General features: G+C 69.8%; 49 protein-coding genes, 5 tRNA genes and 1 pseudogene (1 of these 55 running past the window's edge). 40 read left to right on the plus strand and 15 right to left on the minus strand.

The genetic code is table 11. The features are described 5' to 3' along the window. Window positions 1-2,383, minus strand: a 2,383-nt coding sequence (locus AB0I98_RS36455; protein WP_362949390.1) for a nitrate- and nitrite sensing domain-containing protein, incomplete at its 3' end; no start/stop codon positions are given. Between the two features lie 549 nt (window positions 2,384-2,932). Here AB0I98_RS36455 and AB0I98_RS36460 point away from each other — a divergent pair. From AB0I98_RS36460 to AB0I98_RS36500, 9 genes are all read left to right on the plus strand, one after another. Further along, the gene (locus AB0I98_RS36460) at window positions 2,933-3,121 is read left to right on the plus strand and encodes a hypothetical protein (RefSeq protein WP_362949391.1); all 189 of its coding nucleotides are present in this window, start codon (window positions 2,933-2,935) and stop codon (window positions 3,119-3,121) included. 125 nt (window positions 3,122-3,246) lie between these two features. After that, on the plus strand, window positions 3,247-4,023 hold the full coding sequence (locus AB0I98_RS36465) for a fumarylacetoacetate hydrolase family protein (RefSeq protein WP_362949392.1): 777 nt from the start codon (window positions 3,247-3,249) through the stop codon (window positions 4,021-4,023). Further along, window positions 4,016-5,509 carry a glutamate--tRNA ligase gene (gene gltX / locus AB0I98_RS36470; RefSeq protein WP_362949394.1) on the plus strand — a complete coding sequence of 498 codons (1,494 nt, stop codon included), beginning with the start codon at window positions 4,016-4,018 and terminating at the stop codon, window positions 5,507-5,509. Before AB0I98_RS36465 ends, gltX begins: the two co-directional genes overlap by 8 nt. A gap of 221 nt (window positions 5,510-5,730) precedes the next feature. Further along, window positions 5,731-6,462 (plus strand): HAD family hydrolase, encoded by a 732-nt coding sequence (locus AB0I98_RS36475; RefSeq protein WP_362949395.1) that lies wholly within the window; start codon window positions 5,731-5,733, stop codon window positions 6,460-6,462. 91 nt (window positions 6,463-6,553) lie between these two features. Continuing rightward, window positions 6,554-6,625, plus strand: a tRNA-Gln gene (locus AB0I98_RS36480). A 22-nt stretch (window positions 6,626-6,647) separates the two neighbouring features. Further along, window positions 6,648-6,720, plus strand: a tRNA-Glu gene (locus AB0I98_RS36485). Between the two features lie 29 nt (window positions 6,721-6,749). Then, a tRNA-Glu gene (locus tag AB0I98_RS36490) sits at window positions 6,750-6,822 on the plus strand. 20 nt (window positions 6,823-6,842) lie between these two features. Next, window positions 6,843-6,914: transfer RNA gene (locus tag AB0I98_RS36495), tRNA-Gln, on the plus strand. Between the two features lie 43 nt (window positions 6,915-6,957). After that, window positions 6,958-7,030: transfer RNA gene (locus AB0I98_RS36500), tRNA-Glu, on the plus strand. A 50-nt stretch (window positions 7,031-7,080) separates the two neighbouring features. On the opposite strand, the gene AB0I98_RS36505 is transcribed toward AB0I98_RS36500, so the two are convergent. Then, window positions 7,081-7,725, minus strand: a complete 645-nt coding sequence (locus AB0I98_RS36505; protein WP_362949397.1) for a MerR family transcriptional regulator — start codon at window positions 7,723-7,725, stop codon at window positions 7,081-7,083. Between the two features lie 90 nt (window positions 7,726-7,815). Between AB0I98_RS36505 and AB0I98_RS36510 the strand changes: the two are divergent. Next, window positions 7,816-8,005, plus strand: a pseudogene (locus AB0I98_RS36510) (DUF4188 domain-containing protein); the annotation flags it as partial. A gap of 117 nt (window positions 8,006-8,122) precedes the next feature. On the opposite strand, the gene ndgR reads toward AB0I98_RS36510, so the two are convergent. Next, window positions 8,123-8,839 carry an IclR family transcriptional regulator NdgR gene (ndgR, locus tag AB0I98_RS36515; RefSeq protein ID WP_007384919.1) on the minus strand — a complete coding sequence of 239 codons (717 nt, stop codon included), beginning with the start codon at window positions 8,837-8,839 and terminating at the stop codon, window positions 8,123-8,125. Window positions 8,840-9,061: 222 nt separating this feature from the next. Between ndgR and leuC the strand changes: the two genes are divergently transcribed. The 4 genes from leuC to AB0I98_RS36535 all read left to right on the plus strand — a co-directional run bounded on the left by leuC (window position 9,062) and on the right by AB0I98_RS36535 (window position 12,396). Beyond that, window positions 9,062-10,495 (plus strand): 3-isopropylmalate dehydratase large subunit, encoded by a 1,434-nt coding sequence (gene leuC / locus AB0I98_RS36520; protein ID WP_362949398.1) that lies wholly within the window; start codon window positions 9,062-9,064, stop codon window positions 10,493-10,495. 11 nt (window positions 10,496-10,506) lie between these two features. Further along, the gene (leuD, locus tag AB0I98_RS36525) at window positions 10,507-11,100 is read left to right on the plus strand and encodes a 3-isopropylmalate dehydratase small subunit (RefSeq protein ID WP_362949462.1); all 594 of its coding nucleotides are present in this window, start codon (window positions 10,507-10,509) and stop codon (window positions 11,098-11,100) included. Between the two features lie 288 nt (window positions 11,101-11,388). After that, window positions 11,389-11,619 (plus strand): hypothetical protein, encoded by a 231-nt coding sequence (locus AB0I98_RS36530; RefSeq protein ID WP_362949399.1) that lies wholly within the window; start codon window positions 11,389-11,391, stop codon window positions 11,617-11,619. Window positions 11,620-11,757: 138 nt separating this feature from the next. Next, complete coding sequence (locus AB0I98_RS36535) at window positions 11,758-12,396, plus strand: HU family DNA-binding protein (RefSeq protein WP_362949400.1); 639 nt, start codon at window positions 11,758-11,760, stop codon at window positions 12,394-12,396. A gap of 77 nt (window positions 12,397-12,473) precedes the next feature. On the opposite strand, the gene AB0I98_RS36540 is transcribed toward AB0I98_RS36535, so the two are convergent. After that, entirely contained in the window at window positions 12,474-12,677 is a 204-nt protein-coding gene (locus AB0I98_RS36540) for a hypothetical protein (RefSeq protein ID WP_362949401.1), read from the minus strand. 116 nt (window positions 12,678-12,793) lie between these two features. After that, complete coding sequence (gene cofC / locus AB0I98_RS36545) at window positions 12,794-13,432, minus strand: 2-phospho-L-lactate guanylyltransferase (protein ID WP_362949464.1); 639 nt, start codon at window positions 13,430-13,432, stop codon at window positions 12,794-12,796. Between the two features lie 141 nt (window positions 13,433-13,573). Between cofC and AB0I98_RS36550 the strand changes: the two genes are divergently transcribed. From AB0I98_RS36550 to AB0I98_RS36560, 3 genes are all read left to right on the plus strand, one after another. Then, window positions 13,574-14,350, plus strand: a complete 777-nt coding sequence (locus tag AB0I98_RS36550) for a lysophospholipid acyltransferase family protein (RefSeq protein WP_362949403.1) — start codon at window positions 13,574-13,576, stop codon at window positions 14,348-14,350. Continuing rightward, window positions 14,347-15,357 (plus strand): NAD(P)H-dependent glycerol-3-phosphate dehydrogenase, encoded by a 1,011-nt coding sequence (locus AB0I98_RS36555; protein WP_362949405.1) that lies wholly within the window; start codon window positions 14,347-14,349, stop codon window positions 15,355-15,357. The genes AB0I98_RS36550 and AB0I98_RS36555 overlap by 4 nt, the downstream gene beginning before the upstream one ends. A gap of 70 nt (window positions 15,358-15,427) precedes the next feature. After that, window positions 15,428-16,582: a D-alanine--D-alanine ligase family protein gene (locus AB0I98_RS36560; protein WP_362949406.1), complete on the plus strand. Its 1,155-nt coding sequence runs from the start codon at window positions 15,428-15,430 to the stop codon at window positions 16,580-16,582. A gap of 18 nt (window positions 16,583-16,600) precedes the next feature. Here AB0I98_RS36560 and AB0I98_RS36565 read toward each other — a convergent pair whose 3' ends face one another. Next, complete coding sequence (locus tag AB0I98_RS36565; protein ID WP_362949408.1) at window positions 16,601-17,083, minus strand: DUF3515 domain-containing protein; 483 nt, start codon at window positions 17,081-17,083, stop codon at window positions 16,601-16,603. Between the two features lie 20 nt (window positions 17,084-17,103). Next, entirely contained in the window at window positions 17,104-17,337 is a 234-nt protein-coding gene (locus AB0I98_RS36570; protein WP_003997603.1) for an Lrp/AsnC ligand binding domain-containing protein, read from the minus strand. Between the two features lie 206 nt (window positions 17,338-17,543). On the opposite strand from AB0I98_RS36570, the gene AB0I98_RS36575 reads away from it, so the two are divergent. Both AB0I98_RS36575 and thiD read left to right on the plus strand, forming a co-directional pair. Then, entirely contained in the window at window positions 17,544-18,509 is a 966-nt protein-coding gene (locus AB0I98_RS36575; protein ID WP_362949410.1) for a thiamine-phosphate kinase, read from the plus strand. Continuing rightward, window positions 18,506-19,303, plus strand: a complete 798-nt coding sequence (gene thiD, locus AB0I98_RS36580; protein ID WP_362949412.1) for a bifunctional hydroxymethylpyrimidine kinase/phosphomethylpyrimidine kinase — start codon at window positions 18,506-18,508, stop codon at window positions 19,301-19,303. The genes AB0I98_RS36575 and thiD overlap by 4 nt, the downstream gene beginning before the upstream one ends. Before the next feature lie 116 nt (window positions 19,304-19,419). Here thiD and rpmB read toward each other — a convergent pair whose 3' ends face one another. After that, a complete protein-coding gene (gene rpmB, locus AB0I98_RS36585) occupies window positions 19,420-19,605 on the minus strand; it encodes a 50S ribosomal protein L28 (protein ID WP_003993230.1) in 186 nt (61 codons plus the stop codon). Window positions 19,606-19,859: 254 nt separating this feature from the next. Here rpmB and AB0I98_RS36590 point away from each other — a divergent pair, with 254 nt between their 5' ends. Then, window positions 19,860-21,602: a DAK2 domain-containing protein gene (locus AB0I98_RS36590; RefSeq protein WP_362949413.1), complete on the plus strand. Its 1,743-nt coding sequence runs from the start codon at window positions 19,860-19,862 to the stop codon at window positions 21,600-21,602. Window positions 21,603-21,622: 20 nt separating this feature from the next. On the opposite strand, the gene AB0I98_RS36595 is transcribed toward AB0I98_RS36590, so the two are convergent. Further along, window positions 21,623-24,820, minus strand: a complete 3,198-nt coding sequence (locus AB0I98_RS36595; protein WP_362949415.1) for a tetratricopeptide repeat protein — start codon at window positions 24,818-24,820, stop codon at window positions 21,623-21,625. Next, complete coding sequence (locus AB0I98_RS36600; protein WP_362949466.1) at window positions 24,817-26,646, minus strand: HSP90 family protein; 1,830 nt, start codon at window positions 26,644-26,646, stop codon at window positions 24,817-24,819. Before AB0I98_RS36600 ends, AB0I98_RS36595 begins: the two co-directional genes overlap by 4 nt. A 168-nt stretch (window positions 26,647-26,814) precedes the next feature. Here AB0I98_RS36600 and recG point away from each other — a divergent pair, with 168 nt between their 5' ends. From recG to mutM, 8 genes are all read left to right on the plus strand, one after another. Beyond that, a complete protein-coding gene (gene recG / locus AB0I98_RS36605; RefSeq protein ID WP_362949416.1) occupies window positions 26,815-29,013 on the plus strand; it encodes an ATP-dependent DNA helicase RecG in 2,199 nt (732 codons plus the stop codon). 80 nt (window positions 29,014-29,093) lie between these two features. Beyond that, complete coding sequence (gene rsmD / locus AB0I98_RS36610; protein WP_362949417.1) at window positions 29,094-29,681, plus strand: 16S rRNA (guanine(966)-N(2))-methyltransferase RsmD; 588 nt, start codon at window positions 29,094-29,096, stop codon at window positions 29,679-29,681. A 26-nt stretch (window positions 29,682-29,707) separates the two neighbouring features. Then, window positions 29,708-30,187, plus strand: coding sequence for a pantetheine-phosphate adenylyltransferase (gene coaD, locus AB0I98_RS36615; RefSeq protein WP_362949467.1), 480 nt, complete (start codon window positions 29,708-29,710; stop codon window positions 30,185-30,187). Window positions 30,188-30,344: 157 nt separating this feature from the next. After that, on the plus strand, window positions 30,345-31,436 hold the full coding sequence (locus tag AB0I98_RS36620; protein WP_362949419.1) for an ATP synthase F0 subunit B: 1,092 nt from the start codon (window positions 30,345-30,347) through the stop codon (window positions 31,434-31,436). Window positions 31,437-31,580: 144 nt separating this feature from the next. Further along, window positions 31,581-32,228, plus strand: coding sequence for a YceD family protein (locus AB0I98_RS36625; protein ID WP_328371875.1), 648 nt, complete (start codon window positions 31,581-31,583; stop codon window positions 32,226-32,228). Window positions 32,229-32,230: 2 nt separating this feature from the next. Then, window positions 32,231-32,404, plus strand: a complete 174-nt coding sequence (gene rpmF, locus AB0I98_RS36630) for a 50S ribosomal protein L32 (RefSeq protein ID WP_073491177.1) — start codon at window positions 32,231-32,233, stop codon at window positions 32,402-32,404. A 19-nt stretch (window positions 32,405-32,423) separates the two neighbouring features. Beyond that, a complete protein-coding gene (rnc, locus tag AB0I98_RS36635; protein WP_362949469.1) occupies window positions 32,424-33,278 on the plus strand; it encodes a ribonuclease III in 855 nt (284 codons plus the stop codon). Between the two features lie 81 nt (window positions 33,279-33,359). Continuing rightward, window positions 33,360-34,220 carry a bifunctional DNA-formamidopyrimidine glycosylase/DNA-(apurinic or apyrimidinic site) lyase gene (gene mutM, locus AB0I98_RS36640; protein ID WP_362949420.1) on the plus strand — a complete coding sequence of 287 codons (861 nt, stop codon included), beginning with the start codon at window positions 33,360-33,362 and terminating at the stop codon, window positions 34,218-34,220. On the opposite strand, the gene AB0I98_RS36645 is transcribed toward mutM, so the two are convergent. Both AB0I98_RS36645 and AB0I98_RS36650 read right to left on the minus strand, forming a co-directional pair. Then, a complete protein-coding gene (locus AB0I98_RS36645) occupies window positions 34,193-34,594 on the minus strand; it encodes a helix-turn-helix domain-containing protein (RefSeq protein WP_362949422.1) in 402 nt (133 codons plus the stop codon). The two genes, mutM and AB0I98_RS36645, sit on opposite strands and share 28 nt — an antisense overlap. A 49-nt stretch (window positions 34,595-34,643) precedes the next feature. Next, window positions 34,644-35,768 (minus strand): CAP domain-containing protein, encoded by a 1,125-nt coding sequence (locus AB0I98_RS36650; RefSeq protein ID WP_362949470.1) that lies wholly within the window; start codon window positions 35,766-35,768, stop codon window positions 34,644-34,646. 160 nt (window positions 35,769-35,928) lie between these two features. On the opposite strand from AB0I98_RS36650, the gene AB0I98_RS36655 reads away from it, so the two are divergent. From AB0I98_RS36655 to AB0I98_RS36670, 4 genes are all read left to right on the plus strand, one after another. Further along, window positions 35,929-36,210 carry an acylphosphatase gene (locus tag AB0I98_RS36655; protein ID WP_362949423.1) on the plus strand — a complete coding sequence of 94 codons (282 nt, stop codon included), beginning with the start codon at window positions 35,929-35,931 and terminating at the stop codon, window positions 36,208-36,210. Window positions 36,211-36,590: 380 nt separating this feature from the next. Next, complete coding sequence (locus tag AB0I98_RS36660; protein ID WP_210577425.1) at window positions 36,591-36,824, plus strand: hypothetical protein; 234 nt, start codon at window positions 36,591-36,593, stop codon at window positions 36,822-36,824. Between the two features lie 219 nt (window positions 36,825-37,043). Further along, window positions 37,044-40,628, plus strand: coding sequence for a chromosome segregation protein SMC (smc, locus tag AB0I98_RS36665; protein WP_362949425.1), 3,585 nt, complete (start codon window positions 37,044-37,046; stop codon window positions 40,626-40,628). Window positions 40,629-40,854: 226 nt separating this feature from the next. Continuing rightward, window positions 40,855-42,273, plus strand: a complete 1,419-nt coding sequence (locus AB0I98_RS36670) for a sugar porter family MFS transporter (RefSeq protein WP_362949427.1) — start codon at window positions 40,855-40,857, stop codon at window positions 42,271-42,273. Window positions 42,274-42,300: 27 nt separating this feature from the next. Here the strand turns inward: AB0I98_RS36670 and AB0I98_RS36675 are convergent, their stop codons facing one another. Further along, window positions 42,301-43,281 carry an LLM class flavin-dependent oxidoreductase gene (locus AB0I98_RS36675; protein WP_362949429.1) on the minus strand — a complete coding sequence of 327 codons (981 nt, stop codon included), beginning with the start codon at window positions 43,279-43,281 and terminating at the stop codon, window positions 42,301-42,303. A gap of 310 nt (window positions 43,282-43,591) precedes the next feature. Between AB0I98_RS36675 and ftsY the strand changes: the two genes are divergently transcribed. Beyond that, on the plus strand, window positions 43,592-44,803 hold the full coding sequence (gene ftsY / locus AB0I98_RS36680; protein WP_362949430.1) for a signal recognition particle-docking protein FtsY: 1,212 nt from the start codon (window positions 43,592-43,594) through the stop codon (window positions 44,801-44,803). Between the two features lie 65 nt (window positions 44,804-44,868). On the opposite strand, the gene AB0I98_RS36685 is transcribed toward ftsY, so the two are convergent. Beyond that, complete coding sequence (locus AB0I98_RS36685; protein ID WP_362949432.1) at window positions 44,869-45,534, minus strand: bifunctional DNA primase/polymerase; 666 nt, start codon at window positions 45,532-45,534, stop codon at window positions 44,869-44,871. A gap of 435 nt (window positions 45,535-45,969) precedes the next feature. Between AB0I98_RS36685 and AB0I98_RS36690 the strand changes: the two genes are divergently transcribed. The 6 genes from AB0I98_RS36690 (at window position 45,970) to ftsH (ending at window position 55,710) form a co-directional block, all read left to right on the plus strand. Further along, entirely contained in the window at window positions 45,970-47,442 is a 1,473-nt protein-coding gene (locus AB0I98_RS36690; RefSeq protein WP_362949433.1) for a hypothetical protein, read from the plus strand. Between the two features lie 393 nt (window positions 47,443-47,835). After that, on the plus strand, window positions 47,836-49,179 hold the full coding sequence (locus AB0I98_RS36695; protein ID WP_362949434.1) for an ammonium transporter: 1,344 nt from the start codon (window positions 47,836-47,838) through the stop codon (window positions 49,177-49,179). Next, a complete protein-coding gene (locus tag AB0I98_RS36700) occupies window positions 49,176-49,514 on the plus strand; it encodes a P-II family nitrogen regulator (protein WP_003997576.1) in 339 nt (112 codons plus the stop codon). Before AB0I98_RS36695 ends, AB0I98_RS36700 begins: the two co-directional genes overlap by 4 nt. Before the next feature lie 24 nt (window positions 49,515-49,538). Further along, window positions 49,539-51,986, plus strand: coding sequence for a [protein-PII] uridylyltransferase (locus AB0I98_RS36705; protein ID WP_362949436.1), 2,448 nt, complete (start codon window positions 49,539-49,541; stop codon window positions 51,984-51,986). Window positions 51,987-52,109: 123 nt separating this feature from the next. Then, window positions 52,110-53,660 (plus strand): signal recognition particle protein, encoded by a 1,551-nt coding sequence (gene ffh / locus AB0I98_RS36710; RefSeq protein WP_362949438.1) that lies wholly within the window; start codon window positions 52,110-52,112, stop codon window positions 53,658-53,660. Window positions 53,661-53,772: 112 nt separating this feature from the next. Continuing rightward, on the plus strand, window positions 53,773-55,710 hold the full coding sequence (gene ftsH, locus AB0I98_RS36715; protein ID WP_362949439.1) for an ATP-dependent zinc metalloprotease FtsH: 1,938 nt from the start codon (window positions 53,773-53,775) through the stop codon (window positions 55,708-55,710). Here the strand turns inward: ftsH and AB0I98_RS36720 are convergent. Beyond that, window positions 55,707-56,564 (minus strand): SAM-dependent methyltransferase, encoded by an 858-nt coding sequence (locus AB0I98_RS36720; protein ID WP_362949441.1) that lies wholly within the window; start codon window positions 56,562-56,564, stop codon window positions 55,707-55,709. The genes ftsH and AB0I98_RS36720 overlap by 4 nt on opposite strands. Window positions 56,565-56,765: 201 nt before the next feature. Here AB0I98_RS36720 and proS point away from each other — a divergent pair, with 201 nt between their 5' ends. After that, window positions 56,766-57,671: the 5' portion of a proline--tRNA ligase gene (proS, locus tag AB0I98_RS36725; RefSeq protein ID WP_362949443.1), read on the plus strand. It continues 510 nt past the right edge of the window; the window shows 906 of its 1,416 coding nt (coding positions 1-906); the start codon lies at window positions 56,766-56,768; its stop codon lies off the right edge, out of view.

Here is a 57,671-nt window from a genome sequence, read left to right on the forward strand (position 1 = left end):
CCGGCAGCGCGGGCCGCGGCCCCGGAGCGGCTCCGTGCCGCCCACCGGGAGCACCCGCACCGGCGCCAAGAGCACCGCCACCCTGGCCCGTGCCTCCGCGACGAGCGGCCGCGACACCGGCGGCTGCCTGCGCCGCGGCCGGACCGCCGGAGGCACCGGCACCCTGGCCGGGCTTGGGCTGCGGCTTCTTGCCGCCCTGGGCGACATCGACGGGGAGCATGACCAGCGCGGTCGTACCACCGGAGTCGGACGGGCGCAGCTGGATGCGGATGCCGTGCCGCTGGGACAGCCGGCCGACCACGAACAGACCCATGCGGCGGGAGACCGAGACGTCCACGGTGGGCGGCGAGGCGAGCCGCTCGTTGATCGCGGCGAGGTCCTCGGGGGAGAGGCCGATACCGGTGTCGTGGATCTCGATCAGTACGCGGCCGTCGGGCAGCGCGTGACCGGTGACCTTGACCTTGGTCTGCGGCGAGGAGAACGAGGTGGCGTTCTCCAGCAGCTCGGCGAGCAGGTGCACGAGGTCGTTGACCACGCGTCCGGCCACTTCGGTGGTCGGCACGGCGGCCAGCTCGATGCGCTCGTACTGCTCCACCTCGGAGGCGGCGGCGCGGAGCACGTCGACCAGCGGGACCGGGCGGGTCCAGCGGCGGCCGGGCTCTTCACCGGCGAGAACGAGGAGGTTCTCACCGTTACGGCGCATGCGGGTCGCGAGGTGGTCGAGCTTGAACAGCGAGGACAGCTGGTCCGGGTCGGCCTCGCGGGACTCCAGCTCGGAGATCAGTGACAGCTGGCGCTGGATCAGACCCTGGGAGCGGCGCGAGAGGTTGGTGAACATCGCGTTGACGTTGCCCCGCAGCAGGGCCTGCTCGGCGGCGAGGCGGACCGCCTCGCGGTGCACGTCGTCGAAGGCCGCGGCCACCTTGCCGATCTCGTCCCGGGAGTGCACACCGACCGACTCGACGGAGGTGTCGACGTCCTGCGGGTCGGACTCGGACAGCTGCTTGACCAGCTCGGGCAGGCGGTCCTGGGCGACCTTGGTCGCGGTCTCCTGCAGCCTGCGCAGCGAGCGGATCATGGAGCGGGCCACGACGAACGCGCCGACCAGCGAGACACCGAGCACGAGCAGGATCAGCGCACCGGAGATGATCGCTTCGCGCTCCGACTCGTTGCGCAGCTCGCGTGCCTTCTGCTCCATCTGCCCGAGCAGCGTGGTCTCGATCAGTTCCATCTGGTCGATCTTGGACGTGCTGGCGTCGACCCAGTCCAGGTAGGAACGCTTCTCCAGGTCGGCCAGACCGTTCGCCTGGCTGAGCGCACGGTCGGCGTAGGTGTCGGCGGACTCGATCGTCGGGTTGCCGTCTTCGATCGGCTCGAGCAGCGCGGCGGCGCTGTCCGCGCCGTAGATGCTCCGGAAGCTCAGCAGCTCGGACTTCTCGCTCTCCAGCGACGACTCGGCGTACAGCCGGTCGTTCTCCGAGAGGTTGCTGTTCGAGGTCTTGGGGTCCTGCGGCAGCGCCGCGGCGATGACCGCGCGCTGGACCGAGGCGTACTCCTTGGCGGAGGAGAACGAGGCCAGCGCACGGGTGCGCTGGATCATCTCGGGGTTGCTGGTGGCCTCCGCCATGTCCTGCGAGAGGTCGAGCAGGTGGGTGATCAGACGGTGGTAGGCCTCGACCGTCTGGGTGGAGTTGCGCTCGGCCTCGAAGGCGTTGTCGCGGATCTTCGCCAGGTTGCTCAGGTCGCCGACCAGACCGACGAGGCTGTCGCGGACGCCCTGGAGGTCACCGTCCTTGCTGGAGGCGTCGATCTCTTCCGAGGCGTCGAGGAAGTTCGTCAGGGAGCGGTCGGTCTTGACCCGCAGGCCCTTGACCCCGACGTCGGTGGTCGCGTTGGCGCCGTGCGCCAGCGGGCCCGCCGACTTGTCGCGCTCCTCCTGGAGCGCGGCAGCCAGTTCGGTGGCCTGCTTGGTCATGTCCGTCAGCAGCTTCATGTTGTCGAGCTGCTGGATGTCGTTCATGTTGTCACTGATGCGCAGTGCGCCCAGCGAGGTGGCCGCGACCACCGGGAGCGCGAGCAGCGACACCAGACGCGTGGAGATGCGCCAGTTGCGCAGGGCTATTCGCGATCCGGGGCCGGAGGCGCCCTTCGGCGGCTTCACGGTCGGCGCCGCGGAGTCCGGAGAGCCTGGGGAGCCCGTGGCTCCGGTGGATGCCGTGGCGCCGGAAGTTGCGGACGCGCCACCGCGCCCGCCGTCGCCGGACGCGGTCAGGCCCGGGTTCTGGGCGTGCTGGGGCGAGGAACTGCCGGCATTGGGGCCAGTCCCGCCGTGCGGCTCCGGCTCCGCCGAAGCACTGCCATCCCTCTTGAAACGTCCCTGCACTAGCGTCGCAACCTCTGGACCAGGCGCCCCTCCGCGTGAACGGAAGGACGGTGTCGGCGTCGTAGGGGGCGCCCTGAATTTGCGCCCCCCGATGGTCGTGAGTGACCGGCGCTGGCTCCCCCTTCTCGCCGCCACTCGGCGCTCGTCGCGCCCCCTGTGCGCCGGCTCGATCCTGCGGCGGTCCGTGGAATTCCAGCACAGTGCAGGATCTCCAACAAGGCCCATGGGTCAGGCTGTGACCTCCGTGACACCACGTGAGGGCTGCGTCACCGGACGTAGAAAGTGATCCGCCTCAAAACGGACTTACCGTAATGAGTCACCGGTCAGCGGGGGAGTCCCAGTCGCCATGATCAGGAGCGGAATGCGGGCTTCAGGCCGCCAATGTCCGTTTCGTAGGGGTCGATTGCGGGCCTGAATTGACCGGTTTGCCCGTGGATCCGTGAGCAAACTCACACGGCGATCATTGAGTCTGGATGCCTTCGGAAGGGAATTGCATGTTTAGCCTGACGCTTTACAACAGCAGCCCAACTGTGAAGGCACCTGACACCCGTGAAGACGACGATGATGTTCCGCACGATAGCCAACCCGCGGCGCACGACGCTGGCGCACCTCGAGGACGCCGACGACCTGCACACCCCGGACCACCCGGAGCACTCCGTCGAACTCCCGCCCCACACGGCCAACCCCCGCCGCACCGTCCTCATGGACATCCCGGCCCAGGCCACCGCCGAGCGCTGACCGCCCCGTACGACGCCCAGGGCGCCCCGCGACCACACGCGAGGCGCCCGCCCCTCGGGCCTGCCCCGCCGCGCTAGCCTGGAGCGTCAGACTTCAGTCGGTTCAGTCAAGGGGCCAAGCATCCCGTGCGCATCGCCAGATTCTCCATCGACGGGAACGTCGCCTTCGGCGTGGTCGAGGGTGACAAGCCGGACGAGCTCGTCCTGGACATCATCAAGGGCATCCCGTTCGCGGACTTCGAGCTCTCCGGTACGAAGGTCCCGCTGAGCAAGGTCAGGCTCCTGCCGCCGGTGCTCCCCAACAAGGTCGTGGCCTTCGGCCGCAACTACGCCGAGCACGCGCGCGAGCTGGGCAACGAGGTGCCCGACGCCCCCTTCGCCTTCTTCAAGCCGTCCACCTCGGTGATCGGCCCCGGCGACGAGATCCAGTACCCGTCCTTCTCCGAGGAACTCCACCACGAGGCCGAACTGGCCGTCGTCATCGGCCGCATGTGCCGCGAGGTCCCCCGCGAGCGCGTCAAGGACGTCATCCTCGGCTACACCTGCGCCAACGACATCACCGCCCGCGACGTGCAGAAACGCGAGAAGCAGTGGGCCCGGGCCAAGGGCTTCGACACCGCCTGCCCGCTCGGCCCCTGGGTGGAGACCGACCTCGACCCCAGCGACCTCACCATCCAGCTCACGGTCAACGGCCAGCAGCGCCAGCTGGGCCGCACCACCGAGATGATCCACTCGATCGAGGAGCTGATCGTCAACATCTCCGAGGCCATGACGCTGCTTCCCGGCGACGTGATCCTCACGGGCACCCCCGCAGGGGTCGGCCCCCTCAGCGTCGGCGACGAGGTCGCCGTCACCATCGAAGGCATCGGCACTCTCACCAACAAGGTTGTCAAGCGTGGCTAGCGCACCCGGCTCCCCCGTACGCGTCCGTTTCTGCCCCTCGCCCACCGGTAACCCGCACGTGGGCCTGGTCCGCACCGCCCTGTTCAACTGGGCGTTCGCCCGCCACCACGGCGGCAGCGGTGCTCAATTCGTATTCCGTATCGAGGACACCGACGCGGCCCGCGACTCCGAGGAGTCCTACACCCAGCTGCTCGACTCGATGCGCTGGCTCGGCTTCGACTGGGACGAGGGCCCCGAGGTCGGCGGCCCGCACGCGCCGTACCGCCAGTCGCAGCGCATGGACCTCTACAAGGACGTCGCGCAGAAGCTCATCGACGCCGGGCACGCCTACTACTGCTACTGCTCCCAGGAGGAGCTGGACACCCGCCGCGAGGCCGCCCGCGCCGCCGGCAAGCCGTCCGGCTACGACGGCCACTGCCGCGAGCTGACCGCACAGCAGGTCGCCGAGTACCAGGCCCAGGCCCGCACGCCCATCGTCCGCTTCCGGATGCCCGACGAGACGATCACCTTCACGGACCTGGTCCGCGGCGAGCTGACGTTCACCCCGGAGAACGTCCCGGACTACGGGATCGTACGAGCCAATGGCGCGCCCCTGTACACGCTCGTGAACCCGGTCGACGACGCCCTGATGGAGATCACCCACGTCCTGCGCGGCGAGGACCTGCTCTCCTCCACCCCGCGGCAGATCGCCCTGTACAAGGCGCTGATCGAGCTGGGCATCGCGAAGTCCGTGCCCGCCTTCGGCCACTTGCCGTATGTGATGGGCGAGGGCAACAAGAAGCTCTCCAAGCGTGACCCGCAGTCCTCGCTCAACCTCTACCGCGAGCGCGGCTTCCTCCCCGAGGGCCTGCTCAACTACCTCTCCCTGCTTGGCTGGTCGCTCTCCGCCGACCAGGACATCTTCACGATGGACGAGATGGTCGCGGCCTTCGACATCGCGGACGTGAACCCCAACCCGGCCCGCTTCGACCTGAAGAAGTGCGAGGCGATCAACGGCGACCACATCCGCCTGCTGGATGTGAAGGACTTCACGGAGCGCTGCGCGCCATGGCTGCAGGCCCCCTTCGCACCGTGGGCCCCGGAGGCCTTCGACGAGGCGAAGTGGCTGGCGATCGCGCCCCACGCGCAGACCCGTCTGAAGGTGCTGTCGGAGATCACCGACAACGTCGACTTCCTGTTCCTGGCGGAGCCGGTCGCGGACGAGGCCTCGTGGACCAAGGGGATGAAGGAGGGCAGCGACGCCCTGCTGCGTACGGCCCGCGAGAAGCTGGAGTCGGCCGACTGGACCTCGGCGGAGTCGTTGAAGGAGGCCGTCCTGGCCGCCGGCGAGACCCACGGCCTCAAGCTCGGCAAGGCCCAGGCCCCGGTCCGCGTCGCCGTCACCGGCCGCACGGTCGGCCTCCCGCTCTTCGAATCCCTGGAGATCCTGGGCAAGGAGAAGACCCTCGCCCGCATCGACACGGCCCTGGCGAAGCTGGCGGCATAGAGATCCGACCAGAGGTGCGGGGCGGAGGCTGCGGCCCCCGCCCCGCAGCCGTTCCGAGCCGGTCGGCGGCTGGGGGCAGATCTGGCGCGGCGACGGCGACAGGCTCACGAACTGGCTCGGGCAACAAGTACGGCATCCCAGTCACCAGCTTCCGCTGGTGGGGCGCGCACACCTGACGCGTTCCCCGTACGTGCCGTCCGGCACCGGGTTACCGTCGGATCATGAGCATTCGGGCCGTGGTGTGGGACGTCGACGACACTCTTTTCGACTACTCGGGGGCCGACCGCATCGGAATGCGCCTGCACCTGACGGCCGAGGGCTTGATGGAGGCGTACGACTCCGTCGAGCAGGCCATCACACGCTGGCGGGAGATCACCGACCTCCAGTGGGCGCGTTTCTCCGCGGGGGAGGTCGACTTCCAGGGACAGCGCCGGGACCGGGTACGGGTGTTCCTGGGTGAGGAACTCGACGACGCCGAGGCCGACGCGTGGTTCGACCGGTACATCGCGCACTACGAGACCGCCTGGGCCCTCTTCCCGGACGTCCTGCCGGTCCTGGACGCCCTGGCCACCAGCCACCGGCACGCCGTGCTGTCCAACTCCAGCATCCACGTCCAGGACCGCAAGCTCCGTGTTCTCGGTGTGCACGACCGCTTCGAGACCATCCTGTGCGCCGCGGAACTCGGCGTCTCCAAGCCGGAGGCCGGCGCCTTCCACGCGGCCTGCGAAGCCCTGGACCTCGCGCCGCAACATGTGGCGTACGTGGGTGACCACCCGGAGATCGACGGGCAGGGCGCCGCGGACGCCGGACTGCTGTCGGTCTGGATCGACCGGGCCGCCGCGCACACCAGTGATGACAGGCCCGCCGGCCCGCACCGGATCGCCTCGCTCGCCGAACTCCCCGCGCTGCTCGGCGCGGATACCCGTTTTGGAGCCCCGTCCACCTTCAGGTAATGTTCTTCCTGCGCCGCCGGAGAGCGGGCCGAGAGGCCGGAAACCGGAGGCGCAAGCTAGAACGAGATCCCCTGAGGGGCTTGCGTTCCAGTGGCCTATGGTGTAATTGGCAGCACGACTGATTCTGGTTCAGTTAGTCTTGGTTCGAGTCCAGGTAGGCCAGCTCGCAGAGCTCATCTGCAAAAGCCCCCGTTGTGTAGCGGCCTAGCACGCTGCCCTCTCAAGGCAGTAGCGCCGGTTCGAATCCGGTCGGGGGTACGGCGATCTCCGCCGAGATGATCGCTAGGGCCCCCGTTGTGTAGCGGCCTAGCACGCCGCCCTCTCAAGGCGGTAGCGCCGGTTCGAATCCGGTCGGGGGTACAAACTGGTCTAAACCACATTGGTCTATGGTGTAATTGGCAGCACGACTGATTCTGGTTCAGTTAGTCTAGGTTCGAGTCCTGGTAGACCAGCTCGGATCTGCGGCGGTGTAAATCAAACGCTTGCAAGATCCTCGCCCCCGTTGTGTAGCGGCCTAGCACGCCGCCCTCTCAAGGCGGTAGCGCCGGTTCGAATCCGGTCGGGGGTACACACAGTGAAGGCCCTCCACTTCGGTGGGGGGCCTTCGTCGTCCCCGGCTCACTCGAAGCCGTAGCGCCGTGCCGTCTCCTCCTCCTGGGCGACCCGGCGCAGGGCGTGCAGCACCGGCTCGAGCAGGACCGTTCCCAGGAGCGCGATCTCGACCTTCTCCTCGTCCGTCGGGTGGGTCTCCACGAAGTTCAGGTCGAGCATGGCCACCTCATGCATCAACCGGGCGTAGGGCAGGGTCAGTTCGATGTCCCAGGAGTAGCCGAGACGCCGGAAGGCCGCCAGCCCCACCACCAGAGAGCGGTAGGCGGGAGAAATGGTGCTCAGCGCCTGGGCGTTCGACCAGCCGAGGCGCTCCAGCAACTGCTCCACCTCGCCGCGAGCCGACTGCACGAACTCGTCGTCCTCGTCCGGCTCGGGAACCTGCGGCAGCGCCCACAGTGCCGCGCCCATGCGGATGGTCCGGCCGAGGGAGTCGTCGTCGATGTGCCCCAGCACCTCCCGGGCCGTCGCCACCGGGAGCCGGCCGATCTGGATCAGCGCCCGGACCACGCGCAGCCGGCGGAGGTGATCCTCGTCGTACTCGGCGGTCCTCGCGTTGATCTGGCGACCCGGCGCCAACAGCCCTTCGCGCAGGTAGTACTTGATGGTCGCGATGGGCACACCGCTGCGCTTGCTCAACTCCGCCAGCCGCACCTCTTGCGCCTCTCCTTGGAAACTGCCACTATCCAACCATTGGCCAGAAGGATAGCGTTGGTATCCAACCAGGGGGCTACGGGGGTCGCCATTTTCGCAAAGCCGGTTCCGGGTCGTACGACCGCGGCCGTCGAAGGCGACGCGGTGGTCCTCCTGAAGGGGTCGGGGGCTGCTGCTGGGGGCACATCCTGCTGAGTCGAAGGAGAAGCTCTACGCCTACGCGAACTCGCCCGACATGTTGCATCACAAGGTGTGGTCGATCATCAACCGCAAGGAGCGGGCGCGGAAGCCACGGGCGCAGGAGTCGTACGTGGAGCAGGAGACTGTCTGACCGGGGGGATCGGGGAGGGCCTGCCGCGGCGTTGAGGCGGGCTCTCCCCGAGGACGTCCCTGAATCTCAGCCGGTGCGGCGCAGGGCCTCGGAGAGGCGGGCCGCGGCGTCGATGACCGCCTGGGCGTGCATACGGCCCGGGTGGCGGGTGAGGCGCTCGATGGGGCCGGAGACCGAGACGGCGGCGACCACGCGGTTCGACGGGCCGCGTACGGGGGCGGAGACCGAGGCGACGCCCGGCTCGCGCTCACCGATGGACTGAGCCCAGCCCCGGCGTCGTACGCCCGAGAGCGCGGTGGCGGTGAAGCGGGCGCCCTGCAAGCCGCGGTGCAGGCGCTCCGGCTCCTCCCAGGCCATGAGGATCTGGGCCGAGGAGCCCGCCTTCATCGTGAGCGTCGAGCCGACCGGGACCGTGTCCCGAAGGCCGGACAGACGCTCCGCCGCGGCGACGCAGATACGCATGTCGCCCTGGCGGCGGTAGAGCTGCGCGCTCTCGCCCGTGATGTCCCGGAGGTGGGTGAGCACCGGGCCCGCGGTGGCGAGGAGACGGTCCTCGCCCGCGGCCGCGGCCAGTTCTGCCAGGCGCGGGCCGAGAATGAAACGGCCCTGCATGTCGCGCGCCACCATACGGTGGTGTTCCAGAGCCACGGCCAGGCGGTGCGCCGTGGGTCGTGCCAGCCCGGTCGCCGCGACCAGACCCGCGAGGGTGGCCGGACCGGACTCCAGGGCGCTCAGGACAAGGGCTGCCTTGTCCAGAACGCCGACGCCGCTACTGTTGTCCATGAAACGATACTCGCGTCTCACTCTGTGAAACGCAAGTTCAATTTTCCGTGGAACACGCCACTCTGGAAGACACGAAGGCACAGCGGCCCGCGGACCAACGGGCCCGGCGGTGGGCGTCCGCGAACAGGGGCGTCAGGGCGAGCTGCCTCATATGGGGCGCCGCTGCCTCCTCAAGATCTCTAGTTGGGTCGGTGCAACTCTTGGCCGGCCGGAGGGAAAGCGATGGGTAGGACACTCGCGGAGAAGGTCTGGGACGACCATGTCGTCCGGCGCGCCGAGGGCGAGCCCGACCTCCTCTTCATCGATCTGCACCTGCTGCACGAAGTGACCAGCCCGCAGGCCTTCGACGGTCTGCGCAAGAGCGGTCGCCAGGTGCGCCGGCTCGACCTGACCATCGCCACCGAGGATCACAACACCCCGACCCTCGACATCGACAAGCCCATCGCCGACCCGGTCTCCCGGATCCAGCTGGAGACGCTGCGCAAGAACTGCGCCGACTTCGGTGTACGTCTGCACCCGCTGGGCGACGTCGAGCAGGGCGTCGTCCATGTCGTCGGACCGCAGCTGGGCCTCACCCAGCCCGGCACGACCGTCGTGTGCGGCGACTCCCACACCTCCACGCACGGCGCCTTCGGCGCGCTGGCGTTCGGCATCGGCACCTCCCAGGTCGAGCACGTACTGGCCACCCAGACGCTGCCGCTGGCCCGCCCCAAGACCATGGCCATCACCGTCGAGGGCGAACTGCCCGACGGCGTCACGGCCAAGGACCTGATCCTGGCGATCATCGCCAGGATCGGTACGGGCGGCGGCCAGGGCTACATCCTGGAGTACCGCGGCCCCGCCATCGAGAAGCTCTCGATGGAGGCCCGGATGACCATCTGCAACATGTCGATCGAGGCCGGCGCCCGCGCGGGCATGATCGCCCCCGACGAGACCACCTTCGCGTACCTCAAGGGCCGCCCGCACGCGCCCGAGGGCGCCGACTGGGACGCGGCGGTGGAGTACTGGAAGACGCTGCGCACCGACGAGGACGCCGTCTTCGACGCCGAGGTCCTCATCAACGCCGCCGAGCTGTCCCCGTTCGTCACCTGGGGCACCAACCCCGGCCAGGGCGCCCCGCTTTCGGCGCACGTCCCCGACCCTGCTTCGTACGAAGACGCTTCGGAGCGCCATGCCGCCGAAAAGGCCCTGGAATACATGGGGTTGGAGGCCGGGCAGCCGCTGCGGTCCATCAAGGTGGACACCGTCTTCGTAGGCTCGTGCACCAACGGCCGTATCGAGGACCTGCGCGCCGCCGCCGAGATCATGAAAGACCGCAAAGTCGCCGACGGCGTACGGATGCTGGTCGTGCCCGGCTCCGCGCGGGTCGGTCTGCAGGCCGTCTCCGAGGGCCTGGACCTCGTCTTCAAGGAGGCCGGCGCCGAATGGCGGCACGCGGGCTGCTCGATGTGTCTGGGCATGAACCCCGACCAGCTGGCGCCCGGTGAGCGCTCCGCGTCCACCTCCAACCGCAACTTCGAGGGCAGGCAGGGCAAGGGCGGTCGTACGCACCTGGTGTCGCCGCAGGTCGCCGCCGCGACCGCCGTACTCGGCCACCTGGCGTCCCCCGCCGACCTGAACGACCAGTCTGCCGTCCGTACGCCCGCTGGAGTCTGAGAACCATGGCCATGGAAGCATTCACCACCCACACCGGCCGGGCCGTCCCGCTGCGTCGCAGCAACGTCGACACCGACCAGATCATCCCTGCTCACTGGCTCAAGAAGGTCACGCGGGACGGTTTCGAGGACGGGCTGTTCGAGGCCTGGCGCAAGGACGAGAACTTCATCCTCAACCGGCCCGAGCGGCAGGGCGCGACCGTCCTGGTCGCCGGCCCCGACTTCGGCACCGGCTCCTCGCGCGAGCACGCCGTCTGGGCGCTGCAGAACTACGGCTTCAAGACGGTGATCTCGTCCCGCTTCGCCGACATCTTCCGCGGCAACTCGCTCAAGAACGGCCTGCTCACGGTGGTTCTGGAGCAGAAGATCGTGGACGCGCTGTGGGAACTCACCGAGAAGGACGCGACTGCTGAGGTCACTGTTGACCTTGAGGCACGTGAGGTGCGCGCCGAGGGCATCACCGCCTCCTTCGAGCTGGACGAGAACTCCCGCTGGCGGCTGCTGAACGGGCTGGACGACATCTCCATCACCCTCCAGAACGAGGCCGACATCGCGGCGTACGAAGCCAAGCGGCCGTCGTACAAGCCGTGGACGCTGAAGGTCTGAGCCGAGCGCGCCGGAAGATCGGAGCCGAAGGCCCGGCGCAAGTCGAGTTTCGGCCACCACAACACCCCCGCTGTACCCCCGATCAGCTCGATCGGGGGTACAGCCTTGTCTGCACCCGAACGGCCCTGCGTGGTTCGGCAGGTGCCTTCAACTTCCCACGTTAGAGCGGTTGTTGCCGGGGTACGCGAGCCTTGTAGCCGCGGCTTTCGCGCGTGCCCGGAAGGCCGTTTGAGGCGGCAGTTGCACCCTGGGCAGGCGACAACTCGCCCCAGATGGCACAATCTGTGCATGGAACACGACGGCCAACTCGAGCTCTATGCGGCAGTCGCGGGCCAACTGAAGGAAGCGCACGCAAGGGTGCGCGCACTGCAAGTCCCGGAGGGCGTACGGATGGCGCTGACCCGGAAGCTGCTGGTCATTACGGCCGCGGCCAAGCACGATCTCGCCGATGCGACAAGGCGTCTGGAGCGGTTCACTGCCGACCTCGACGAGGGTCGATTCCCCGAAGAGGAAGGCTGAACAGCCCTTAAGGCCGTCGAGTCCGCTGCGGCACAAGGGTGATAAGCCCGTTTCGTGTTTGATTTGCGGTATATATCTGCCTAACGTGCGAAAAAGCTTGAACACTTTCGTTCTGGCGATGTCTCCGAAGGGGAAGACGTGAACAAGGCGCAGCTCGTAGAAGCGATTGCCGACAAGATGGGCGGCCGCCAGCAGGCCGCCGATGCTGTCGACCACGTACTGGACGCGATCGTCCGCGCGGTCGTCTCGGGTGAGCGGGTGTCGGTCACCGGCTTCGGTTCGTTCGAGAAGGTCGACCGTCCCGCCCGTTACGCCCGCAACCCTCAGACCGGCGAGCGGGTTCGGGTCAAGAAGACCTCCGTGCCGCGCTTCCGCGCGGGCCAGGGCTTCAAGGACCTGGTGAGCGGCTCGAAGAAGCTCCCGCGCGGTGGCGAGGTCGCCGTCAAGAAGGCGCCCAAGGGCAGCCTGACCGGCGGTGCCGCGGCCACGGTCAAGAAGGCCGCGGCCAAGAAGACCACCAAGGCGGCGGCCGCGAAGAAGACCACGGCGAGGAAGGCGGCGGCGAAGAAGACCACGCCGGCCGCCAAGAAGACCACGGCGAAGAAGACGACCGCGAAGAAGACCACCGCGGCCGCCAAGAAGACCGCGGCGAAGAAGACCACCGCCAAGAAGGCGACGGCCAAGAAGGCCCCGGCGAAGAAGGCGACGGCCAAGAAGGCCCCCGCCAAGAAGTCGTCCGCGCGCAAGACCACCGCCAAGAAGGCCACCGCTCGCTAGTAAGCGGGGCACAGGGGTACTCACGTGCCGGGCCGGACTCCCTCATGGAGTCCGGCCCGCGGCGTTTTCCGCCGCGGTCACAGGGTTTGCAGCGTCACCAGCGTGATGCGCGGGCTGTCCTTCGGGCCCTCGACCTCGATGCGTACGCGCTGGCCGGGGCGGAGCAGTCGCAGGCCGCCGGCGTCGAAGGCGGCGGCGTCGAAGGGGATGGGGGTGCCGTCGTCGAGCAGCACGCTGCCGGTGCGGGTGGCTGCGTCGTAGGTGTATGCGGTGGCCTGCATGCGCACAGAGTATGGGCTCGCTGGGGTTGTTCGTTGGCTGCGGCGCCGTTGGGGCTGGTCGCGCCCACGCGGCGGAGCCGCATATCGATACAGCCCCGCGCCCCTTTGGGGCGCGGTTACAGCCCTGTGATCAGAAGGCGTGCCGTCGCCTTCGCCGTTCTTGGGCCGGCTCCCAGTGCCAGTGCCGTGCGCAGGTCCTCGCCGGTGTCTACGTCCTGGCGTACGGAATCCACCGCGTTCAGGGTCAGTTCCACCGCGCCGGAGGAGTGGTGGCGGGCTCGGGAATCTGTGCCGAATTCTGGGTGCAATTCATAGCCCGGTGTGGCGGCCAGCAGAGTTGTGCCGATTGCGGCCGCATCCGGGAGAAAAGAGCGGGGGAATTCCGCGGCCGCGTCCAGGACTCGGGCCAATTCCGCTGGGCGCAGGGCGGGAAGATCGGCGTTGAGAGCGGCCAGGGGAGTTCGGGGGAGCGATGCCCGTACGACCGTCGCGGCGTGGGTCAGAGCCGCGTTCAGGCCGCCCGCGGGTTCGTCCGGGACGATACGGGCGCCCAGTGCGGCCAGCTCACGGCCGGCCAGGGAGTCGCCCGTGACGACCGCCACATCGCGGACCGCCGGGCAGGCCAGCGCGGCCGCCACGGTGTCCTGGGCGAAGGCGAGGGCGAGGCCCGGGCGCAGCCCGTCGGCGGCGGTGTCCGAGAGCCTGCTCTTGGCGTGCGCCAAAGGCTTCAGGGGTATCACCAAGGTCCACTGCACCAGCGTTCGTCCCTCTCTTGTCGCGGCCATTGTCACCTGCCATCTGGTGGGCCGGTGCTCGGGGCGTACGGTGTTCTCGACAGACCGGCGGCCTGGGGCGACACTTGTGCGGCCCCCCAGGCCCTAGAGGAAGGTGTCCGCGTGCCCCGCCGCAGAATCGGCTTCTGGTACCGCTTCGCAGCGGTCCTCTGCAAACCACCGCTGGTGGTTCTGATCAAGCGGGACTGGCGTGGAATGGAGCACATTCCGGCCGAGGGCGGATTTATCACCGCGGTGAACCACAATTCGCACATCGACCCCTTCGGCTACGGGCACTTTCAGTACAACACCGGCCGTGTTCCGCGATTCCTCGCGAAGAGCAGCCTTTTCAGGAAGGGGTTCGTCGGCGCCGCGATGCGCGGCACCGGCCAGATCCCTGTCTACCGGGAAACCACGGACGCGCTCAGTGCCTTCCGGGCCGCGATCGCCGCCGTGGAGCGTGGCGAGTGCGTGGTGTTCTACCCGGAGGGAACGATCACTCGCGACCCGGACCAGTGGCCCATGACCGCCAAGACCGGTGCCGCGCGCGTCGCCCTGCAGACCAAGTGCCCGGTGATTCCCGTCGCCCAGTGGGGCGCCAACGAACTGCTGCCGCCGTACGCCAAGAAGCTCAACGTCCTTCCGCGCAAGACCCACCACGTGCTCGCGGGCCCGCCCGTCGACCTGACGCGCTTCTACGACGAGGAGATGACCCCGGAGCTTCTGAAGGAGGCGACCGAGGTCATCATGGCCGCCATCACTCGCCAGCTGGAGGACATCCGCGGTGAGAAGGCGCCCGAGACCCCGTACGACCCGCGCCAGGAGCGGATCGAGCAGCGGCGCAGGAGCAGGGTCCAGACGGAGGGCAAGGCCGTACAGGAAGAGGGGCAGGGCACGTGAGCAAGCCGGTCAAGGCGGCTGTCTTCAGCGCCGGTTCGTGGGGTACCGCCTTCGGCATGGTGCTCGCCGACGCGGGCTGCGAGGTCACCCTCTGGGCGCGTCGGCCGGAGGTCGCCGACGCCATCAACTCCAGCCGGATGAACCCCGAGTACTTCCCCGGCATCGAGCTCCCGGAGAACCTGCGGGCCACCACCGACCCCGCCGAGGCCGCGGCCGGCGCCGGCTTCACGGTCCTGTCTGTCCCCTCGCAGACCCTGCGCGGCAATCTCGCCGAGTGGGTGCCGCTGCTCGCGCCCGGCACGATCCTCGTCTCCCTCATGAAGGGTGTCGAACTCGGCACCGCCATGCGGATGAGCGAGGTCATCGAGGACGTCGCCAAGGTGGGCCAGGACCGTATCGCCGTCGTCACCGGACCCAACCTCGCCCGTGAGATCGCCGCCCGGATGCCGGCCGCCTCCGTGGTCGCCTGCACCGACGAGGCCGTCGCCCAGGGGCTCCAGGCCGCCTGCCACACGCCGTACTTCCGCCCGTACACGAACACCGACGTGGTGGGCTGCGAGTTGGGCGGCGCCGTGAAGAACGTCATCGGCCTCGCCGTCGGCATCGCGGACGGCATGGGGCTCGGCGACAACGCGAAGGGGTCCTTGATCACGCGCGGTCTCGCCGAGACCACCCGGCTGGGCCTCGCGATGGGCGCCGACCCGCTGACGTTCTCCGGACTCGCGGGCCTGGGCGACCTGGTGGCGACCTGCTCCTCGCCGCTGTCCCGCAACCACACCTTCGGCACCAACCTCGGCAAGGGCATGACCCTTCAGGAGACCATCGCGGTCACCAAGCAGACCGCCGAGGGCGTCAAGTCCTGTGAGTCCGTGCTGGATCTGGCCCGCAGGCACGGTGTCGACATGCCGATCACGGAGACGGTCGTCGGCATCGTGCACGAGGGCAAGCCTCCGGTGGTCGCCCTCAAGGAGCTGATGTCGCGCAGCGCGAAGCCCGAACGACGCTGAGCGACGCCCGGGCAACACCGGGATGGGGACGCTGTGTCCGGGCGCTACCAACGGGTACCCTCAACGCGATATGAGCACCGAGAACCTCCCCCAGAGCCCCCAGCAGCCGCCTCGCAAGCCGCGCGTGGCCGTCGTGTTCGGCGGACGCAGCTCCGAACACGGGATCTCCGTGGTCACGGCCGGCGCCGTCCTCAAGGCCATCGACCGGACCAGGTACGACGTCCTGCCGATCGGCATCACCCAGGACGGCCGCTGGGCGCTCACCGCCGACGAACCGGAGCGCATGGCGATCACCGAGCGCCGTACGCCCAACGTCGCGGAGCTCGCCGAGTCGAGCGAGGGCGGTGTGGTGCTCCCCGTCGACCCGGGAAACCGCGAAGTCGTCTACAGCGAGCCCGGATCGGTGCCCAAGGCGCTCGGTGAGGTCGACGTCGTCTTCCCTGTCCTGCACGGCCCGTACGGCGAGGACGGCACCCTCCAGGGCCTCCTGGAGCTGTCCGGTGTGCCGTACGTGGGCTCGGGTGTGCTCGCCTCGGCCGTCGGCCAGGACAAGGAGTACATGAAGCGGGTGTTCACGTCGTTCGGGCTCGCGGTCGGCCCGTACGTGGTGATCCGGCCCCGTGAGTGGCAGCAGGACGAGTCAGGCGCCCGCAAGAAGATCGTCGACTTCGCCGGCGAGCACGGCTGGCCGCTCTTCGTGAAGCCCGCGCGCGCGGGTTCGTCGATCGGCATCACCAAGGTCGACGACCTGGCCGGCCTCGACGACGCGATCGCCGAGGCCCAGCGCCACGACCCCAAGATCCTCGTCGAGGCCGCGCTGCGCGGCCGTGAGATCGAGTGCGGGGTGCTGGACTTCGAGGACGGCCCGCGGGCCTCGGTGCCCTCCGAGATCCCCTCGCCCGAGTCGCACGCCTACTACGACTTCGAGGCCAAGTACATCGACTCCACGCCGGGCATCGTGCCCGCGCCGCTCACGCCGGAAGAGACGGCCGAGGTCCAGAAGCTCGCCGTCGACGCCTTCGAGGCAGCCTCCTGCGAAGGCCTGGTCCGCGCCGACTTCTTCCTCACGGACCAGGGCTTCGTCATCAACGAGATCAACACCATGCCCGGCATGACCCCGATCTCGATGTATCCCCAGATGTGGCAGGCGAGCGGAGTCAGCTACCCCGAGCTGGTGGACAGCCTGATCCAGGCAGCACTGCGCAGGTCAACGGGCTTGCGGTGACTGAGGTCCCCCCTGCGCTCAGTCGGCGATCCCCTCCGGCACCGCCTCCTTGACGGCAGGCGCCAGATCGACCAGCGGCGCCACGCCGTCACCCGTGCGGTCCTTGGGGATGGTCACCTCCACGTATGCCTTGCGCAACGTCGTGATGAACCGGAAGTCCCCGCTGTCCTGCTCCTGCAGCAACCACCCGACGCCGTTCACATCGACCCCGTCGGAGTTGGAGTCGTTCATCTCCTCAGGCCGCTCGACACCGCACCGCAGTATGATCGCCGGGTCCCCCCACCCCGCGGTCAACGCGGAGGCAGGTTCGGGATCCCGGCGATCCTGACCGTCGACCTTGGACGGCAACACCGTGTCCAGGTTTCGGCACAGCTTCGTGACCTTGGTGCCCGGACCGGGAACCGCGGCCCGGGCACTGTCGTCTGCTGAGGAGCAGCCCGCGACGGTGATCAACACAGCGACGGTGGGCAGACCGATGAGCCGGTGGGGAAAGAAGGTCACCGGCCAAGGGTAGAGGGGGGCTACAGATGAACGACCGGGCAGGTCAGGGTTCGCGTAATGCCGTCCACTTGCTGGACCTTGGCGACCACCATGCGGCCGAGGTCGTCGACGGTGTCCGCTTGCGCACGCACGATCACGTCATAAGGTCCTGTCACATCCTCGGCCTGGATCACCCCAGGAATCTTGCTGATCGTTTCGGCGACGGTCGACGCTTTGCCGACCTCCGTCTGGATCAGGATGTACGCCTGTACCACGGAACCTCCAGGGCGGCCACGAGGATCATGTGGGGAAAAGGAACGCCACGGTATCGCGTCGCCGCTCGCCGCGGGGAGACCTGCGGGGACCGGGGCTTGCGCGCCGGGGTGCAGGCACGACAGAAGTTGACGGTCAACTCGACCGTATCGAGGACACTGGTGACGCGCGACTGGGCACGGACAGGCACAGAAGGGGCGAAAGGACAATGAAGGGCACTGTTGGTGAGCTGGGGGAGTTCGGGCTCATCAGGGAGCTCACCTCCCGTCTCACCACCACCCCGGCGGTCCGGGTCGGCCCCGGCGACGACGCCGCGGTGGTCGCCGCACCCGACCGCAGGGTCGTGGCGAGCACCGACATCCTCGTCGAGGGGCGGCACTTCCGCCGCGACTGGTCCACGGCCTACGACGTGGGCCGCAAGGCCGCCGCACAGAACCTCGCGGACATCGCGGCCATGGGCGCCGTACCGACCGCGCTGCTGCTCGGCCTGGTCGTCCCGGCCGAACTCCCGGTGGCCTGGCCGACCGAGATGATGGACGGACTGCGCGACGAGTGCCAGGTCGCGGGGGCGTCGGTGGTCGGCGGGGATGTCGTACGAGGCGACATGATCGTGGTGTCGATCACCGCGCTCGGCGATCTGCGCAACCAGGAGCCCGTGACGCGGGGCGGTGCGCAGCCCGGGGACATCGTCGCGGTGACGGGCTGGCTGGGCTGGTCTGCGGCCGGGTACGCCGTGCTGTCGCGCGGATTCCGTTCACCGCGGGCCTTCGTGGAGGCGCACCGGCGCCCGGAGCCGCCGTATCACGCGGGGCCGGCCGCCGCCGGGCTCGGCGCGACGGCGATGTGCGACGTGAGCGACGGGCTGATCGCCGACCTCGGGCACATCGCGGAAGCCAGCAAGGTCCGTATCGACATCCGCTCCGGCGCGATCGACATCCCCTCCCAGATGAACGACATCGGGCAGGCCGTCGGCGTCGACCCCATGCAGTGGGTGCTCACCGGGGGAGAGGACCACGCGATCGTGGCGACCTTCCCGCCCGACGTGAAGCTGCCCGCCCGCTGGAAGATCATCGGCGAGGTGCTCAACCCCTCGGCGCTGCCCCAGGTGACGGTCGACGGCGCGCCGTGGACCAGCAAGGGCGGCTGGGACCACTTCGGGGACATCGAGTCGTGAGCGCGCCGCCGAGAGTGCTCACGGTCGCGGGCTCCGACTCGGGCGGAGGGGCCGGAATCCAGGCCGACGTGAAGACGATGCTGGCACTCGGCGTGCACGGCATGAGCGTCGTCACCGCGGTGACCGCGCAGAACTCCCTGGGCGTGCAGGGGGCTTGGCCGCTGCCCGTGGAGGCGGTGCGGGCCCAGTACCGGAGCGTCGTCGACGACATCGGCGTACAGGCCGTGAAGACGGGGATGCTCGCGTCCGCCGAACTCGTCGAGGCCGTGGCCGAGTTGATCGCCGGTACGGACGCTCCGGCCGTGATCGACCCCGTGGGTGTCTCCAAGCACGGGGACTCGCTGCTGGCTTCGTCCGCGCTGGACTCCGTACGGACCAAGCTGCTGCCGGTCGCCACCGTGGCGACGCCGAACCTCGACGAGGTGGCCCAACTCACGGGCGTGCGCGTCGAGTCGGAGGAGCAGATGCGGGGGGCTGCGGCGGCCGTTCTCGCCTATGGGCCGCGCTGGGTGCTGATCAAGGGTGGACATCTGCCCGGGGACGCCGTGGATCTGCTCACCGACGGGGCGGAGGAGCACTGGCTGCGGGCGCCCCGGCACGACAACCGGCACACGCACGGCACGGGCTGCACGCTCGCCTCCGCGATCGCTTCAGGGCTGGCGAAGGGGCTGCCGGTGCCGGAGGCGGTGGCGGCGGCGAAGGAGTACGTCACCGGGGCGATCGAGGCGGGGTTCGCGCTCGGCGAGGGGATCGGGCCGGTGGATCATGGGTGGCGGTTCAGGGCGGACATCTAGGTCCCGAAGGTCCCGCGGGGCACTGCGGGTACAGCGGGTACAGCAAAAAGCCGGTCCACCAGAGGTGGACCGGCTTCTGCAGCGAACCAGCAGTGGCCGCGCGCTACCGCGTAGCGTCAGCGCGAGACCTTGCCGGCCTTGATGCACGAGGTGCAGGCGTTCACGCGCTTCGGCGTCCCGCCGACCACGGTACGGACGCGCTGGATGTTCGGGTTCCAGCGACGGGACGTACGGCGGTGCGAGTGCGAGATGTTGTTGCCGAAGCCCGGCCCCTTGCCGCAGACGTCGCAGTTGGCAGCCACGGGTCACTCCAAAGACTTCAGATGCACTTACGGTTGAACCCGGCAGGCCGGGATCAGGATCGCAGGATAGAGATCTGAGTGGCGTTGCCAGGGAAATGGCCCGATCTGCATCGGGCAACCGGAGCAGCATACAACGACTGCGCCAGTACAACGAAACTACCATGGCTGCTCAGCGCCCCGCTCCGGCCCACTTCCGGTGGACAACGGCCCGGGGTCTACGCTGCGTGCCACGTCCAGCACTCAAGGAGGCGCAGGTGGCGCAGGTGCCGCAGACATTCTTCGATGCTCTCGCGGTGCGCACCTGGTGCGGTCTCGCGCTAGAGGCGCTGGGGCGGTCGCGTGAAGAGATCGACGCGATCAATGTCTATCCAGTGGCCGACGGCGACACCGGCACGAACCTGTATCTGACGGTGGAGTCGGCGCTCGCCGCGGTCGAGGCGGTCTTCACCGGCCACGAAGTCGGGGGCGGTGCGGGGGCGCCGCCGCTGGCCGACACCGTGCAGGCCATGGCGCACGGCGCGCTGCTCGGGGCGCGCGGGAACTCCGGGACGATTCTGGCGCAGCTGCTGCGGGGGATGGCGCAGGTGCTGGCTGCCGCTGGAGACGGTGGTGCCTCTTCTCTTGGTGAAACCCCTGGTGAGACCTCTCACAGTGACGCCCGGGGGCTGCGGCTCGCGCTCCGGCACGCGGCCGACTCCGCCCGGCAGGCCGTGGCCCACCCCGTGGAGGGCACGGTTCTCACGGTCGCCTCGGCCGCCGCGGACGCCGCCACCGGAGCCGAGGGGGACTGTGGGACGGTCGCGCGGGCGGCCTACGAAGGCGCGCGAGCGGCCCTGGCCGCGACGCCGGGCCAGCTGGCGGTCCTGGAGCGCGCGGGCGTCGTAGATGCGGGCGGGCGGGGGTTGGTGGCGGTGCTGGGGGCGCTGGTGGAGACGTTCACGGGGGAGCGGCCGGCGGCGGTGGCCGTGGCGTCGCCCGTGCCCGTGGCGTCGCCGGTGAACGGGGAGCATGCGCGCGTGCCCGCCGAAAGCCTCGCCGACTGCCTGGACGGGGCAGCCGACCTGGAGGAAGGCGGGCCAGCCTTCGAGGTGATCTACCTGCTGGAGGCCGAGGACGCGGCCGTGACCCGGTTGCGGGAGCGGCTCGACGCGCTCGGGGACTCGCTCGTCGTGGTCGGCGGCGACGGGCTGTGGAACGTCCATGTGCACGTGGACGACGCGGGCGCCGCCGTGGAGGCGGGCGTCGAGGCCGGGCGGCCGTACCGGATCAGGATCACGCACTTCGCCGTCGGCGACGTGCACACCACCGGCGGCGGTCGCCCGCCCCGCGAGCGCGTCCAGCGTGCCGTGGTGGCCGTGGTGCCCGGCGAGGGGCTGGCCGGGCTGTACACGGAAGCGGGCGCGACCACGGTGCTCGCGCGCCCCGGGGAGCCGCCCGCGAGCGGGGAGCTCGTCGACGCCGTACGACGGGCCCACGCGCTCGAGGTCGTCCTGCTGCCCAACGACGCCGACCTGCGCCACACCGCCGCCGCGGCAGCCGAGCAGGCCCGCACGGAGGGCATCCGGGTGGCGCTGATCCCGACGCGCTCCGCGGTGCAGGGGATCGCGGCGCTGGCCGTGCACGAGCCGGACCGCCGGTTCGACGAGGACGTCGTCCAGATGACCTCCGCGGCCGGCGCGACCCGCTACGCCGAGGTGACCGTCGCCGAACGCCAGTCCTGGACCACGGCCGGGATCTGCCAGGCCGGTGACGTCCTCGGCCTCATCGACGGCGACGTGGCCGTGATCGGCTCGGACGTCACCGCCACCGCCGAGACCGTCATCGACCGCATGCTCCAGGCGGGCGGCGAGATGGTCACCCTCGTCCTCGGCGACGAGGCACCCGACTCCATCGCCGAGCGCGTCGAAGCACGCGTGCGTGAGGTGTACCTCGCCGTCGACACGGTGGTGTACCGGGGTGGGCGGCAGGGTTCGCTGCTGCTCATTGGCGTCGAGTAGGCCGGGTTCGTCCAGAGCCCCTATTCCTCCGTCTGTTCCTGCATCAGCTGGAGCATCTGCTCTGCCTCCGCCCGGCGGGCTTGTACCGTCTCGTCGCCGTCGTCGGCACCGTCGTACGCGACCAGCACGGCACGCGCGCGTGCGGCGGCCTGTGCGGGGCGGCTCAGGTCTGCCTCGAGCCAGCCGGCGGCGAGTTCGGCGCCGGTGCGGGCGTGCAGGGCGTCGTCACCGGCGGCGGTGAACACCGTGACCGCGTCGAGCATCTGGGACAGGGCTTCTTCGAGGGTGGCCCTGATCGAGTCGTCCTCGGCGTCCTCGGTGGCGGACCGGGCGAGCAGGTCGCCGAACTGCCGGTGGGTGTGGCCGAGTTCGGCGGTGAGGCGCTGCCGTGACTCCTCGTCGGCGGTCGCGTCCCGTGCCGTCGCGCAGTCGCGGACCGCGCCCGCCATCAGCTCCCGTGCCCCGTCCGGCCCGTCCTGCGTGCGCAGTGCGAGCCAGGCGCGGGCGCGCAGGGAACGCACCAGGCCGTGCACGTTGCCGAGTTCGCGCCACAGGTTGCCCGCGCGCGCGTAGGCCCGGTCGGCCTCGTCGTGCAGGCCCGCGTGTCCCAGGGACTCGGCGGCGAGATGGGCGAGCGTGGCGTGGTCGTGCTGCTCGGGCCAGTGCCGGGCGATCTCGGCCGCCTGCAAGCGCCGTTCGGCTGCCGCGCGGTGCTCGCCGAGTTCGCTCAGGCAGTCGCCGAGCCACCACTGGGTCTGTACGACCGCCCCGTCGCCGTGCGTTTCGGCGGTCAGGTCGGGCAGCGCGGACTCCAGCACCTCCGCGGCCTCCGCCCACCGTCCCTGGCGCAGCAGGAACCCGCCGAGCTGGTGCCGGGCCCAAGCGCCGAGCGTCGGGCCCTCGCCCGCCTCGTCGGCCCAGTGCGCCGCGTCCAGGGCGTGTTCGGCGGCCTCCGCGGAGTGGCCCCGGCCGCCCAGCACCTCGGCGAGCTGTAGGTGCAGCTGGGCGCGGCCGACCGGCTCCAGGTGCGGTCCGCCGTGCTCCAGCGCCGCCCGCAGCGCCCGCTCGGCCTCCGCCGTGTCTCCGAGGTGATGTGCGAGCCCCGCCAGCCGGGCCTCGTACTCCACCGCGAACCACGGCAGCCCCGCCCCGACGAACGCCGCCGCGGCCCGAGCGAACAGCTCCGCAGCCCCCGCCACGTCCCCGGCATGCGCGGCCAGCTCCGCGAGCATCGCCTGCGCTTCCGCGGCCCGCGAGGCAAGCCGCACATCGTCCCCGGCACGCCCTTCAACCAGCGCCAGCACCTCCCGCGCGGCGGCTTCGGCGTCGACGAAGACCCGCTCGGCCGGCGAGCCGCCGAGCCCATCCGACGAGGAGTCCTCGACGGACGCGTCCCGCGCCGAGTGGCGGGCCGGGACCTCACCGTCCGGGAAGCCGTCGTCCACGGTCGCGTCCGGCATGGTGCCGGGGGCCGGTGCTTCGCTGCCCGGGGAGGCGTCGTCCCCCGTCGCATCCGGCACGAAGCCTGCGTCCTGTGCGGAGTCGTAGCCCATTGGTTCGCCGTCCGGGAAGGCGTCGCTCGCATTCGGCGGCGTTTCGTCGTCCGGGGCTGCGGCTCCCGCCGAATGGTCCGCCTCGTGCACGCGCCGCATCAGGATCCGGGCCTTGCCCATCAGTACCGACGCTGTCTGCGGGAGGCCGGTGCCGCCATCGGCGTAGAGCGCCAGGACCTCGTCGTAGGGGCCTGCTACGGCGGTGAGGGCGCCGGTCGTGTCGCCCGTGAGTGCGCGCATGTATGCCGCACGCGTGCGTGCCGCGAGGGCCTCACCGGGGTCGCCGGCCTCCGCGTACAACTGAGCGGCGTGCTCGAACAGGTCGATGCCCTCGGGCCCCAGGTCCATCGCGCGGTGGTCGGCGATCTCGGCACGGTCGCGGGGGGTCAGTTCGACACCCTCGGCGGCTCGGGCGACCCCCGCCCACGCCTCGATCGCGTTCGGCTGCAGGGTGTCCGACAGCCGCCGGGCCTCGGCCAGCAGCGCGGGCAGATCGGGCTCCACGGACTCATCGTGCGCCGGAACCGGCGGGACCGGAACCGTCGCGGGACGTGCCGAGCGCACCCCGAGCGGCAGCCGCTCCACCAGTGGCCGCCGCTCCATACGCGCGCGTGTCCGCTCGCTCACGTGGGCCGTGCCGTTGCGCTGGTCGAACCGCCCGGCCAGCGCCAGGGCCTCCACGCGCGCGTGGGCGGCGAGTTCGCCCGCTGTCCACTCCCGCCCGGCCGGCCCCGGCACCCGCTGGCCGCCCAGCCCCAGCGCGGTCAGCCGGTCCATGAGCAGGGCCACGACACTCATGAAGTCCAGCCTGCTGCGCGGATGCCCGGTGTCGGTGAAGTACGCCGGCCGCTCCGCGAGCAGCTCCAGGCCGCGCGCCTCGTTGCCGGTCAGCGCACAGAACTCCACATGATCCGCGTACGCGCCGCGCATGCTCTCCATGGCCCGCACGAGCCGGAAGCCCCGCAGATGGTTGGCCCGCGCCTCGTCCAGGCGGCCCAGCCGTAGCAGGGGCACCAGGGACGACGCCAGGACCGTGTGCGGCTCGTGGGCGCAGGTGAACTCGCCCTCCAGAACCGGCGCCCACAGCTCCAGCGCCGCCGCGTCCTGCCCCCGCTCCGCCTGCCACCACCCCTGCCCGTGCAGCTCGCACGCGTGGCAGTCGGCCATGGTGTCCCGGTCCGCGGCCAGCCACGCGGCGTACGCCCGCTCGGCCCGGTCGACGTCCCCGATGTGCGCGGCCACACTGAACTCGGCGCTGCGCACGGCCCGTTCGGAGTGCCCGGCGAGCCGGTAGCGGTGTTCCATCTCGCCGAGCCACTTCTCGACGGACGCGAGCGGGATGTGCGGCTGGTCGAGCATGCCGGACGACATCCACTTGAAGACCCAGTGCAGCGAATGGGTCTCGTACTCGTCGAAGTCCTCGGGGTGTTCGTCCCACATGCGCAGCAGGCGCGCGAAGGGGACGAACATCTTGTCCTTCTCGGAGCTGTAGTTGTAGACCTTCAGCTGGTGCCCGAGCGCCTCGATCACCGCGAGGGGGATGTTCAGCTTCTCGGCCTCCGCCAGCAGCTGCTCCGCGCGCGCGTTGCGGGCCGGGCCCTCCGGCTGCTCGCCGTTCTCCGCCATCGCCCGGCGCAGGGAGTCGAAGTCCGTGATCTCAGTCATCGCTGATCGTCCTCGCTGTGCGTGGCCCACTCCAGGAGGCCGATGAACGCCCGGTTCAGCAACGCCGAGTCCGCGGGCCTGAGCGGCCGCTGCGCCATCAGCAGGGCCTGCCCGTACAGCGACTCCGTGGCGGTGCCGATCAGCTCGGGGTCCCGCAGGGAACTGATTCTGCGGATCAGCGGGCTGAGATGGTTGAGCACCAGACGCGCGCGCGGGGCGCTGCCGCGCAGCGAACCGAGGATGCCCGCCCAGAGGTCGTCGGCCTGCTCCTCGGCCTCGGCCCGGGCCTGCTCGTGCCGGGCCGCACGGTCGTCCAGGTGCAGTGCGGGCACGGACAGCGGATGGAAAGCGCGCAGTACTATGTCACATCCCAGTGGGTCCAGCGTCGCCCGCGCCGCCGCCAGGAACCCCGCCAACGCCAGCTCCTCAGCCGGATCCACCGCGTCCAGATGGGCGGTCACCGTGTCGGCGTCCAGCTCGGCGACCACCGTCCCCGGCCGCACCGACGGCAGCGCCTCGACCAGCTCACTGTCGTACGTGTAACCGCCGTTGATCACCCCGACACCCTGCGCGGACGCGATCGGCGCGACCTGCCGATACTCCTCGACGGTCCGGGTGAAGTGCACCACCGGGTGCCGCTGGGCGAACTCCTCCAGGGACAGCCGCCCGTCGGTCGTCTCGAAGGGCAGCCACGGCAGCATCGTGCGCAGCATCTCCTTGTCGTGCCGCGCAAGGGACTTCACGCCCAGGTAGTGCACGGACAGGAAGGCCGCCAGCCGCTCCGGATCACTGGCAGCCAGTCCCGTGAGCCACGAGCGAATCCTTTCCCCGAGGGCGTCCCGTACGGCGGCGAGCGTCTCGTCCTCGTACAGCGACTCGCGCGACGCCGTGGGCCGCAGACTGTCGGTGTCGAGCACACAGCGCACGAAGAACGCCCAGTCGGGCAGCAGCTGTTCGGCCCGCTCCGTCAGCAACATGCCCTTGAGGTGGACGCGATGACTCGCCCGCTGGGCGGGGCTGACCGCGGACGGCAGCACGTACGCCACCCCCCGGACACCGGCGAGCGGCACGTTCAGCTCGATCGCGTCCAGCGGGGTGAAGCCGAACAGATCGTGGCAGTGCCGGGCCAGGGCCACCCTTCGGGTGGCCGGGGAGGGGTACGTACGGTCCCAGGGCGCGGGCAGATCCGTGACCGCCTCGTCGCCGACCCGGACGTCGTACGGCAGCAGGGACCCGAAGTCCCGGGCCAGCGCGAGCACCCGCTCCTCGGTCAGCCACTCCCCGGCGCCGGGGCGCGCCACCAGGTGCACGGTGGTGCCCGGTTCGGTGCGGGCGTCCGGCGGCAGGCTCCGTACGGTGTACGAGCCGTCGTCCGCCGCGGTCCACTCCACGGGCGCCGCGCCGGGCGTACGGGCGCTCAGGCTGACGACCCGGATCCGCTCGGCGACGACGAAACAGGCCAGCAGGCCTATGCCGAACTGGCCGAGGAACTCGGACCGGGCCTCCTGCAACCCCTCCGCCCGCTTCGAGCTGCGGCCGATCGTCGCGAGGAGGTTGTGCACGTCCGCTTCGGTGAGCCCGATCCCGGAGTCCTCCACACGCAAGGTCCCGCCCTCCGCGTACAGCCGCACGCGGGCCGGGGAGTCGGGCTGTTCGGCACGTCTCGCCGTGATGGCGTCGACGGCGTTCTGCAGCAGTTCCCGCAGATAGACCTTGGGACTGGAGTAGAGGTGATGGGAGAGCAGGTCCACCAGACCGCGCAGGTCGACCTGGAACGTATGAGGTGACTGGGGTGCCTGGGATGACTGTGAGGTCTGGGAGTCCATCGTCACGGCGCCGGGTGGGGGGACGGGCGACGGCGCGGGGTCGGGCGGTCCCGTTGAGGCGGTGACCGCGGAAAGGATGGCCGGAGCGCGTCATCCTATGGCCGGAACGAGCCGTCTGACCAGGGGTTTCCCGAGACGTATACGGCATTGTCAGTGGGGTGGTGTGCAATGGATCTCGTGCCCGCACTGGAAGAACCACTGAAAAAGGTGCTCGGCCCCGCCACCGCGAAGGTGATGGCCGAGCATCTCGGCCTGCACACCGTCGGCGACCTTCTACACCACTACCCGCGCAGATATGAGGAGCGGGGCCAGCTCACGCACCTGGCCGACCTCCCCATGGACGAGCACGTGACGGTGGTCGCCATGGTCGCCGACGCTCGTCTGCACACCTTCGCCTCGTCCAAGGCTCCCCGGGGCCAGGGCCAGCGCCTCGAAGTCACCATCACCGACGGCAGTGGCCGACTCCAACTGGTCTTCTTCGGCAAGGGCGTTCACAAGCCCCACAAGGAACTGCTGCCGGGCACACGCGCGATGTTCGCGGGCAAGGTGTCCGTCTTCAACCGCCGCCTCCAACTGGCGCACCCGGCGTACGAGTTGCTTCGCGGCGACGCGGAGGAAACCGTCGAGACGTGGGCCGGCGCCCTCATCCCCATCTACCCCGCCACCGCCAAACTGGAGTCCTGGAAGATCGGCAAGGCGATCCAGACGGTCCTGCCCAGCGCCCAGGAGGCCCTCGACCCCCTCCCGGACACCCTCCGCGAAGGCCGCGGCCTGGTCCCCCTCCCCGAGGCCCTGCTCAAGATCCACCGCCCCCACACCAAGGCGGACATCGCCGACGCCCGCTCCCGCCTCAAGTGGGACGAGGCCTTCGTCCTCCAGGTCGCCCTCGCCCGCCGCCGCCACGCCGACGCCCAACTCCCGGCAGTCGCCCGCAAACCCAAGCCGGCCGGCCTCCTCACGGCCTTCGACGACCGCCTCCCCTTCACTCTCACCGAAGGCCAGCAGAAGGTCTCCAAAGAGATCTTCGACGACCTCGCGACCGAGCACCCGATGCACCGGCTGCTCCAAGGGGAGGTCGGATCCGGAAAGACCATGGTCGCCCTCCGCGCCATGCTCGCCGTCGTCGACGCGGGCGGACAGGCCGCGATGCTCGCCCCCACCGAAGTGCTCGCCCAGCAGCACCACCGCTCGATCGTCGAGATGATGGGCGAGCTGGCCGAGGGCGGGATGCTGGGCGGTGCCGACCAGGGGACCAAGGTCGTCCTGCTCACCGGCTCGATGGGCGCCGCCGCCCGCCGCCAGGCGCTGCTCGACCTGGTCACCGGCGAGGCCGGGATCGTGATCGGCACACATGCGCTGATCGAGGACAAGGTGCGGTTCCACGACCTCGGCCTGGTCGTCGTCGACGAACAGCACCGCTTCGGCGTCGAGCAGCGCGACGCCCTGCGCGGCAAGGGCAAACAGCCGCCCCACCTGCTCGTCATGACCGCAACGCCCATCCCGCGCACCGTCGCCATGACCGTCTTCGGCGACCTGGAGACCTCCGTCCTCGACCAGCTCCCCGCCGGGCGCTCACCGATCGCCAGCCATGTCGTCCCGGCCGCCGACAAGCCGCACTTCCTCGCCAGGGCCTGGGAGCGGGTGCGCGAGGAGGTCGGCAAGGGGCATCAGGCGTACGTCGTGTGCCCACGGATCGGCGACGAGGAGGACGACCCGAAAAAGAAGAAGTCCCCCGAGGACGAGGCCGAGAAGCGCCCGCCGCTCGCCGTCCTGGACGTGGCCGACCAACTCGCCAAGGGCCCCCTGCAAGGCCTCGGCGTCGAGGTCCTGCACGGCCGTATGCACCCCGACGACAAGGACGCGGTCATGCGCCGCTTCGCCGCCGGCGAGACCCATGTCCTGGTCGCCACCACGGTCATCGAGGTCGGCGTGAACGTCCCCAACGCCACCGCCATGGTGATCATGGACGCCGACCGCTTCGGCGTCTCCCAGCTCCACCAACTGCGCGGCCGAGTCGGCCGAGGCTCCGCGCCAGGGCTCTGCCTCCTGGTCACCGAGATGCCGGAAGCCAGCCCCGCCCGCCAGCGCCTGAACGCCGTAGCCGCCACCCTCGACGGCTTCGAACTCTCCCGCATCGACCTCGAACAACGCCGCGAGGGCGACGTCCTCGGCCAGGCCCAGTCCGGCGCCCGCACCAGCCTGCGCATGCTCGCCGTCATAGAGGACGAGGAGATCATCGCGGAGGCAAGGGATGAAGCGGCGGCGGTGGTGGCAGCCGACCCGGACCTGAAGCAGCTCCCAGCCCTACGAACGGCCCTGGACGCCCTCTTGGACGAGGAGAGAGAGCAGTACCTGGAAAAGGGATGAAGGAGACCCACCTCAGGGGCGCGGGGAACTGCGCGACCAGCCACACTGAACCTAAAGCCGCCCACAACCAAGGACCCAAGATGACCCGCGTGATCGCCGGCGCAGCCGGCGGACGTCGCCTAGCCGTCCCACCGGGGACCGGTACGCGCCCCACCTCCGACCGTGCACGCGAAGGTCTCTTCTCCACCTGGCAGTCCCTCCTCGGCGGCCCCCTGGCCGGCGAGCGGGTTCTCGACCTGTACGCGGGATCCGGCGCCGTGGGCCTGGAAGCCCTCTCCCGAGGCGCGGGCCATGTCCTCCTCGTCGAGGCCGACGCCCGCGCCGCCCGCATCGTCCGGGAGAACGTGAAGAACCTCGGCCTCCCCGGCGCCGAAGTCCGGGCAGGTAAAGCAGAACAGATCATCCGCACAACCCCGCCTGAACAGCCGTACGACATCGTCTTCCTCGATCCGCCGTACCGAGTCTCAGATCACGATCTTCGGGAGATCCTGCTCACACTCCGCACCGAGGGCTGGCTAGCGCCGGAGGCTCTCGTCACCGTGGAGCGCAGTACCAGAGGCGGCGAGTTCGGCTGGCCGCCCGGCTTCGACGCGATCCGGGCCCGTCGTTACGGCGAGGGGACGTTTTGGTACGGTCGCGCCGCCTCTACGTGCGAAGACGCACGATGACCGGACCGGAGAGCGAGGGATCTCAAGTGCGCCGCGCCGTCTGTCCCGGGTCGTTCGACCCGATCACCAACGGACACCTCGACATCATTGGCCGCGCCTCCAGGCTGTATGACGAGGTCTACGTCGCGGTGATGATCAACAAGTCCAAGAAGGGCCTGTTCGAGATCGAGGAGCGGATCGACCTGATCCGCCAGGTCACCGCCGAATTCGAGAACGTCCGGGTCGAGGCCTTCCACGGCCTGCTCGTCGACTTCTGCAAGGAACGCGACATCCCGGCCATCGTGAAGGGACTGCGTGCGGTCAGCGACTTCGACTACGAACTGCAGATGGCCCAGATGAACAACGGCCTGACGGGTGTCGAGACGCTCTTCGTACCGACCAACCCCACCTACAGCTTCCTGTCGTCCTCCCTGGTCAAGGAGGTGGCGACCTGGGGTGGAGACGTCTCCCACCTGGTCCCGCCGGCGGTCTTCGAGGCCCTTGCCGAGCGCCTGAAGAAGGACTGAGCGGGCCGTATCACGGGCGCCCGGAAAACCACTGAGGAAACCCCCGGAGAATCCCCCGGAAGCTGACAATCCGTCACCCGCTGTCCGGCGGGCACCCCATGGCCGTACAGTCGACCCGTCCGTCTCCATCACAGCTGTAGAGAGTGGCGAGCACACGGTGGACGTGCAGAAGAAGCTCGACGAGATCGTCGCCGCGGTCTCCAGTGCCCGGTCGATGCCCATGTCGGCCTCGTGCGTGGTCAACCGCGCCGACCTGCTCGCGCTGCTCGAAGAGGTGCGCGAGGCGCTGCCCGGCTCCCTCGCGCAGGCCCAGGAGCTGATCGGCGGCCGTGAGCAGATGGTCGAGCAGGCCCGCCAGGAGGCCGAGCGGATCATCCAGACCGCGCACGCCGAGCGCGGCTCGCTGATCTCCGACACCGAGGTCGCCCGCCGCTCCCAGAGCGAGGCCGACCGCATCCTCGCCGAGGCCCGCAAGGAGGCCGAGGAGATCCGCGCCGAGGCCGACGAGTACGTCGACTCCAAGCTCGCCAACTTCGAGGTCGTCCTCACCAAGACCCTCGGCTCGGTCGGTCGCGGCCGCGAGAAGCTCCTCGGCACCGGACCCGGCCTCGACGAGCAGGGCTACGAGGACGAGGACGCCCCCGAGCGCAGCCACGACCCCGAGACCCTGCGCCGCACCGCCGACGAGTACGTGGACGTCAAGCTGGGCGCCTTCGAGGCAGTCCTCGCCAAGACCCTGGACGCGGTCGGCCGCGGCCGGCAGAAGCTGCACGGCCGTATCGCCTCGGACGACCTCGGCGCCCTCGCCGACGACCTCAGCACCGTCCAGCACTCCAGCGACGCCGACTACCTCTCCGGCCTCGCGGCCCTCGCCGAGCAGGACACCCAGGCCCCGCAGCAGCCCGAACAGCCCCAGCAGCCGGACTACGGCCAGCCGCAGCCGGCGTACGGCTACCAGCAGACCGCGCAGCAGGACCCGTACGGCGGCGGCTACCAACAGCAGGCCTACGCCCAGCAGGACGCCTACGGCTACCAGCAGGCCGACCCGTACGCCTACCAGGGCTACGACGCCCAGCAGCAGGCGTACGACCCGAACCAGGTGCCGCAGCAGGCCCAGCAGCCTCAACAGCCCCAGCAGGCCCAGCAGACCCAGCAGGGCTACGCCCTCGACGAGACCAGCCTCTTCGACACCGGCATGATCAGTGCCGAGCAGCTGCGGGCCTACGAGCAGGGGCGCGGCAACGGCTGAGGCCCCGGTGCCCAGCGGATTGGGACGAGAGCGAAAGGTCCAGTATCCTGGCTCTTCGGTCGCGTGTACGTCCGCGATCAATGCTGCCCGGGAAACATCAAGGGTGGCGTCCCTCTGAGCTCGAAGATCGAAAGCAGGAACGGCGTGACAGCCCGCCTCGACCACCGCAACCCTCTCGTGTTCGACACGCACGAGCTGGGCCGGCGGCCTGGTGCGCTGCAGCGCCTGACCCGCGAGATCGGCGCTCCCAAGGATCTCGGGATCCAGGGTGTCATCGGAGTGCCGGAAGGCGCACCGGTGGAGCTCGAGCTCCGGCTCGAGTCGGTCATGGAAGGTGTGCTTGTCACAGGCACCGCCCGTGCACAGGCCAAGGGGGAGTGCGTAAGGTGTCTGGAGCCGCTCGAGCTGGCGCTCGAAGCGGACTTCCAGGAGATGTTCTCGTACCCTGACGCCGACGACCGGGGCCGCGTCAAAGCGGAGCCGGCCGACGACGCCGAGGAAGACGAGGACAGGCTCTTCATCGAGGACGGCCTGTTCGACCTCGAACCCGTGCTGCGCGATGCGGTGGTGCTCGCACTGCCGATGCAGCCGGTGTGCCAGGAAGACTGCCCAGGTCTGTGCGCCGAGTGCGGCGTACGCCTTGCGGACGACCCGGACCACCATCACGACGCCGTCGACATTCGTTGGGCGGCACTGCAGGGACTCGCCGGTTCACTCGGAGACGGCGAGAAGGACGAGATGAGCGGCGGCGCGACTCAGTCAGCACGCGCCGACGAGAAGCAGGAGAAGTAGCCGTGGCTGTTCCGAAGCGGAAGATGTCGCGCAGCAACACGCGCCACCGCCGGTCGCAGTGGAAGGCTGCGGTCCCCAACCTGGTTGCGTGTGAGCGCTGCCACGAGCCCAAGCTGCAGCACATCGCGTGCCCGTCTTGCGGCACATACAACAAGCGCCAGGTCCTCGAGGTCTGAGCGGCTGGTGAGAGGCACTGTGTCCACGCCGAAGAAGAACTCTGCGGAGACCACGGCCTCGTCCCACACGCTGTTGGAAGGGCGGCTCGGGTACAAGCTCGAGTCCGCCCTTCTGGTGCGTGCGCTGACCCACCGGTCCTACGCATACGAGAACGGCGGTCTGCCGACGAACGAGCGGCTGGAGTTCCTGGGGGACTCCGTGCTCGGCCTCGTCGTCACGGACACGCTGTATCGCACCCACCCCGACCTGCCCGAAGGCCAGTTGGCCAAGTTGCGGGCCGCGGTGGTCAACTCGCGTGCGCTGGCGGAGGTCGGCCGCGGGCTCGACCTGGGCTCCTTCATCCGGCTCGGCCGCGGTGAAGAGGGCACGGGCGGCCGGGACAAGGCATCCATCCTCGCCGACACCCTGGAAGCGGTGATCGGCGCGGTCTATCTCGATCAGGGTCTGGACTCGGCGTCCGAGCTGGTCCATCGACTGTTCGACCCACTGATCGAGAAGTCCTCGAACCTCGGAGCCGGCCTGGACTGGAAGACCAGTCTCCAGGAGCTCACCGCGACCGAGGGGCTCGGCGTACCCGAGTACCTGGTCACGGAGACCGGCCCCGATCACGAGAAGACCTTCACTGCTGCCGCCCGCGTCGGAGGCGTCTCGTACGGCACCGGCACCGGCCGCAGCAAGAAGGAGGCGGAGCAGCAGGCAGCTGAATCCGCGTGGCGGGCCATCAAGGCCGCCGCGGAAGAGCGTGCCAAGGCTGCCAAGGCCGCGGCGGCGGAAGTCGAAGCGGTCAAGGCCGCAGCGGCGGAAGCCGAAGCGGCCGAGGCCGAGGTGGCGGAAGCCGCCGGAGGCGCCGACGAGGCGCAGGCCTCCGCCTGACGAATAGCGCAGGACGAGCGCCCGCCCCGCCTTGTGGGGCGGGCGCTCGGCTCGTACACCGGCTCGTTACGGGGAGATCCCATGCCCGAGTTGCCCGAGGTCGAGGTCGTACGGCGGGGCCTTGCGCGGTGGGTCGCCCAGCGCATCGTCGCCGAGGCCGAGGTTCTCCACCCGCGCGCGGTTCGCCGCCATCTCGCCGGCGCCGACGACTTCGTGCACCGCCTCAAGGGCCATCGCATCGGCACCCCCAGCCGCCGCGGCAAGTACCTGTGGCTGCCCCTGGAGGACACCCACCAGTCGATCCTGGCCCACCTCGGCATGAGCGGCCAGCTGCTGGTCCAGCCGCAGGCGGCACCCGACGAGAAGCACCTCAGGATCCGGGTGGGATTCGCCGACGACCTTGCCACGGAACTCCGCTTCGTCGACCAGCGCACCTTCGGCGGCCTGTCGTTGCACGACAACACCCAGGGCGGCCTGCCCGACGTCATCGCACACATCGCCCGCGACCCGCTCGACCCCCTCTTCGACGACGAGGCCTTCCACCAGGCGCTGCGCCGCAAGCGCACCACCATCAAACGGGCCCTGCTCGACCAGTCGTTGATCAGCGGCGTCGGCAACATCTACGCGGACGAGGCCCTTTGGCGCGCTCGCCTCCACTACGAGCGCCCCACCTCGACCTTCACCCGCCCGCGCACCGCCGAACTCCTGGGCCATGTGCGGGACGTGATGAACGCGGCCCTCGCGGTCGGCGGCACCAGCTTCGACAGCCTCTACGTCAACGTCAACGGGGAGTCGGGCTACTTCGACCGCTCGCTCGACGCGTACGGCCGTGAGGGCCTGCCCTGCAAGAGGTGCGGTACGCCGATGCGCCGCCGCGCCTGGATGAACCGGTCGAGCTACTTCTGCCCGAAGTGTCAGCGGGCGCCGCGCGTCTCGTCGTAGCGCGCCCGTGCCGTGAGCACGTCGTCCATGCGGCCCTCCACGAAATGGATGAGGGCCAGCAGGCGCTCGGCGACCTCGCGGCCGAGCGGGGTGAGTTCGTAGTCCACGCGCGGCGGGTTGGTCGGCTGGGCCTCGCGGTGCACCAGGCCGTCGCGCTCCAGTGCGTGCAGCGTCTGGGACAGCATCTTCTCGCTCACGCCGTCCACGCGGCGGCGCAGCTCGTTGAAGCGCAGCGACCCCTCGTACAGCGCGCCGAGCGTCAGTCCGCCCCAGCGGCCCGTGATGTGCTCCAGCGTGCCGCGCGAGGGGCAGGCCTTCGCGAACACGTTGAACGGCAGGTCCTGCTCGGCCGTCCGCTCCTGCGTGATGTCCATGCCTCAAGCGTACTCGGGTGCAGCGCTAACCAAAAGTTAGTGCTACGTCTCAGTACCCGAAGTCCTGCGTCCACCACGGCCCACCGGACCCGAGGTGGACACCCACGCCCAGCGTCTTGAAGTCGCAGTTCAGGATGTTGGCCTTGTGCCCGGGGCTGTTCATCCAGGCCTCCATGACGGCGGCCGCGTCGGCCTGGCCGCGGGCTATGTTCTCGCCGCCGAGGTCGGCTATCCCGGCTGCTTCGGCCCGGTCCCACGGAGTGGCCCCGCTGGGGTCGGTGTGGTCGAAGAAGCCCAGTGCGGCCATGGCGTCGCTGAAGTCCCGGGCCAGCGCGGCCAGCGCGCTGTTCGCGGAGACCGGGCTGCAGCCCACCTTCGCCCGCTCCTGGTTGACGAGCTTGAGCACCTGTGCCTCGGCCCTGGCCTCAGCGGACACCGTCACCGGGGCGCCGGTGTCCTTCTCCGGCGCCTTGGTGGCCGGGCGCGACGGGGTGGGGGTGGGCTTCGGCTTCTTGGTCTTGGCCGGCGGGGCCTTCGGCTCCTTGGTCGGAGTCTCGGCCGGCGCCGTGGACGCCGAGGCGGACGGCGCCGGCGAGGGCGAACGCTCGTCGCCCCGGCTCGTCGACTCGTCGGTCTCGCGGCTGTCGGCGGCGCCGGACGTGCCGCCCTGCTCGGTCGCGCTGTTCGAGGGCGTGTCCACGGCCTGCACGTTGTCGCCGCTGTCGCTGCCGCCGCCGAGCTGGTAGTTCTCCACGCCGGGCACCACACCCGTGGCGACCGCGACGGTGCCGATGGCGACCGCGGCGGAGACGCCGAGCAGTCCGGCGCGCACCGGACGCCCCGCCTTCTTCTTGCGGCGGTGGCCGGCGGCTCGCCGGCCACCCCCGTCGGGTGCCGCGTCAGGGAAGACGACGCGGTAGTCCTCGTCCGAGGCGAAGAGGTAGCGCTCGCTGCGCGCGGTGGTCTCGGCGTACGCCTCGGTGCTGAGGTAGGTCGCCTCGGTGTTGAGGTAGGGCGCCATGCCCGTGGTGGAACGGTCTGCCGCGTACGCGTCGTAGGCGTCGTACGAGTCCTGCGGGCCGTGGCTCCCTGTGCGGGAACCGTACGTTTCTGTGACCCCCGTGGCGCGGCCCGTGGCGGCGCGGCCGGCGGCTGAGCGTCGGTGGCGTCCCATGTCCTTGCCTTCCTCGTCCTGTGCGGTCGACTCGCCCATGCGGTCAACGCAACTCACTCGATCGAGTGAGTTTCATATGAGATTCATTGGGGCTGGACGGTACCGCATGGCGCTGGGTGAGGAAGTGCCCAGAGAGACATTGGCCCGTTAGGTTGCACTCATGAGCGAGGATGTGCGGTTGGTCGCCTGGGTGCGTGGACGCGTCCAAGGTGTGGGTTTTCGCTGGTTCACCCGGGCCAAGGCGCTCGAGATCGGCGGCCTGAGTGGTTTTGCTCTCAATTTGGAGGACGGACGGGTCCAGGTGGTCGCGGAGGGCCCGCGCGGAGCGTGCCAACGGCTCCTCGACTGGCTTGGGGGCGCCGACACGCCCGGCCGCGTCGAAGGAGTCACCGAGATCTGGGACACACCCCGCGGCGGCTACGACGGCTTCTCGATCCGCTGAGCGATTTCTGTAAAGCGCCCCAGGCGGAAGCGGAGGGACATGCCACTGGCAGCTGCCCCGAGCAGAAAGGGCCTGGTGGTTGCCAAGAACCGGTTGCCGTGGCAGGCTCCGCAGGCAAGGATGATCGTCACGCCCTGAGGGGCCCGCAGGAGCTGCAGCGCCGCCGCTTTCACGGCCGCGCGCCCCCGGGATGCCCGCCAAAGCAGGGCGTGATCGTGTTGACCGTCAAACTTTTTGGTGAGACGCTGAAAGCCCCGCGCACCTTAGCTGTTTGGCATGGAGAACGGCAGCACAACTCAACAGTGCCAAGCACCGCGGGTGCGAATCCCTCACGACCCACACCGCATCGGTCGGTCACTCAGTGTGGAGGACCATCCATCATGGCAAAGGCGCTTCTCGGTTACGTCGGCGGCTCCGACCCTCGACTCCTCGCCGAGATGCGACGGCTCCAGCAGCGTGTCCAGGACCTGGAATCCGAGCTCGGACGAATCCAGGCGGAGAACGACTCGCTGACGGCTGCCGCTTCTCACGACAGGATCATGGAGAGCATGGACTCTCACGACAGGGTCATGGAGAGCATTGACGCACACCAGGCGGAGCCTGCGCTCACCTGATCACTGCATCACACAACGACAGCAGTGGTTGGGCTGCCCGTATCAACCGCTAAGTTGTCAGAGTTTGCAAGGGACGCTTCGGCGTCCCTTCTTTCTTGCTCCCGCGCATCCTTTCACCCTCTTTAACGTCTGGTGTGCCCTGCACGTTCATGGGTGAAACCGCGGGGGTGCCCCAGGGTTCGGCGTCTGAGATACCGGCGGGAGGTAGAGTCCAGCGGCGTGCACCTCAAGGCCCTGACCCTCCGTGGGTTCAAGTCGTTCGCCTCGGCGACCACGCTCCGGTTCGAGCCGGGGATCACGTGTGTCGTCGGACCGAACGGCTCGGGCAAGTCCAATGTGGTGGACGCGCTCAGCTGGGTCATGGGTGAACAGGGCGCCAAGTCGCTGCGCGGCGGCAAGATGGAGGACGTCATCTTCGCCGGCACCACCGGCCGCCCGCCGCTGGGCCGCGCCGAGGTGTCCCTGACCATCGACAACTCCGACGGGGCGCTGCCCATCGAGTACGCCGAGGTCACCATCACGCGGATCATGTTCCGCAACGGCGGCAGCGAGTACCAGATCAACGGCGACACCTGCCGCCTGCTCGACATCCAGGAACTCCTCTCCGACTCCGGCATCGGCCGCGAGATGCACGTCATCGTCGGCCAGGGCCAGCTCGACTCCGTACTGCACGCTGACCCGATGGGCCGCCGCGCCTTCATCGAAGAGGCCGCGGGTGTGCTGAAACACCGCAAGCGCAAGGAGAAGGCCCTCCGGAAGCTGGACGCGATGCAGGCCAACCTCGCGCGCGTGCAGGACCTGACGGACGAGTTGCGCAGGCAGTTGAAGCCCCTGGGCCGCCAGGCGGCCGTGGCGCGCAGGGCCGCCGTCATCCAGGCCGACCTCCGCGACGCCCGCCTCCGCCTGCTCGCCGACGATCTCGTACGACTCCGAGAGGCGCTCAACGCCGAGGTCGCCGACGAGGCCGCGCTGAAGGAACGTAAGGAAGCCGCCGAGCTGGAGCTGAAGAAGGCGCTCCAGCGGGAGGCGCTCCTGGAGGACGAGGTACGGCAGCTCACGCCGCGACTCCAGCGCGCCCAGCAGACCTGGTACGAACTCTCCCAGCTCGCCGAACGCGTCCGCGGCACGATCTCGCTGGCCGACGCCCGCGTGAAGAGCGCCACCTCCGCGCCGCCCGACGAGCGCCGGGGCCGTGACCCCGAGGACATGGAGCGCGAGGCCAACCGGATCCGTGAGCAGGAGGCCGAGCTCGAAGCGGCCCTGGAGGCGGCCGAGCGGGCGCTGGACGACACGGTCGCGCACCGCTCCGAGCTGGAGCGCGAGCTGGCCATGGAGGAACGGCGCCTGAAGGACGTCGCCCGTTCCATCGCCGACCGCCGCGAGAGCCTCGCCCGGCTGAACGGCCAGGTCAACGCGGCCCGTTCGCGTGCCGCCTCCGCCCAGGCCGAGATCGACCGCCTCGCCGCCGCCCGCGACGAGGCCCAGGAACGCGCCGTCACCGCCCAGGAGGAGTACGAGACCCTCAAGGCCGAGGTCGACGGCCTGGACGCGGACGACGCGGAACTCGGCGAGCAGCACGAAGCGGCCAAGACAGCACTGACCGAGGCGGAAGCCGTCCTGACGGCGGCCCGCGAGGCGGCCACAGCAGCGGAACGCAAACGCGCCGCCACCCAGGCCCGCCATGAGGCGCTGGCGATGGGCCTGCGACGCAAGGACGGAACGGGCGCGCTGCTGGGCGCGAAGGACCGCCTCACCGGCCTGCTGGGCCCGGCGGCCGAGTTGCTGACGGTAACCCCCGGTTACGAGGTCGCGCTGGCAGCCGCGTTCGGAGCGGCGGCCGACGCGATCGCGGTGACGTCCCCGTCTGCCGCGGCGGACGCGATCCGCCTCCTGCGCAAACAGGACGGCGGAAGGGCTGCGCTACTGCTCGCCGGTGACGCAGACGCGCCCCAAAGGGGCGCGGGGAACGGCGCGACCAGCCACGAGGAGCCCGCAGACGCCCAACTACAGCACGCTGCCGAGCTGGTCCGCGGCCCGTCCGACCTCATGCCGGCCGTCCGACGGCTGCTCCACCGCATCGTCGTCGTCAGCACCCTCGAAGACGCCGAAGAGCTCGTCTACGCCCACCCCGACCTCACCGCCGTAACCGCCGAAGGCGACCTCCTGGGCGCCCACTTCGCGCACGGCGGATCCGCCGGAGCACCCAGCCTCCTCGAAGTGCAGGCCTCCGTGGACGAGGCCGCCGCCGAGCTGGAAGAACTGGCCGTGCGGTGCGAAGAGCTCACCGAGGCGCAACATGCCGCGACCGAGCGCCGTAAGGAGTGCACCGCACTCGTCGAAGCCGTGGGGGAGCGGCGCAGGGCCGCCGACCGGGAGAAGTCGGCCGTGGCGCAGCAGCTCGGACGGCTCGCCGGTCAGGCGCGCGGCGCCGCCGGGGAGGCCGAGCGGTCCACCGCGGCGGCGGCGCGGGCGCAGGAGGCGCTCGACAGAGCCGTAGAAGAAGCCGAGGAACTGGCCGAACGGCTCGCCGTCGCCGAGGAGATGCCGGTTGAGGAGGAGCCCGACACCTCCGTACGGGATCGGCTCGCCGCCGACGGCGCCAACGCACGCCAGACCGAGATGGAGGCCCGCCTCCAGGTCCGTACGCACGAGGAGCGGGTCAAGGGGCTCGCCGGCCGCGCCGACTCCCTCGACCGCGCCGCCCGAGCGGAGCGCGACGCACGCGCGCGTGCCGAGCAGCGGCGGGCGCGGATGCGGCACGAGGCGGCCGTCGCGGAAGCCGTCGCCTCCGGTGCCCGGCAACTGCTCGCGCATGTCGAGGTCTCCCTCACCCGTGCCGACGCGGAACGCACCGCGGCCGAGACCGCCAAGGCGCGGCGTGAGCAGGAGCTGACCGTCGCCCGTAACGCGGGGCGCGATCTCAAGTCCGAGCTGGACAAGCTGACCGACTCCGTCCACCGCGGCGAAGTGCTCGGCGCCGAGAAGCGGATGCGGATCGAGCAACTGGAGACCAAGGCGCTGGAGGAGCTGGGTGTCGAGCCGGCCGGCCTCGTCGACGAGTTCGGCCCGCATCAGCTCGTCCCGCCTTCGCTCCCGGCGGAGGGGGAGCAACTGCCGGACGACCCCGAGCATCCCCGCAACCAGCCCAAGCCGTTCGTCCGGGCCGAGCAGGAGAAGCGGCTCAAGTCCGCCGAGCGGGCCTATCAGCAGCTCGGCAAGGTCAACCCGCTGGCGCTGGAGGAGTTCGCGGCGCTGGAGGAGCGGCACCAGTTCCTCAGCGAGCAGCTGGAAGACCTGAAGAAGACCCGCGCCGACCTGCTCCAGGTCGTCAAGGAGGTCGACGAGCGCGTCGAGCAGGTCTTCACCGAGGCCTTCCGGGACACGGCCCGTGAGTTCGAGGGCGTCTTCAGCCGGCTCTTCCCGGGTGGTGAGGGACGGCTGATTCTTACCGATCCCGACAACATGCTCACCACGGGCGTCGATGTCGAGGCACGCCCGCCGGGCAAAAAGGTCAAGCGGCTCAGCCTGCTCTCCGGTGGCGAGCGCTCACTGACCGCCGTCGCGATGCTCGTGTCGATCTTCAAGGCCCGGCCCAGCCCGTTCTATGTGATGGACGAGGTCGAGGCCGCGCTCGACGACACCAACCTGCAGCGGCTGATCCGCATCATGCAGGAGCTGCAGGAAGCCTCGCAGCTGATCGTGATCACCCACCAGAAGCGGACGATGGAGGTCGCCGACGCGTTGTACGGCGTCTCCATGCAGGGCGACGGTGTGTCGAAGGTCATCTCCCAGCGGCTGCGCTAGATGCGTGCCGCCTACACCGGTTCTGACCAGCGGTTTGGGGATCATCCCTTCAACTCTTGAACGCAAGCCCCTCACACCTGCGGTGCATTCTCTTAACAAGGTCATATTGACTTCGAAACTTGAAGGAATAGCCTGAGCAACGTTGCTTTTACCTTCAGGTACCTTCTGGTGGACCTCGAAGGGCTGACCCCAACCGGCAGCGTTGCCGGTAGCCCGAGGAGTACACGTGACCAGCACAGCGCAGGCACCCAAGTCAGGAGCCGCTCCGGCTCATCCCGAACATCTCGGGCGCGTCGTCTTCATCGCCGCGGCGGCCGCGATGGGCGGCTTCCTCTTCGGCTACGACAGTTCCGTGATCAACGGCGCCGTCGAGGCCATTCGCGACCGCTATGACATCGGCTCGGCGGCGCTGGCGCAGGTCATCGCCATCGCCCTGATCGGCTGTGCCATCGGCGCCGCCACCGCCGGCCGGATCGCCGACCGCATCGGCCGTATCCGGTGCATGCAGATCTCCGCCGTGCTGTTCACCGTCAGCGCCGTCGGCTCGGCGCTGCCCTTCGCCCTGTACGACCTCGCCTTCTGGCGCGTCGTCGGCGGCTTCGCCATCGGCATGGCCTCCGTGATCGGCCCCGCCTACATCGCCGAGGTCGCCCCGGCCGAGTACCGCGGACGCCTCGGCTCCTTCCAGCAGGCCGCGATCGTCATCGGCATCGCCGTCTCGCAGCTGGTCAACTGGGGTCTGCTCAACGCCGCCGACGGCGACCAGCGCGGCCGGATCCTGGGCCTGGAAGCCTGGCAGGTCATGCTCGGCGTCATGGTGATCCCGGCCGTCATCTACGGCCTGCTGTCCTTCGCCATCCCCGAGTCCCCGCGCTATCTGATCTCCGTCGGCAAGCACGAGCAGGCACGCGAGATCCTCGCCGAGGTCGAGGGCAAGGACGTCGACTTCGACGTCCGGATCGCCGAGATCGAGCACGGCATGAACAGCGAGCACAAGTCCAGCTTCAAGGACCTGCTCGGCGGCTCCTTCTTCTTCAAGCCGATCGTCTGGATCGGTATCGGCCTGTCGGTCTTCCAGCAGTTCGTCGGCATCAACGTCGCGTTCTACTACTCGTCGACCCTGTGGCAGTCGGTCGGCGTCGACCCGACGGACTCGTTCTTCTACTCCTTCACGACGTCGATCATCAACATCGTCGGCACCGTGATCGCGATGCTCCTCGTGGACCGCGTCGGCCGTAAGCCGCTGGCCCTCGTCGGCTCCGTCGGCATGGTGATCGGCCTCGCGCTGGAGGCCTGGGCGTTCTCCTTCCACCTCGTCGACGGCAAGCTGCCGGCCACGCAGGGCTGGATCGCCCTGATCGCCGCCCACATCTTCGTCCTCTTCTTCGCCCTGTCCTGGGGTGTGGTCGTCTGGGTCTTCCTCGGCGAGATGTTCCCGAACAAGATCCGCGCCGCCGCCCTGGGCGTGGCCGCCGCCGCACAGTGGATCGCCAACTGGGCCATCACCGCGAGCTTCCCGTCGCTGGCCGACTGGAACCTCTCCGTCACCTACGTGATCTACACGGCCTTCGCGGCGCTCTCCATCCCGTTCGTCCTCAAGTACGTGAAGGAGACGAAGGGCAAGGCACTGGAGGAGATGGGCTGAGCCTCGTCAGAGACGTACCGCCCCGGCTCAGCCTTCGAGGTCATTGAGCCGGGGCAGTACGTTGTCGCAGAACAGCCGCAGGCTGCGCCACCCCTCCTCCACCGGCATCCCGCCCGACAGCGGATGCAGCACATAGTTGTCGAGCCCCTGCGCCACGCACTCGTCCGGCGTGAGGATCCGGTAGACGCCCTCGGCGCGCAGTTCGTCCACGGTCGTGGCCGCCGACTTCACCGCGGACCGTATACCGCCGGACTGCCAAGAGGCGTACGTCCGCGCCTCATGCAGGAAGTGGCCGCCGTACTCGCTCCACGCCCGGTCCGGGTCCTCGGCGATGTGCAGCAGCGGCTGCTCGGTGGCGGGCATCATGGTCCAGCCCTCGGTGCCGTACTCGACGAGCCGTTCCTTGTAGTACGTCTCCAGCTCCGGCAGATGCGCGCTGGGGAAGAACGGCAGGCCGAGCCGGGCGGCCCGGCGGGCGGCGGCCTGCGAGGAGCCGCCGACCAGGAGGAGGGGGTGCGGCTCGGTGAACGGGCGCGGGGTGACCCGGACCGTACGGCCCCGGTACTCGAACTCCTCGCCGGTCCAGGCCTTGAGGAGGGTGTCGAGGAGCTCGTCCTGGAGCCGCCCCCGCCGCTTCCACTCCACGTCGAACAGGGCGTACTCCTCCGGCCGGTAGCCGATCCCGGCGACGGTCACCAGCCGTCCGCCGCTCAGCAGATCCAGTACGGCGATGTCCTCGGCCAGCCGCAGCGGGTCGTGCAGCGGTCCGATGATCGCCGAGACTGTCACCGCGATCCTCCGGGTGGCGCCGAAGACGGCTCCCGCGAAGGCGAAGGGCGACGGCAGCCAGTTGTTCGCGGCGCCGTGGTGCTCCTCGGTCTGCACGGTGGTGATGCCGTGCTCGTCGGCGTACGCGGCCATCTCCAGCGCCGCTCGGTAGCGGGCGCTGAGCGAGGCGGGGGTCGCGCCGGGCTCGACGAGGTTGAAACGTACGACCGTGACGGGCATGGGAAGTCCCCCTTCGGCGGTGGATGCGAAGGGGGACGGTAGCTGACGGGGCGTCAGACTGCCAGAGGCTCGCCTTCCGACCGTGAGGAGGGTGTGTCACGGCCCACCGCATGGGCCGTGGCACACCCTGGGGACGCTGCAATGCGTACCCGACGAGTCCAAGCTGATACTGGACGCGTTGTGACTCCGCCCGTGAGGGGCTTCCGGCCGACGCGAAGTCGACCGCGGGCCAGCCCGGCCCGGCGGGGACCGCAGCCCCGCGTGGACAACGAACGGCCGAGGGGGAGGTCACGCCATACTGGAGCCTGTTATGGAAACCGTCATCCTTGTTGTAGTCATCGCCGTGGTCGTGCTCGCCGCGCTCGGCGGGCTCATCGTCGGCAGCCGGCGCAAGAAGCCGCTGCCTCCGCCGCCGCCCTCCGCGCCCGACATCACCGCCCCTCCGGCCGAGCCGCACGTCGGCGACGAGGCCGAAACGCCGCGCGAAGAACCGCGCCGCACGATAGAGGAGGTGGACCTTCCCGACGGCTCGGCCCCGGCCGCCGTCGCGGAACCGCCCGTCGTCGAAGAGCTTCCGCCGACCGAGATCGAGGTCCCGGAACCCACCGCGGGGCGCCTGGTGCGCCTGCGCGCCCGTCTCTCCCGCTCCCAGAACGCCCTCGGCAAGGGGCTGCTCACGCTGCTCTCGCGCGAGCACCTCGACGAGGACACCTGGGAGGAGATCGAGGACATCCTGCTCACCGCCGACGTCGGTGTGCAGCCCACCCAGGAGCTGGTCGACGGGCTGCGTGAGCGCGTCAAGGTGCTCGGTACCCGGACGCCGGAGCAGCTGCGCGGCCTGCTGCGCGAGGAGCTGCTCAAGCTGGTCGGCACCGACATGGACCGCGTCGTGAAGACCGAGCCGGAGGGCCGCAAGCCCGGCATCGTGATGGTCGTCGGCGTCAACGGCACCGGCAAGACCACCACCACCGGCAAGCTCGCCCGGGTGCTCGTCGCCGACGGCAACAGCGTCGTCCTGGGTGCCGCCGACACCTTCCGTGCCGCCGCCGCCGATCAGCTGCAGACCTGGGGTGAGCGGGTCGGCGCGTACACCGTGCGCGGGCCCGAGGCCGGCGACCCCGCCTCCGTCGCCTTCGACGCGGTCAAGGAGGGCAAGGAGATGGGCACCGATGTCGTCCTCATCGACACCGCCGGGCGCCTGCACACCAAGACCGGCCTCATGGACGAGCTCGGCAAGGTCAAGCGGGTCGTGGAGAAGCACGCTCCGCTGGACGAGGTGCTGCTCGTGCTGGACGCCACCACCGGCCAGAACGGTCTGGTGCAGGCCCGCGTCTTCGCCGAGGTCGTCGACATCACCGGCATCGTCCTGACCAAGCTGGACGGTACGGCCAAGGGCGGCATCGTGATCGCCGTGCAGCGCGAGCTGGGCGTGCCGGTCAAGCTGGTCGGCCTCGGCGAGGGTGCCGATGATCTCGCGCCGTTCGAGCCGGAGGCGTTCGTGGATGCGCTCATTGGAGAGTGAGTGCCGCGTCGGCCGTACGAGAGCGCCCGCCCCGAAGCTGGAGGCGGGCGCTTCGCTGTGTACGCCTACGCCCGGGACCTGTGCGCCACGTACGCCAGCGTCCCCAGCAGCAGCCGGGCCTCCGGTGGCCGGGTCGCCGAGTCCAGCTCGGGGGAGCGCAGCCAGCGCACCGGGCCCAGGCCGGCCCGGTCGGACGGCGGGGCGGTGATGTACGTACCCGGGCCGAGGCCGTGCAGGTCGAGGGAGGTCGGGTCGTCCCAGCCCATGCGGTAGAGCAGTTCGGGGAGTTCGGTGGCGGCGCCGGGGGCGACGAAGAAGTGGGCGCGGCCCTCGGGGGTCGCCGTGACCGGGCCGACGGGCAGGCCCATGCGCTCCAGCCGGGCCAGGGCGTGGCGCCCGGCGGGCTCGGCGACCTCGATGACGTCGAACGTCCGGCCGACCGGCAGCATCGCCGAGGCACCGGGGAACTCACCCCAGGACTCGGTCACTTGGTCGAGGGTCGCGCCGGCGGGTACCTCCGGCGCGAAGTCCAGCGGATGTGCCCCCGGCGCGCGGCAGTCGGAGTGGCCGCAGGAGCAGGCGCCCCCCGCGGCCCGCGCGCCCGGCACCACGTCCCAGCCCCAGAGCCCGGTGAACTCGGCCACGGCGGTGCACTCCGACGTGCGGCCGCGGCGGCGCGAGCCGGACCGGATGTCGCGGATGCCCCGACTGCTGCCGATCGTGAAGCCCATGCCCCCTCCAACGGGTCCGACGCACCGGTGGTTACGAGACCGACCCGGAATGTGACTGACCGTGTCCTCGCCTCCGTGCCAAGCGGCGCCTTCGAGCGGCTCGGGTGGTGCGCCCGGCTGCGTGCGCCCCTGAGTGCACCGTTCCGCCCACTCCTGGCCGTCCTATGTCAAGTGAATCGCGTACGAGCCACCGTGAGTTCATTCGAAGGGGTGGCGAATGGTGGCGTTTCCGGGATCGCCATGGCTGGAGGCGTGATCGTAGGATTACTTTGAGTGCACGAGTCCTGGGGGCACATGCACTCGTGGGTATGCCGGAGGCAACTCGGGTTTCCGTTCGAAGGGTGACAACTGCCGGACGGACGGCCCTATTTACCGGCATTCTGATAGGGCTTGGCGCACTCGGCGACAAGTGGTCTCAGGGATGGGGGCGTTCCAGTGGGCGGCAACGGAAGCGGTACGAACGCTGACAAGCGCCCCAATGAGCTGCTCGGCTCGTGGTTCGTGCGCAGCGGCTGGTCCAAGGGCGAGCTCGCGCGGCAAGTGAACCGCAGGGCACGCCAGTTGGGGGCCAACCACATCTCCACCGACACCTCGCGGGTGCGTCGCTGGCTGGACGGCGAGAATCCGCGCGAGCCGATCCCCCGGATCCTGTCCGAGCTGTTCTCCGAGCGGTTCGGATGTGTCGTCTCCGTCGAGGACCTGGGACTGCGCGCCGCCCGCCAGTCACCGTCCGTGTCCGGAGTCGACCTCCCCTGGACGGGCCCGCAGACCGTGGCCCTGCTCAGCGAGTTCTCGCGCAGCGACCTGATGCTGGCGCGGCGCGGCTTCCTCGGAACCTCGCTGGCCCTCTCCGCGGGCCCGTCCCTCATCGAGCCGATGCAGCGCTGGCTGGTGCCGGCGCCGCAGGCCCCGCAGCAGGAGGCCGGGTCCGTCCCGTCCTCACGCGCGCGTGGCCGGCTGTCCAAGCCCGAGCTGGAGCTCCTCGAGTCCACCACCGTGATGTTCCGCCAGTGGGACGCCCAGTGCGGCGGCGGCCTGCGCCGCAAGGCCGTCGTCGGCCAGCTGCACGAGGTGACCGACCTCCTCCAGGAGCCCCAGCCCGAGTCCACCACCCGCAAGCTGTTCAAGGTCGCCGCCGAGCTGGCGGAGCTGGCCGGCTGGATGTCGTACGACATCGGACTCCAGCCCACCGCGCAGAAGTACTTCGTCCTCGCCCTGCACGCCGCGAAGGAAGCGGGCGACAAGCCGCTCGGCTCGTACATCCTGTCCAGCATGAGCCGCCAGATGATCCACCTCGGGCGGCCTGATGACGCGCTGGAGCTGATCCACCTCGCGCAGTACGGCAGCCGGGACTGCGCGAGCCCCCGTACCCAGTCGATGCTGTATGCGATGGAGGCCCGGGCCTACGCCAATATGGGCCAGCCCGGCAAGTGCAAGCGGGCGGTGCGGATGGCCGAGGACACCTTCGGCGAGGCCGGCGAGTGGGACGAGCCCGACCCCGACTGGATCCGGTTCTTCTCCGAGGCCGAGCTGTACGGCGAGAACTCCCACTCCTTCCGCGATCTCGCCTATGTGGCGGGCCGCAGCCCCGCCTACGCGTCCCTCGCGGAGCCCCTGATGCAGCGGGCCGTCGACCTCTTCGCCAAGGACGACGAGCACCAGCGGTCGTATGCGCTGAACGCGATCGGGATGGCTACCGTGCATCTGCTGCGACGGGAGCCCGAGCAGGCATCCGTCCTCGCGGTCGAGGCCATGCAGATCGCCAAGAAGGTCCGCTCCGAGCGGGTGAACACTCGTATCCGAAAGACGGTCGACACGGCCGTACGCGACTTCGGTGATCTCGCCGAGGTCGTGGACCTCACCGACCGGCTCGCCATCGAGCTGCCCGAGACCGCCGAAGCGGTCTGATACCTCAGAACCCCGGCCGCGGCCGGCCCTCCCGACTGCCCGACTCGGCTCCCCCATGCCAGGTCATTCGGAAGGCCGCCCGCGGCCGGTCTCCTTTTTGCGCCTAAACCGGCGCCGCTCTCGCGGATGTGGCTGGTCGCCGTAGGGGGTTCCTCAATGGATGGTTGCGGTAGCAGTCATCGAAGGTTGCGCCACGATAACGATCGACCCGGCCACAATCCGGCAGTTCATCGACGCGTAACACGCAGGGCGTCTTCGTCACGTCGGCGAAACAACGAGGGGCTTCCATCGAAACGGCGCTGCGCCAATCTCATGGCGCATAAACCGGCCCACCCCTCAAATCCGCTCAAGGCTTCGCCCGCACGGGGCCGTACCAACGACGAGGAGACGCCGATGGCATCAGCCGCCATCACGCTAGCCGCAGACGCTCCCACGCTGTCTGCCGCAAACACCGGGTTCATGCTGATCTGTTCGGCGCTGGTGTTGCTCATGACCCCCGGTCTCGCCTTCTTCTACGGCGGCATGGTCCGGGTCAAGAGCACCCTGAACATGCTGATGATGAGCTTCATCAGCATCGGCATCGTCACCATCCTGTGGGTGTTGTACGGCTTCTCCATGGCCTTCGGGTCGGACAACGGCAGCATCATCGGCTGGACCTCGGACTACGTCGGACTCAGCGGCATCGAGACCGGTGACCTGTGGTCCGGCTACACCATCCCGGTCCTCGCCTTCATGGTCTTCCAGCTCATGTTCGCGATCATCACGCCCGCCCTGATAAGCGGTGCTCTCGCGGACCGCGTGAAGTTCACCGCCTGGGCGCTGTTCGTCGCCCTGTGGGCCACGATCGTGTACTTCCCGGTCGCCCACTGGGTCTGGGGCACCGGCGGCTGGGCGTTCGACCTGGGCGTCATCGACTTCGCCGGTGGTACGGCGGTCCACATCAACGCCGGTGCCGCCGCGCTCGGCGTGATCCTGGTCATCGGCAAGCGCGTCGGCTTCAAGAAGGACCCGATGCGCCCGCACAGCCTGCCGCTGGTCATGCTCGGCGCCGGTCTGCTGTGGTTCGGCTGGTTCGGCTTCAACGCCGGCTCGTGGCTCGGCAACGACGACGGCGTCGGCTCGCTGATGTTCGTCAACACGCAGGTCGCCACCGCCGCCGCCATGCTGGCCTGGCTGGTCTACGAGAAGATCCGCCACGGCGCGTTCACGACGCTGGGCGCCGCCTCCGGCGCGGTCGCCGGTCTGGTCGCGATCACCCCGTCCGGTGGCGCGGTCTCCCCGATCGGCGCGATCGTCGTCGGTGTCGTCGCGGGTCTGCTGTGCGCCATGGCCGTCGGCCTGAAGTACAAGCTCGGTTACGACGATTCGCTCGACGTCGTCGGCGTCCACCTCGTCGGCGGTGTCGTCGGCTCCCTGCTCGTCGGCCTGCTGGCCAGCGGCAAGGGCCAGTCCGAGGTCGAGGGCCTCTTCTACGGCGGCGGCATGACGCAGTTCTGGAAGCAGTGCGCCGGTGTCTTCGCGGTCCTCGCCTACTCCCTGATCGTCTCCGCGATCCTCGCCTTCATCCTCGACAAGACCATCGGCATGCGGGTCTCCGAGGACGAAGAGGTGGCCGGCATCGACCAGGCCGAGCACGCCGAGACCGCATACGACTTCAGTGGCGCCGGTGGCGGTGCCGCCAAGTCCACCGTCGTACCCCCGGCCCCCGCAGCCACGAGCAAGAAGGTGGACGCATGAAGCTCATCACCGCCGTCGTCAAGCCTCACCGGCTCGACGAGATCAAGGAAGCCCTCCAGGCCTTCGGGGTCCACGGACTGACGGTCACCGAGGCGAGCGGCTACGGTCGTCAGCGGGGCCACACCGAGGTCTACCGGGGTGCCGAGTACACGGTCGACCTGGTCCCCAAGATCCGTATCGAGGTCCTCGCCGAGGACGACGACGCCGAGCAGCTGATCGACGTCATCGTCAAGGCGGCCCGTACCGGCAAGATCGGTGACGGAAAGGTCTGGTCCCTCCCGGTCGAGACGGCCGTACGGGTCCGGACCGGCGAGCGCGGGCCGGACGCGCTCTAAAAGTAGAGGAACAGGAGTCGCTGGGTGACGAGTACGGGTGTACGGGAAGAAGCAGAGGACTCGGGACCCAGCGGCTACGCGGCGGCCCGGCTGCGCCTCCTCCAGGAGGGGGCGCGGTCCGGGCCGCCGCGCCGTACGGCCCTCGCCGAACTGACCGACGACTGGCTGTCGGGGCTGTTCGGCGCGGGCGCCGACGGGCTCAAGGGCGCCTGCCTGATCGCGGTCGGCGGCTACGGCCGCGGCGAGCTGTCCCCGCGCAGCGACCTCGATCTGCTCCTGCTGCACGACGGCACCGACTCGGACGCGGTCGCCGCGCTGGCCGACCGCATCTGGTACCCCGTCTGGGACCTGGGCCTCGCCCTCGACCACTCGGTGCGTACACCGGCCGAGGCCCGCAAGACCGCCGCCGAGGATTTGAAAGTCCAACTCGGTCTCCTGGACGCCCGGCACATCGCCGGCGACCTCGGCCTGACCGCAGGACTGCGCACGGCCGTCCTCGCCGACTGGCGCAACCAGGCGCCGAAACGTCTCCCCGAACTCCAGGAGCTGTGCGCCGAGCGCGCCGAGCGCCAGGGTGAGCTGCAGTACCTGCTGGAGCCGGACCTGAAGGAGGCCCGCGGCGGCCTCCGTGACGCCACCGCCCTGCGCGCCGTCGCCGCCTCCTGGCTGGCCGACGCCCCGCGCGAGGGCCTCGACGACGCCCGGCGCCGACTGCTCGACGTACGCGACGCCCTGCATCTGGCGACGGGCCGGGCCACCGACCGGCTGTCCCTCCAGGAGCAGGACCAGGTCGCCGCCGAGCTGGGACTCCTCGACGCCGACACCCTGCTGCGGCAGGTGTACGAAGCGGCGCGCGTCGTGTCGTATGCGAGCGATGTCACCTGGCGCGAAGTGGGGCGCGTGCTGCGGTCGCGCGCCGTGCGGCCGCGGCTGCGCGCCATGCTGGGCGGCGGAAAGCCCGTCGCCGAGCGGTCCCCGCTGGCCGAGGGCGTGGTGGAACAGGACGGCGAAGTGGTGCTCGCCCGCGCCGCGCGCCCCGAACGCGACCCCGTGCTGCCCCTGCGCGCCGCAGCCGCCGCCGCGGAGGCCGGTCTGCCGCTCTCCCTGCACGCCGTACGGCGCATGGCGGCCACCACACGCCCCCTGCCCACGCCCTGGCCCGCCGAGGCACGTGAGCAGCTGGTCACCCTGCTGGGCTCCGGCCGCCCCACCATCGAGGTGTGGGAGGCGCTGGAGGCCGAGGGCCTGATCACCCGCATGCTCCCCGACTGGGAACGGGTCCGCTGCCGCCCGCAGCGCAACGCCGTGCACATCTGGACCGTCGACCGGCATCTCATCGAGACGGCCGTCCGCGCCTCCGACTTCGCCCGCCGGGTCAGCCGCCCCGACCTGCTCCTGGTCTCCGCGCTGCTGCACGACATCGGCAAGGGCTGGCCCGGCGACCACTCGGTGGCCGGCGAGATCATCGCCCGCGACGTGGCGGCCCGGATCGGCTTCGACCGCGAGGACGTCGCCGTGCTCGCCACGCTCGTACGGCATCACCTGCTGCTCGTCGAGACGGCCACCCGGCGCGACCTGGAGGACCCGGCCACCGTGCGCTCGGTCGCCGAGGCGGTCGGCACGCAGGGCACGCTGGAGCTGCTGCACGCGCTGACCGAGGCGGACGCGCTGGCCACCGGCCCGGCCGCTTGGTCGTCCTGGCGCGGATCCCTGGTCGCCGACCTGGTGCGGCGGGTCTCGGCCGTGCTCGCCGGGGACGTCCCCGAGGAACCGGAGGCCGCCGCGCCCACCGCCGAGCAGGAGCGGCTCGCCATCGAGGCGGTCGCGACCGGCAGCCCCGTGCTGTCGCTGCGCGCGCAGACCGAGCCGCCGACGGAGGACCAGCCGTCCGGCGAGCCCGAACCGCTCGGCGTCGAGCTCCTCATCGCCGTACCGGACCAGAAGGGCGTGCTGCCCGCCGTGGCCGGTGTGCTGGCGATGCACCGGCTGACGGTACGGACCGCGGAACTGCGGGCCCTTGACCTGCCGGACGGCGTCGAGGGATCCGTCCTGCTCCTTGACTGGCGGGTCGCCGCCGAATACGGCTCCCTGCCCCAGGCTGCCCGGCTGCGCGCCGATCTCGTACGGGCCCTGGACGGTTCCCTGGACATCGCGGGCCGCCTCGCCGAGCGCGATGCGGCCTATCCGCGACGCCGAGGCGTCGTGGCACCGCCGCCCCGGGTCACGGTCGCACCGGCGGCATCACGGCTGGCGACGGTCATCGAGGTGCGCGCCCATGACGCACCTGGACTGCTGCACCGCATCGGCCGCGCGCTGGAGGACGCGGGCGTACGGGTACGCAGTGCGCATGTGTCGACGCTGGGCGCGAACGCGGTGGATGCGTTCTATGTCACCAGCTCGGAGGGCGCGCCGCTGCCGAGCCAGGAAGCGGGAGCGGTGGCACGGAAGCTGGAGGAGACACTCCGGGCGTGACCTCGCGGTCATGACATGGGTCGCCTCCGCTGCCGAATACAGCGGGCGGGGACGAATGTCTTGCAAGGCCGGATACCCTGGAAGACGCTCAGACTGCTCCCGACCCCGAGGACCGACGCCGCCGTGTTCGATACTCTCTCCGATCGCCTTTCAGCGACCTTCAAGAACTTGCGCGGCAAGGGGCGCTTGAGCGAAGCGGATATCGACGCCACGGCGCGCGAGATTCGCATCGCCCTTCTCGAAGCGGACGTGGCGCTGCCCGTCGTCCGTACCTTCATCAAGAACGTGAAGGAAAGGGCTCTCGGCGCCGAAGTCTCCCGTGCGCTGAACCCGGCCCAGCAGGTCCTCAAGGTCGTCAATGAGGAACTGGTCACCATCCTCGGCGGCGAGACCCGTCGTCTGCGCTTCGCCAAGCAGCCGCCCACCGTGATCATGCTGGCGGGTCTGCAGGGTGCCGGTAAGACGACCCTCGCGGGCAAGCTCGGCCACTGGCTGAAGGAGCAGGGCCACTCGCCGCTGCTCGTCGCCGCCGACCTCCAGCGCCCGAACGCCGTGAACCAGCTCAGCGTCGTCGCCGAGCGTGCCGGCGTCGCGGTCTTCGCGCCGGAGCCGGGCAACGGCGTCGGCGACCCGGTCAAGGTCGCCAAGGACTCGATCGACTTCGCGAAGACCCGGGTCCACGACATCGTGATCGTCGACACCGCCGGCCGCCTGGGCATCGACCAGGAGATGATGCAGCAGGCCGCGGACATCAGGGACGCCGTCAGCCCCGACGAGATCCTCTTCGTCGTCGACGCGATGATCGGCCAGGACGCGGTCAACACCGCGGAGGCCTTCCGCGACGGCGTCGGCTTCGACGGCGTGGTGCTCTCCAAGCTCGACGGTGACGCCCGCGGTGGTGCGGCCCTGTCGATCCGCCAGGTCACCGGCAAGCCGATCATGTTCGCGTCGAACGGCGAGAAGCTCGACGACTTCGACGCCTTCCACCCTGACCGGATGGCCTCCCGCATCCTCGACATGGGTGACCTGCTCACCCTGATCGAGCAGGCGGAGAAGACGTTCAGCCAGGAAGAGGCCGAGAAAATGGCCTCCAAGCTGGCGTCCAAGAAGGGCCAGGACTTCACCCTGGACGACTTCCTGGCCCAGATGGAGCAGGTCAGGAAGATGGGCTCCATCTCCAAGCTGCTCGGCATGCTGCCCGGCATGGGCCAGATCAAGGACCAGATCAACAACCTCGACGAGCGGGACGTCGACCGCACGGCCGCGATCATCAAGTCGATGACCCCGGCCGAGCGCCAGGAGCCGACGATCATCAACGGCTCGCGGCGTGCCCGTATCGCCAAGGGTTCCGGCGTCGACGTCAGCGCGGTCAAGGGCCTGGTCGAGCGGTTCTTCGAGGCCCGCAAGATGATGTCCCGCATGGCCCAGGGCGGCGGCATGCCCGGTATGCCGGGCGTCCCGGGCATGGGCGGCGGCCCCGGCCGGTCGAAGAAGCAGCCCAAGAAGGCCAAGGGCAAGCAGCGCTCCGGCAACCCGATGAAGCGCAAGCAGCAGGAGCAGGAGGAGGCCGCCCGCCGTGCCGCCGCCGCTCAGGGCGGCAACGCGTTCGGTGTGCCGCAGCAGGGTGCGCAGGACTTCGAGCTGCCGGACGAGTTCAAGAAGTTCATGGGCTGACGATCGGTCCGTGTGGATTGGTTCATACGACGCTGGGGGCGCCCTTCGCCAGGGCGCCCCCAGCGTCGTATGCGCACATGCTTGCGGGCGGGTGATGTCGTAACGTCCCGATATGACCAACCCGGCGCCGACCCGTAAGTCTCCCGAGCAGCCCTGGCGTACCGAGGGCACGCCCGAGGAGCCGCCGAAGCCGCCGTCGGGTGGGCGCAGGCCGCGTGGGGGCTGGTGGAGCCTGGCCCTCGCCGCGCTGGTCGTGTTCCTCGTCGCCAATCTGGTGCTCTCGTACTTCGACGACGACGAGCCGACCATCTCGTACACGGAGTTCAGCAAGCAGGTCGACGCCGACAACGTCAGCAAGATCTATTCCAAGGGCGACGCGATCCAGGGGCAGCTGAAGAAGTCCCAGGACGATCCCGAGGGCGACGGCAAGTACAGCAAGTTCAAGACGCAGCGTCCGGAGTTCGCGGACGATCAGCTCTGGGCGGAGCTGACCAAGAACAACGTCACCGTCACGGCGGAGCCGGTCGTCCAGCAGCGAAGCTTTCTGGCCAATCTGCTGATCTCGCTGGCGCCGATGCTGCTCCTGGTCGTGCTGTGGATCTTCATCGCGCGGCGGATGAGCGCGGGGATGGGCGGCGCGGGCGGCATGCTCGGCCGGAAGGCCCCGCCGAAACCGGTCGAGCTGGAGCCCGGCGCCAAACGCACGACCTTCGCGGACGTGGCGGGCATCGACGAGGTGGAGGGCGAGCTCAATGACGTCGTGGACTTCCTGAAGAATCCTGACGCCTATCGCCGTATGGGCGCCAAGATGCCCCGGGGTGTCCTCCTCGCGGGGGCGCCCGGCACCGGAAAGACCCTGCTCGCGCGGGCGGTCGCGGGGGAGGCGGGGGTGCCGTTCTTCTCGGCGTCGGCGTCCGAGTTCATCGAGATGATCGTGGGTGTGGGTGCGTCACGCGTGCGTGAACTGTTCGCCGAGGCGCGCAAGGTGGCGCCGTCGATCATCTTCATCGACGAGATCGACACCATCGGGCGGGCACGCGGCGGCGGCGCGAGCATGGGCGGGCACGACGAGCGCGAGCAGACGCTGAACCAGATCCTGACCGAGATGGACGGCTTCTCGGGCGCGGAGGGCGTGATCGTCATCGCGGCCACCAACCGCGCCGACGTCCTGGACCCGGCCCTGACGCGACCGGGCCGCTTCGACCGGGTGGTCATGGTCTCGCCGCCGGACCGCGGTGGCCGCAAGGCGATCCTGGAGATCCACACCCGGGAGATGCCGCTCGCCGAGGACGTCGACCTGGCCCAGGTCGCGCGTACGACCCCGGGCATGACCGGCGCCGAACTGGCCAACCTCGCCAACGAAGCCGCCCTCCTCGCGGTCAAGCGCAAGCAGGAGAGGGTGAAGCAGGCAGACCTCTCCGAGGCCCTGGAGAAGGTCCAACTGGGCGCCGTACGCCCGCTGGTGATGCCCCTGGAGGAACGCCGGCGCACCGCCTACCACGAGAGCGGACACGCCCTCCTCGGCATGCTGCAGCCGGGCGCCGACCCCGTCCGCAAGATCACCATCGTGCCGCGCGGCAGGGCGCTCGGCGTCACCCTCTCCACGCCGGAGTCGGACAAGTACGCGTACACCGAGGAGTATCTGCGCGGCCGCATCATCGGCGCCCTCGGCGGCATGGCGGCGGAACAGGTCGTGTACGGCGTGATCACGACCGGTGCCGAGAGCGACCTCGAACAGGTCACCAACATCGTGCGCGGCATGGTCGCGCGGTGGGGGATGAGCGAGCGGGTGGGACGGCTGTCCGCGCTTCCGAACGACGCCCAGCAGGCATACGGCCTCGCCGCCGCGCCCCAGACCCTCGATGTGATCGACGGCGAGATGCGGCGGATCGTCGACGAGTGCTACGACGAGGCGTGCCGCAAACTCCGCGACCACCGCGGCCAGTTGGACGCCCTCGCCCAGGCCCTCCTGGAGAACGAGACGCTGGAGGAGGCGGACGCGTACCGGATCGCGGGCATCACACGCCTGGCGAAGGACGTGGACATCTAGGGCGTACGGGCGATCAGATACCGGAACACGTTCGGCATCCACACCGTCCCGTCCCGCCGCAGATACGGATGCAGGGCTTCCGTCAGCTCCTTGTCGACCTGGGCCTGGTCCGTCGCGGTGATCGCCGCGTCGAAGAGCCCCGTGGACAGCAGTCCGCGCAGCGCGCTGTCCATGTCGGCGTAGCCGAAGGGGCATGCCACCCGGCCCGAACCGTCGGGCTTGAGGCCGGCCCGCTGGGCGACCTCCTCCAGGTCGTCGCGGAGGGCGGGGCGCCAACTGCCCGCGCTGCGCAGCGGATCCGCCAGTTTGGCGGCCACCCGCAGCACGGACGACGTGGTGCAACGTTCCGGCGGACCCCAGCCGGCCAGCACCACGGGCGCCCCCCGCTCGGCGAGCGGTGCCGCTGCCTCGAGCAGCTCGCCGAGTCCCTCCGAGTCGCCCGCGAGACACCCGATGGGCTCGAAAGCGGTCACCAGGCTGTACGCGGGCGTCTCCGCGTCGGCCGCATCCCGCGGTGAGCCGTCGACGAGCCGGGTGTCCGCACGCGTGCGCGTGCCCCACGCCTCGGGCCGCAGCCGCTCCCGCGCGAGGGCGAGCCGTTGCGGGGAGGAGGGTTCGACACCGGTGACGGCGGCGCCTCTGGAGGCTGCCATCAGCAGGGCCAGCCCGGATCCGCAGCCGAGGCCGAGGAGCCGTGTGCCGACGCCCACTTCCAGTCGCTCGTAGACGGCCTCGAAGAGCGGAACCAGCATCCGCTCCTGGATCTCGGACCAGTCACGCGCGCGTGCACACAGGTCCACGCGTGGCGCGGGGCCCGCAGGAGACAGGTGCTGCCGCACGAGCGTAGGTGTCATGTAAAGCGCCCCAATCCGACGAGAGTTGCCGCTGTGCCCGATTCCTTAGCCCCCGTGACGTGCGCTCGCTGTCCCCCCCCGTATGCCAGGAAACTCCGCGTCCGAGCCCTCGTCCAGAGGGTTGTGCCGCCCGGCTTGTGGGTTCGCTGTACGAGTGGCGAGATTTCACATTCCGGCAACGTGGGCCCGTACCATCTCGCCATGGCAAAGGCACCCGTACTCACCCCGCGGGCGGACGACTTCCCGCGCTGGTACCAGGATCTGATCACCAAGGCCGAACTGGCCGACAACGGTCCGGTGCGCGGCACCATGGTGATCCGACCGTACGGGTACGGGCTGTGGGAGCGGATGCAGGCCGAGATGGACGCCCGCATCAAGGAGACGGGCACCCAGAACGCGTACTTCCCGCTGCTGATCCCGCAGTCGTACTTCGCCAAGGAAGCTGAGCACGTCGAGGGCTTCGCGCCCGAACTCGCCGTCGTCACGCACGGCGGCGGCAAGGAGCTCGAAGAGCCGGCCGTGGTCCGTCCCACCTCCGAGATGATCATCAACGACTACTTCTCGAAGTGGGTGCAGAGCTACCGCGATCTGCCGCTGCTGATCAACCAGTGGGCGAACGTGGTCCGTTGGGAACTGCGGCCCCGCCTCTTCCTCCGTACGACCGAATTCCTGTGGCAGGAAGGCCACACCGCGCACGCCACCTACGAGGACGCCCGCGACTTCGCCGCGCACATCCACCGCGAGGTCTACGAGGACTTCATGGTGAACGTCCTCGCCATGGACTCCGTCCCCGGCCGCAAGACCGTCAAGGAGCGCTTCGCGGGCGCCCTCAACACCCTCACCCTCGAGGCGATGATGGGCGACGGCAAGGCCCTCCAGTTGGCCACCAGCCATGAGCTGGGCCAGAACTTCGCCAAGGCCTTCAATACCCGGTACCTGTCCAAGGACGGCCGACAGGAACTGGTCTGGCAGACGTCCTGGGGCTCCACCACCCGCATGATCGGCGCCCTGGTGATGACTCACGGAGATGACAACGGCCTGCGGGTCCCGCCGCGGCTCGCCTCGGTGCAGGCCGTCGTCCTCGCGATCAAGGGCGATGACGCGGTT

The sequence above is a fragment of the Streptomyces sp. NPDC050211 genome, from assembly GCF_040656035.1.
Taxonomy (GTDB): Bacteria; Actinomycetota; Actinomycetes; order Streptomycetales; family Streptomycetaceae; genus Streptomyces.

What these genes read in the sequence shown, in the direction of transcription:
- AB0I98_RS36475 (WP_362949395.1), top strand. Translation starts at nt 5,731, where the DNA reads ATGAGCATTCGGGCCGTGGTGTGGGACGTCGACGACACTCTTTTCGAC.
- ndgR (WP_007384919.1), bottom strand. Translation starts at nt 8,839, where the DNA reads ATGGACAACAGTAGCGGCGTCGGCGTTCTGGACAAGGCAGCCCTTGTC.
- leuC (WP_362949398.1), top strand. Translation starts at nt 9,062, where the DNA reads ATGGGTAGGACACTCGCGGAGAAGGTCTGGGACGACCATGTCGTCCGG.
- leuD (WP_362949462.1), top strand. Translation starts at nt 10,507, where the DNA reads ATGGAAGCATTCACCACCCACACCGGCCGGGCCGTCCCGCTGCGTCGC.
- AB0I98_RS36530 (WP_362949399.1), top strand. Translation starts at nt 11,389, where the DNA reads ATGGAACACGACGGCCAACTCGAGCTCTATGCGGCAGTCGCGGGCCAA.
- AB0I98_RS36540 (WP_362949401.1), bottom strand. Translation starts at nt 12,677, where the DNA reads ATGCAGGCCACCGCATACACCTACGACGCAGCCACCCGCACCGGCAGC.
- AB0I98_RS36560 (WP_362949406.1), top strand. Translation starts at nt 15,428, where the DNA reads ATGAGCACCGAGAACCTCCCCCAGAGCCCCCAGCAGCCGCCTCGCAAG.
- AB0I98_RS36575 (WP_362949410.1), top strand. Translation starts at nt 17,544, where the DNA reads ATGAAGGGCACTGTTGGTGAGCTGGGGGAGTTCGGGCTCATCAGGGAG.
- AB0I98_RS36595 (WP_362949415.1), bottom strand. Translation starts at nt 24,820, where the DNA reads ATGACTGAGATCACGGACTTCGACTCCCTGCGCCGGGCGATGGCGGAG.
- AB0I98_RS36600 (WP_362949466.1), bottom strand. Translation starts at nt 26,646, where the DNA reads ATGGACTCCCAGACCTCACAGTCATCCCAGGCACCCCAGTCACCTCAT.
- recG (WP_362949416.1), top strand. Translation starts at nt 26,815, where the DNA reads ATGGATCTCGTGCCCGCACTGGAAGAACCACTGAAAAAGGTGCTCGGC.
- rsmD (WP_362949417.1), top strand. Translation starts at nt 29,094, where the DNA reads ATGACCCGCGTGATCGCCGGCGCAGCCGGCGGACGTCGCCTAGCCGTC.
- mutM (WP_362949420.1), top strand. Translation starts at nt 33,360, where the DNA reads ATGCCCGAGTTGCCCGAGGTCGAGGTCGTACGGCGGGGCCTTGCGCGG.
- AB0I98_RS36645 (WP_362949422.1), bottom strand. Translation starts at nt 34,594, where the DNA reads ATGGACATCACGCAGGAGCGGACGGCCGAGCAGGACCTGCCGTTCAAC.
- AB0I98_RS36650 (WP_362949470.1), bottom strand. Translation starts at nt 35,768, where the DNA reads ATGGGACGCCACCGACGCTCAGCCGCCGGCCGCGCCGCCACGGGCCGC.
- AB0I98_RS36655 (WP_362949423.1), top strand. Translation starts at nt 35,929, where the DNA reads ATGAGCGAGGATGTGCGGTTGGTCGCCTGGGTGCGTGGACGCGTCCAA.
- AB0I98_RS36660 (WP_210577425.1), top strand. Translation starts at nt 36,591, where the DNA reads ATGGCAAAGGCGCTTCTCGGTTACGTCGGCGGCTCCGACCCTCGACTC.
- AB0I98_RS36675 (WP_362949429.1), bottom strand. Translation starts at nt 43,281, where the DNA reads ATGCCCGTCACGGTCGTACGTTTCAACCTCGTCGAGCCCGGCGCGACC.
- ftsY (WP_362949430.1), top strand. Translation starts at nt 43,592, where the DNA reads ATGGAAACCGTCATCCTTGTTGTAGTCATCGCCGTGGTCGTGCTCGCC.
- AB0I98_RS36685 (WP_362949432.1), bottom strand. Translation starts at nt 45,534, where the DNA reads ATGGGCTTCACGATCGGCAGCAGTCGGGGCATCCGCGACATCCGGTCC.
- AB0I98_RS36695 (WP_362949434.1), top strand. Translation starts at nt 47,836, where the DNA reads ATGGCATCAGCCGCCATCACGCTAGCCGCAGACGCTCCCACGCTGTCT.
- AB0I98_RS36700 (WP_003997576.1), top strand. Translation starts at nt 49,176, where the DNA reads ATGAAGCTCATCACCGCCGTCGTCAAGCCTCACCGGCTCGACGAGATC.
- ftsH (WP_362949439.1), top strand. Translation starts at nt 53,773, where the DNA reads ATGACCAACCCGGCGCCGACCCGTAAGTCTCCCGAGCAGCCCTGGCGT.
- AB0I98_RS36720 (WP_362949441.1), bottom strand. Translation starts at nt 56,564, where the DNA reads ATGACACCTACGCTCGTGCGGCAGCACCTGTCTCCTGCGGGCCCCGCG.